The 41,328-nt window shown below is 68.7% G+C and carries 40 protein-coding genes (1 of these 40 only partly in view); 30 read left to right on the top strand and 10 right to left on the bottom strand.

Annotated features, from left to right (window positions below):
* Positions 1 to 240 precede the first annotated feature (240 nt).
* The 10 genes from ACZ5MJ_RS19095 (at position 241) to ACZ5MJ_RS19050 (ending at position 8,467) form a co-directional block, all read left to right on the top strand.
* A complete protein-coding gene (locus tag ACZ5MJ_RS19095) occupies positions 241 to 627 on the top strand; it encodes a DUF488 domain-containing protein (protein ID WP_464221497.1) in 387 nt (128 codons plus the stop codon).
* Positions 628 to 685: 58 nt separating this feature from the next.
* Positions 686 to 1,930, top strand: coding sequence for a nucleoside recognition domain-containing protein (locus tag ACZ5MJ_RS19090; protein ID WP_464221495.1), 1,245 nt, complete (start codon positions 686 to 688; stop codon positions 1,928 to 1,930).
* A 473-nt stretch (positions 1,931 to 2,403) separates the two neighbouring features.
* On the top strand, positions 2,404 to 2,682 hold the full coding sequence (locus ACZ5MJ_RS19085) for a DUF1488 family protein (protein WP_078198172.1): 279 nt from the start codon (positions 2,404 to 2,406) through the stop codon (positions 2,680 to 2,682).
* A 244-nt stretch (positions 2,683 to 2,926) separates the two neighbouring features.
* Complete coding sequence (paaA, locus tag ACZ5MJ_RS19080; RefSeq protein ID WP_464221493.1) at positions 2,927 to 3,946, top strand: 1,2-phenylacetyl-CoA epoxidase subunit PaaA; 1,020 nt, start codon at positions 2,927 to 2,929, stop codon at positions 3,944 to 3,946.
* 29 nt (positions 3,947 to 3,975) lie between these two features.
* Positions 3,976 to 4,263 carry a 1,2-phenylacetyl-CoA epoxidase subunit PaaB gene (paaB, locus tag ACZ5MJ_RS19075; protein ID WP_012354162.1) on the top strand — a complete coding sequence of 96 codons (288 nt, stop codon included), beginning with the start codon at positions 3,976 to 3,978 and terminating at the stop codon, positions 4,261 to 4,263.
* Between the two features lie 10 nt (positions 4,264 to 4,273).
* On the top strand, positions 4,274 to 5,125 hold the full coding sequence (gene paaC / locus ACZ5MJ_RS19070) for a 1,2-phenylacetyl-CoA epoxidase subunit PaaC (RefSeq protein WP_464221489.1): 852 nt from the start codon (positions 4,274 to 4,276) through the stop codon (positions 5,123 to 5,125).
* 31 nt (positions 5,126 to 5,156) lie between these two features.
* Positions 5,157 to 5,708 (top strand): 1,2-phenylacetyl-CoA epoxidase subunit PaaD, encoded by a 552-nt coding sequence (gene paaD, locus ACZ5MJ_RS19065; RefSeq protein ID WP_464221487.1) that lies wholly within the window; start codon positions 5,157 to 5,159, stop codon positions 5,706 to 5,708.
* A gap of 16 nt (positions 5,709 to 5,724) precedes the next feature.
* On the top strand, positions 5,725 to 6,813 hold the full coding sequence (gene paaE, locus ACZ5MJ_RS19060; RefSeq protein WP_464221484.1) for a 1,2-phenylacetyl-CoA epoxidase subunit PaaE: 1,089 nt from the start codon (positions 5,725 to 5,727) through the stop codon (positions 6,811 to 6,813).
* Positions 6,814 to 7,007: 194 nt separating this feature from the next.
* On the top strand, positions 7,008 to 7,811 hold the full coding sequence (locus ACZ5MJ_RS19055) for a DUF1835 domain-containing protein (protein ID WP_464221482.1): 804 nt from the start codon (positions 7,008 to 7,010) through the stop codon (positions 7,809 to 7,811).
* A gap of 38 nt (positions 7,812 to 7,849) precedes the next feature.
* The gene (locus tag ACZ5MJ_RS19050; RefSeq protein WP_464221481.1) at positions 7,850 to 8,467 is read left to right on the top strand and encodes a TetR/AcrR family transcriptional regulator; all 618 of its coding nucleotides are present in this window, start codon (positions 7,850 to 7,852) and stop codon (positions 8,465 to 8,467) included.
* 25 nt (positions 8,468 to 8,492) lie between these two features.
* Here the strand turns inward: ACZ5MJ_RS19050 and kefC are convergent, their stop codons facing one another.
* Both kefC and kefF read right to left on the bottom strand, forming a co-directional pair.
* Positions 8,493 to 10,307 carry a glutathione-regulated potassium-efflux system protein KefC gene (gene kefC, locus ACZ5MJ_RS19045; RefSeq protein ID WP_464221479.1) on the bottom strand — a complete coding sequence of 605 codons (1,815 nt, stop codon included), beginning with the start codon at positions 10,305 to 10,307 and terminating at the stop codon, positions 8,493 to 8,495.
* Positions 10,304 to 10,858 (bottom strand): glutathione-regulated potassium-efflux system oxidoreductase KefF, encoded by a 555-nt coding sequence (gene kefF, locus ACZ5MJ_RS19040; protein WP_432258544.1) that lies wholly within the window; start codon positions 10,856 to 10,858, stop codon positions 10,304 to 10,306. Before kefF ends, kefC begins: the two co-directional genes overlap by 4 nt.
* 332 nt (positions 10,859 to 11,190) lie before the next feature.
* Here kefF and ACZ5MJ_RS19035 point away from each other — a divergent pair, with 332 nt between their 5' ends.
* Positions 11,191 to 11,889: a GNAT family N-acetyltransferase gene (locus ACZ5MJ_RS19035; RefSeq protein WP_464221478.1), complete on the top strand. Its 699-nt coding sequence runs from the start codon at positions 11,191 to 11,193 to the stop codon at positions 11,887 to 11,889.
* An 89-nt stretch (positions 11,890 to 11,978) separates the two neighbouring features.
* Here ACZ5MJ_RS19035 and ACZ5MJ_RS19030 read toward each other — a convergent pair whose 3' ends face one another.
* The 5 genes from ACZ5MJ_RS19030 to ACZ5MJ_RS19010 all read right to left on the bottom strand — a co-directional run bounded on the left by ACZ5MJ_RS19030 (position 11,979) and on the right by ACZ5MJ_RS19010 (position 16,225).
* Positions 11,979 to 12,473, bottom strand: coding sequence for an Lrp/AsnC family transcriptional regulator (locus ACZ5MJ_RS19030; protein ID WP_078198652.1), 495 nt, complete (start codon positions 12,471 to 12,473; stop codon positions 11,979 to 11,981).
* A gap of 423 nt (positions 12,474 to 12,896) precedes the next feature.
* Positions 12,897 to 13,493, bottom strand: coding sequence for an EF-hand domain-containing protein (locus ACZ5MJ_RS19025; RefSeq protein WP_464221475.1), 597 nt, complete (start codon positions 13,491 to 13,493; stop codon positions 12,897 to 12,899).
* A gap of 152 nt (positions 13,494 to 13,645) precedes the next feature.
* Positions 13,646 to 14,347: a type II secretion system protein N gene (locus tag ACZ5MJ_RS19020; RefSeq protein ID WP_464221474.1), complete on the bottom strand. Its 702-nt coding sequence runs from the start codon at positions 14,345 to 14,347 to the stop codon at positions 13,646 to 13,648.
* Positions 14,348 to 14,459: 112 nt separating this feature from the next.
* On the bottom strand, positions 14,460 to 15,680 hold the full coding sequence (locus tag ACZ5MJ_RS19015; RefSeq protein ID WP_464221472.1) for a globin domain-containing protein: 1,221 nt from the start codon (positions 15,678 to 15,680) through the stop codon (positions 14,460 to 14,462).
* Positions 15,681 to 15,772: 92 nt separating this feature from the next.
* Complete coding sequence (locus ACZ5MJ_RS19010; protein ID WP_464221470.1) at positions 15,773 to 16,225, bottom strand: RrF2 family transcriptional regulator; 453 nt, start codon at positions 16,223 to 16,225, stop codon at positions 15,773 to 15,775.
* 218 nt (positions 16,226 to 16,443) lie between these two features.
* On the opposite strand from ACZ5MJ_RS19010, the gene gspG reads away from it, so the two are divergent.
* The 11 genes from gspG (at position 16,444) to gspF (ending at position 27,988) form a co-directional block, all read left to right on the top strand.
* On the top strand, positions 16,444 to 16,911 hold the full coding sequence (gspG, locus tag ACZ5MJ_RS19005; protein ID WP_464221468.1) for a type II secretion system major pseudopilin GspG: 468 nt from the start codon (positions 16,444 to 16,446) through the stop codon (positions 16,909 to 16,911).
* A gap of 34 nt (positions 16,912 to 16,945) precedes the next feature.
* The gene (locus ACZ5MJ_RS19000) at positions 16,946 to 17,446 is read left to right on the top strand and encodes a GspH/FimT family pseudopilin (RefSeq protein ID WP_464221467.1); all 501 of its coding nucleotides are present in this window, start codon (positions 16,946 to 16,948) and stop codon (positions 17,444 to 17,446) included.
* A complete protein-coding gene (gene gspI / locus ACZ5MJ_RS18995) occupies positions 17,443 to 17,853 on the top strand; it encodes a type II secretion system minor pseudopilin GspI (protein WP_464221466.1) in 411 nt (136 codons plus the stop codon). Before ACZ5MJ_RS19000 ends, gspI begins: the two co-directional genes overlap by 4 nt.
* On the top strand, positions 17,831 to 18,538 hold the full coding sequence (locus ACZ5MJ_RS18990) for a PulJ/GspJ family protein (protein ID WP_464221464.1): 708 nt from the start codon (positions 17,831 to 17,833) through the stop codon (positions 18,536 to 18,538). The genes gspI and ACZ5MJ_RS18990 overlap by 23 nt, the downstream gene beginning before the upstream one ends.
* Positions 18,535 to 19,572 carry a type II secretion system minor pseudopilin GspK gene (gene gspK, locus ACZ5MJ_RS18985; protein ID WP_464221463.1) on the top strand — a complete coding sequence of 346 codons (1,038 nt, stop codon included), beginning with the start codon at positions 18,535 to 18,537 and terminating at the stop codon, positions 19,570 to 19,572. Before ACZ5MJ_RS18990 ends, gspK begins: the two co-directional genes overlap by 4 nt.
* 271 nt (positions 19,573 to 19,843) lie before the next feature.
* Positions 19,844 to 21,298: a type II secretion system protein GspL gene (gene gspL / locus ACZ5MJ_RS18980; protein WP_464221461.1), complete on the top strand. Its 1,455-nt coding sequence runs from the start codon at positions 19,844 to 19,846 to the stop codon at positions 21,296 to 21,298.
* Positions 21,299 to 21,314: 16 nt separating this feature from the next.
* On the top strand, positions 21,315 to 21,932 hold the full coding sequence (locus ACZ5MJ_RS18975; protein WP_464221459.1) for a type II secretion system protein M: 618 nt from the start codon (positions 21,315 to 21,317) through the stop codon (positions 21,930 to 21,932).
* On the top strand, positions 21,932 to 22,741 hold the full coding sequence (gspN, locus tag ACZ5MJ_RS18970) for a type II secretion system protein N (RefSeq protein WP_464221458.1): 810 nt from the start codon (positions 21,932 to 21,934) through the stop codon (positions 22,739 to 22,741). Before ACZ5MJ_RS18975 ends, gspN begins: the two co-directional genes overlap by 1 nt.
* Before the next feature lie 34 nt (positions 22,742 to 22,775).
* Entirely contained in the window at positions 22,776 to 25,199 is a 2,424-nt protein-coding gene (gene gspD / locus ACZ5MJ_RS18965) for a type II secretion system secretin GspD (protein ID WP_464221456.1), read from the top strand.
* Positions 25,200 to 25,207: 8 nt separating this feature from the next.
* On the top strand, positions 25,208 to 26,755 hold the full coding sequence (gene gspE / locus ACZ5MJ_RS18960; RefSeq protein WP_464221454.1) for a type II secretion system ATPase GspE: 1,548 nt from the start codon (positions 25,208 to 25,210) through the stop codon (positions 26,753 to 26,755).
* Between the two features lie 15 nt (positions 26,756 to 26,770).
* The gene (gene gspF, locus ACZ5MJ_RS18955; RefSeq protein WP_464221453.1) at positions 26,771 to 27,988 is read left to right on the top strand and encodes a type II secretion system inner membrane protein GspF; all 1,218 of its coding nucleotides are present in this window, start codon (positions 26,771 to 26,773) and stop codon (positions 27,986 to 27,988) included.
* An 82-nt stretch (positions 27,989 to 28,070) separates the two neighbouring features.
* Here the strand turns inward: gspF and ACZ5MJ_RS18950 are convergent, their stop codons facing one another.
* Positions 28,071 to 29,339 (bottom strand): NYN domain-containing protein, encoded by a 1,269-nt coding sequence (locus tag ACZ5MJ_RS18950; RefSeq protein WP_464221451.1) that lies wholly within the window; start codon positions 29,337 to 29,339, stop codon positions 28,071 to 28,073.
* A gap of 362 nt (positions 29,340 to 29,701) precedes the next feature.
* Between ACZ5MJ_RS18950 and ACZ5MJ_RS18945 the strand changes: the two genes are divergently transcribed.
* Complete coding sequence (locus tag ACZ5MJ_RS18945) at positions 29,702 to 33,295, top strand: indolepyruvate ferredoxin oxidoreductase family protein (RefSeq protein ID WP_464221449.1); 3,594 nt, start codon at positions 29,702 to 29,704, stop codon at positions 33,293 to 33,295.
* Positions 33,296 to 33,349: 54 nt separating this feature from the next.
* Here the strand turns inward: ACZ5MJ_RS18945 and ACZ5MJ_RS18940 are convergent, their stop codons facing one another.
* Positions 33,350 to 33,961, bottom strand: a complete 612-nt coding sequence (locus ACZ5MJ_RS18940) for an HD domain-containing protein (protein WP_464221447.1) — start codon at positions 33,959 to 33,961, stop codon at positions 33,350 to 33,352.
* 178 nt (positions 33,962 to 34,139) lie between these two features.
* Here ACZ5MJ_RS18940 and ACZ5MJ_RS18935 point away from each other — a divergent pair, with 178 nt between their 5' ends.
* From ACZ5MJ_RS18935 to ACZ5MJ_RS18925, 3 genes are all read left to right on the top strand, one after another.
* A complete protein-coding gene (locus tag ACZ5MJ_RS18935; protein WP_464221445.1) occupies positions 34,140 to 34,490 on the top strand; it encodes a GFA family protein in 351 nt (116 codons plus the stop codon).
* Between the two features lie 4 nt (positions 34,491 to 34,494).
* Positions 34,495 to 34,914, top strand: a complete 420-nt coding sequence (locus tag ACZ5MJ_RS18930) for a VOC family protein (RefSeq protein WP_464221443.1) — start codon at positions 34,495 to 34,497, stop codon at positions 34,912 to 34,914.
* A 108-nt stretch (positions 34,915 to 35,022) separates the two neighbouring features.
* Positions 35,023 to 36,321 carry an MFS transporter gene (locus ACZ5MJ_RS18925; protein ID WP_464221441.1) on the top strand — a complete coding sequence of 433 codons (1,299 nt, stop codon included), beginning with the start codon at positions 35,023 to 35,025 and terminating at the stop codon, positions 36,319 to 36,321.
* A gap of 27 nt (positions 36,322 to 36,348) precedes the next feature.
* On the opposite strand, the gene ACZ5MJ_RS18920 is transcribed toward ACZ5MJ_RS18925, so the two are convergent.
* Entirely contained in the window at positions 36,349 to 37,242 is an 894-nt protein-coding gene (locus ACZ5MJ_RS18920; RefSeq protein ID WP_464221439.1) for a dioxygenase family protein, read from the bottom strand.
* A gap of 273 nt (positions 37,243 to 37,515) precedes the next feature.
* On the opposite strand from ACZ5MJ_RS18920, the gene ACZ5MJ_RS18915 reads away from it, so the two are divergent.
* From ACZ5MJ_RS18915 to ACZ5MJ_RS18900, 4 genes are all read left to right on the top strand, one after another.
* A complete protein-coding gene (locus tag ACZ5MJ_RS18915) occupies positions 37,516 to 37,863 on the top strand; it encodes a hypothetical protein (protein WP_464221437.1) in 348 nt (115 codons plus the stop codon).
* Positions 37,864 to 38,014: 151 nt separating this feature from the next.
* The gene (locus ACZ5MJ_RS18910; RefSeq protein WP_464221435.1) at positions 38,015 to 39,037 is read left to right on the top strand and encodes a hypothetical protein; all 1,023 of its coding nucleotides are present in this window, start codon (positions 38,015 to 38,017) and stop codon (positions 39,035 to 39,037) included.
* Positions 39,038 to 39,110: 73 nt separating this feature from the next.
* A complete protein-coding gene (locus ACZ5MJ_RS18905) occupies positions 39,111 to 40,421 on the top strand; it encodes an MFS transporter (protein ID WP_464221433.1) in 1,311 nt (436 codons plus the stop codon).
* A gap of 136 nt (positions 40,422 to 40,557) precedes the next feature.
* Positions 40,558 to 41,328: the 5' portion of an IS4 family transposase gene (locus tag ACZ5MJ_RS18900; protein ID WP_464221431.1), read on the top strand. It continues 555 nt past the right edge of the window; the window shows 771 of its 1,326 coding nt (coding positions 1-771); the start codon lies at positions 40,558 to 40,560; its stop codon lies beyond the right edge, outside the window.

Raw genomic sequence — 41,328 nt, 5'->3', positions numbered from 1 at the left:
TTGTGTTGCGAGGGGGCGAATAGTAAGGGAGCATCGTGGGCTTGGCAAGCGATTTCGCGAAATAATTCGAAGTAACCCCGCAAGCGGCGTATAAGGCTCATTCATCACGATGGTGACAGTGACGGTGCAGAAGTTTGTCAGGCGCGACACCATGATTCATGATCTGAGGCCTAAGCCAAGACACGCAGGCAGGCGCCAACGCCTGGGCCGAGAAGACAGAGAACGGCGGGAGCAACCTTCATGACCATCAGGATCGTAAGACTGGGAACACCGCGGGCGGCCGATGAGGGCCTGCGCATCGGCACCGTACGCCGCCCGCCACGGGGCGTACCCAAATCCGAGTTCGCCAGCCGCGACTTCTACGACGTCTGGTATCCGGTGCTGTCGCCGTCGCCGGAACTGGTGGCACAGGCGCTGCATGCCACCGACGACAAGCAATGGCGGGCCTTCGTGCGACACTTCCGCAAGGAAATGGCCGAGCCGGACGCCAGCCGCACACTCGACCTGCTGGCGGCGCTGTCGCACCAGACCAACTTCTCGGTCGGCTGCTACTGCGAGAACGAGGCGCACTGCCACCGTTCGATCCTGCGCGAGCTGCTGGCCGAGCGCGGGGCCGTGATCGGCTGACCCCCACGCCCTGCCGGGGCGTCTCCCCGGCTTCGATTTCCCCGCTTCCCGCATTCCGATGGCCCTGAACGTTGTCTGGCTCGGTTTCTTCCTGATTTCCTTTGTCGCCGCCTGCGTCCGCCTGGCCAGCGGCGACCTCACCGTCTTCCCGGCGATGCTGGCGAGCCTGTTCGACAGCGCGCGCACGGCCTTCGAGATCGCGCTCGGCCTGGCCGGGGTGATGAGCCTTTGGCTTGGCATCATGCGCATCGGCGAGCGCGCCGGCGTGGTCGATGCCTTCGCCCGGCTGGTGAACCCGCTGCTGCGCCATTTCTTCCCCGGCGTGCCGCAGGGCCACCCGGCGCAGGGCGCGATGATGATGAATGTGTCGGCCAACCTGCTCGGGCTGGACAATGCCGCCACGCCGCTCGGGCTGAACGCCATGCGCGAGCTGCAGACGCTGAACCGGCGCCCTGACGTCGCCACCGACGCGCAGATCATGTTTATCGTGCTGAATACCGCCGGGCTGACGCTGATCCCGACCTCGGTGATCGCAATCCGGCAGGCGATCGCGGTCAAGCAGGGGCTGGTGGGCTTCAACGCCGCCGACATCTTCCTGCCGACGCTGCTGGCCACCGGCGGCTCCTGCCTCGCCGGGCTGCTGGCGGTAGCGTGGGTGCAACGGCTGAACCTGTTGCGCCCGGCGGTGCTGGTGGCGTTCGGGCTGGTGGTGGCGCTGCTGGGCGCGCTGTTCGCGTGGCTGCGTCACGCGCCGCCCGAGCAGGTCAGCAACGTGACGGCGCTGGCCGGCGCCGGCTTCATCCTCTCGCTGATCACACTGTTCCTGGTCAGCGGCGCGCTGCGGCGTGTGAACGTTTACGAAGCCTTCATCGACGGCGCCAAGGAAGGCTTCGGCGTCGCCGTGCAGATCGTTCCCTACCTGGTAGCGATCCTGGTCGCCATCGGCCTGTTCCGGGCCACCGGCTGCATGGACGTCCTGATGGGCTGGCTGACGCAGGGATTCGCCCACCTGGGCTTCAATACCGACTTCGTGCCGGCGCTGCCGGTCGGGCTGATGAAGATCCTGTCCGGCGCCGGCGCGCGCGGGCTGATGGTGGATGTGATGACGACCTATGGCGTGGACTCGTTCCAGGGCCGGCTGGCGGCGATCATCCAGGGATCGACCGAGACTACTTTCTATGTGCTGGCGGTCTACTTCGGCAGCGTCAATGTGCGCAATACGCGCCACGCGCTGGGCTGCGCGCTGGTGGCCGATGCCGCGGGCCTTATTTGTGCGATTGGCGCCGCTTATCTGTTCCGCTAATCGCCTGCCAGCAACGGGACATACGATTTTGTTGCATCGATGCAACGCCATTGTGCGCATCGTCATACATTGACACAAGACGACTTGGTGCGTCGCAACAAACCGTGTATAGTGAAGTCTGTCTCCTCCACCACCTCGGTGGATTCCAACCCACGCACAACCTGCGTGGGTTTTTTTTCGCCTGCACGCAGGGACTTCCACAACACTGTGCGTCCTTTGCCTGCCAATGCGCAGGAATTGTGCTTCGATCATCGCCAGGCGGAGTCACCGCCCTTCGTAGTGCGGCCACCCCGTCGATCCGGACGGCAGTTGATTTTGTTGCAATGCAGCAGGCGGTGTCGTGGAGCAACCTCGCGATGGGCCACCCGCCTGGGATGCCCGCCGGGATCCTGGTCCATGCTCCCGGCCGGGCTTTACGGAACGCGGCAATGACCTATATTGATCTAATACCTGCCGCCAGCACGAGGCACGCCATGCCAGACATCACGTTCCCTCGCAGCCTTCCAACCTACTGCGCAGCCAGCCTCACGCTGTCCTGCCCCGCCACGGTCAACGGCAGTCCCACCTTGTATTCCGTCACCGCCGAGGCCCTGGAGGCCCATTTCGGCGCACGCTCGCCGCGCGAGGAAGACCTGGTGGCGGCCTTCACCAGCAACCGCCAGCGCATCGAGCGCCTGGCCGAAAGCCTGTTCGAGCTGACCGAGGCGCGCGAGATCGTGCTGCGCAGCGGCCATTTCCGCTTCGCAGGCTGAATCCTGCCACCCGGTCCTGGCGCCCCCCTAGCCGGGGGCGTTTTCTTTTTCTTATCTGGCGCATCACCGCCTCGGCCACGCTCTCCGGCACCAGCCGGCGCACGCCGCGGCGCCCGTGCTGCCGGGATCAAGCCATGGCACGGAAAGCAGGTTTCCCCTTAAATTGACCGACCGGTCGGCTTATATATAATAGGGCCAGCCGCCCCGGAGGCAGCCGTGCGGCGACCCCGCCAGAGGAGACGATATGTATACGCAGAGTCTTGACCTGCCCGGCCAGCACGCCGACGCGGTGCAGGCCAGCGCGCCCCAGGACGAAGCCGCCCGCCAGGCAGCGTTCGATGCCTGCATGGCCGCCGACGGCAAGATCGAGCCGCAGGACTGGATGCCGCAGGCTTACCGCAAGACCCTGGTGCGCCAGATTTCGCAACATGCGCACTCGGAAATCGTCGGCATGCTGCCGGAGGGCAACTGGATCAGCCGGGCGCCGTCGCTCAAGCGCAAGGCCATCCTGCTGGCCAAGGTGCAGGACGAAGGCGGCCACGGCCTCTATCTGTATTCCGCCGCCGAGACGCTGGACGCCTCGCGCGACGACCTGGTCGATGCGCTGCACAGCGGCCGCGCCAAGTATTCGTCGATCTTCAATTACCCGACGCTGACCTGGGCCGACGTGGGCGTGATCGGCTGGCTGGTCGACGGCGCGGCGATCATGAACCAGATCCCGCTGTGCCGCTGCTCGTACGGCCCATACGCGCGCGCCATGATCCGCATCTGCAAGGAAGAGTCGTTCCACCAGCGCCAGGGCTTCGATGCGCTGCTGGCGATGATGCGCGGCACCGATGCCCAGCGCGAAATGGTGCAGGACGCGGTCGACCGCTGGTGGTTCCCGGTGCTGATGATGTTCGGCCCGCCCGACGCGGCCTCGACCAACAGCGCCCAGACCATGGCCTGGGGCATCAAGCGCATCTCCAATGACGACCTGCGCCAGAAGTTTGTCGATGCCACCGTCGAGCAGGCGCGCGTGCTGGGCGTGACCCTGCCCGATCCCGGCCTGCAATGGAATGCCGACCGTGGCCACTATGACCACAGCCCGCTGGACTGGGATGAGTTCTGGCGCGTGATCAACGGCGACGGCCCCTGCAACAAGGAGCGCCTGGCCACCCGCGTGAAAGCGCACGAGGAAGGCGCCTGGGTGCGTGACGCCGCGCTGGCGCATGCCGCCAAGATGGCCGAACGCGAGGCCCGCGCCAGCCGGGCCGCCGCCTGAACCCGGCGTCCGAGGACGGAGGAGACACCATGCAACGCAAGGAATGGCCGCTGTGGGAAGTGTTCGTGCGCAGCAAGCAAGGCCTGGAACACAAGCATTGCGGCAGCCTGCACGCCGCCGATGCGCAGCAGGCGCTGCACATGGCGCGCGACGTCTATACGCGGCGCCAGGAGGGCGTGTCGATCTGGGTGGTACCGTCAGCGGCCATCACCGCAAGCGTGCCCGAGGAAAAGCCGGAGCTGTTCGACCCGATGGCCGACAAGATCTACCGGCACCCGACGTTCTACCAGCTGCCCGACGAAGTCAACCACATGTAAGGCCCGCACGATGACCGCGTCCCCACAGCCCTCCGTGCCTGCCTCGCTGGATCATTTGCCGCCGGCACGCGCCGCCGCTTTGCGCTACGTGCTGCGCCTGGCCGACAACGCCCTGATCCTGGGCCAGCGCAACGCCGAATGGTGCGGCCACGGGCCGGTGCTGGAAGAAGACATCGCGCTGGCCAACATCAGCCTGGACCTGATCGGCCAGGCGCGGCTGCTGTACGGCCGCGCCGGCGAGCTCGAAGGCGAGCTGACCGGTCTGCCCCGCCACGAGGACGACTACGCCTACTGGCGCGCCGAGCGCGAGTTCCGCAACTGGACGCTGCTGGAACTGCCGCACCGCGGCCCGCTGGCCGGCAACGCCGCCGCCGAGCGCGACTACGCCGTCACCATCATGCGCAACTTCCTGTACAGCGCGCTGATGGTCGAACTGTGGGAGGCGCTACTGGCCAGCCGCGACCAGCAACTGGCCGCGATCGCCGCCAAGTCGGTCAAGGAAGCGCGCTACCACCTGCACCACGCGGCCGGCTGGGTGGTGCGCCTGGGCGACGGCACCGAGGCGTCGCACGCGCGCATGCAGCGCGCGCTGGAGCACCTGCTGCCCTATATGAACGAGTGCTTTGCCGAAGACGCGGTCGAGACCGGGGCCGCCGCGCAAGGCGTCGGCGTGGTCACGGCCACGCTGCGTCCGGCCTGGGACGCCACCGTTGCCGAGACGCTGCAGGCCGCCACGCTGACCCTGCCACCGGCCACGGGCTTTGTGTCGACCGGCAAGCACGGCGTGCATTCCGAACACATGAGCTACCTGCTGGGCGAGATGCAGGGGCTGGCGCGGTCCCATCCGGGCGCGCAATGGTGAGCGCACGCTTCGCCGAGAAGGGTTGACCAGCATGAATGTCACCGCCCTCCCCCTGCATAACGACCAGCGCACCGCCAACGGCCGCGTCGCACGCGCGTGGGCGGCGCTCGAGGCGGTGCCGGACCCGGAAATTCCGGTGGTGTCGATCCGCGACCTGGGCATCCTGCGCGATGTCATACCCGCCGCCGACGGCGCGCTCGAGATCGTCATCACGCCCACCTACTCCGGCTGCCCGGCGATGTCACAGATCGCCGAGGACATCGGCCAGGCGCTGGACGGCGCCGGGGTGGCGCCGTGGCGCATCCGCACCGTGCTGGCGCCGGCCTGGACCACCGACTGGATCACCCCGGCCGCGCGCGAGCGCCTGCGTGCCTTCGGCATAGCGCCGCCGGGCCAGTGCGCCGCGCAGCCGCTGCGCTTTGTGCCGCGCGCCGCGCGTGCCGGTGCGCCCGACGCCGTCGCCTGCCCGCGCTGCGGCAGCGTGCACACGCAGGAGATCTCGCGCTTTGCCTCGACCGCCTGCAAGGCGCTGTACCGCTGCCTGGACTGCCGCGAGCCGTTCGACTATTTCAAACCCTACTGAGCGAAGCCAGGCTGCCATGACTCCACAGTTCCACCCGCTGCGCGTGGCGCAGGTGCGCCCCGAGACCGCCGACACCATCTCGATCGCCTTCGAGGTGCCGGACACGCTGCGCGATGCCTACCGCTTCACCCAGGGCCAGTTCCTGACGCTGAAGGCACCGGTCGACGGCAAGGACCTGCGCCGCTCTTACTCCATCTGCTCGGCGGTGCAGGACTACGACGAACGCGGCGAGTTGCGCGTGGCGGTCAAGCTGGTCGAGGACGGGCTCTTTTCCACGCACCTGCATGACGTCATCGCCCCGGGCCAGGTGATCGACGTGATGACCCCCGATGGTCGCTTCCACGTGCCGCTCGATGCCGGCGCCGCGCGCCACTATGTGGCCTTTGCCGCCGGCAGCGGCATCACGCCGGTGCTGTCGCTGGTACGGACCACGTTGCAGGCCGAGCCGCACAGCCGCTTCACGCTGGTCTATGGCAACCGCAACGTCGACAGCATCATCTTCGCCGAGGCGCTCGAAGACCTGAAGAACCAGTACCTGGCGCGCTTCACGCTCTACCACGTGCTGTCGCGCCAGCCGCAGGAGGTTGAGCTGCTGCACGGCCGGCTCGACCACGCCCGCGTGACGGCCTTCCTGCAGACCCTGATCCCGGTGGACGACATCGACGCGGCCTTTGTCTGCGGGCCGGCCTCGATGATCGACGAGGTCGAGGCGGCGCTGCGCGACGCGGGCCTCGACCCGCACCGCATCCATGCCGAGCGCTTCGGCGTGCCGCTGGCCCAGGCCAAGCGCAAGCCGGCTGCCGTGCACACCGACCTGGCCGGCACGGCCGAACTGGTGGTGGTGCTCGACGGCAAGCAGCACAGCATGCGCCTGCCGCTGGAAGACGCCAGCGTGCTAGACACCGCGCTGGCCGCCGGGCTGGACCTGCCCTACGCCTGCAAGGGCGGCGTCTGTTGCACCTGCCGCGCCAAGGTGCTGGAGGGCAAGGTGGAAATGGAAAAGAACTACACGCTCGAGCCGTGGGAGATGGAAAAGGGGTTCGTGCTCACCTGCCAGGCGCGCGCGCTGACGCCGCGGGTGGTGGTCAGCTACGACGAACGCTGATCCTGGCACGCGGGGGCGTGCGTATTCAGACAATGGCCGACATTGGCCAGCACGGGCCGTGACTACAATGGCGGCAAGCGGCTTCCTGCTGGCGCGATGCTTGCAAGACCGTGAAGCGCGGGCGACGCTTGCGCCTGTCGCATCGCCGCCGCGGCGGTGCCAGCGAACCGTCCCACCCATATACAATCACGGCCATGCAATATATCCACGTCGTCAACGGTGATGTAGCAGGCACGACCCTGCGCCAGGCGCTGGCCCAGGCCGCGCGGCCGGACCCTGTCGTGGTGCTGCGCGATGACCTTGCCGTGGGTCCGCTGGCCGACATCGACAGCACCGGGCTGATCCGCTCCGGCTTCTGGCAGCGGGTCGCCCCGCACACCGACATCGATTTCGGCGCCGAGATGCGCCAGGCGCTGGACCAGCTCCAGAAGCTGCGCCAGGACGACATGGAAGTGGCCATCTGGCACGGCCAGAGCGCGGCCGACCAGCTGATGCTGCGCCGGGTGGTGTTCCACCTTTACCAGGCGCCGCAGCGGATCAATGAAGTCGCGATGGACCTGCGCGAGCTGGAACTGCCCGCGCAGGGCAACCTGGCGGCCATCAGCATGTACTCGCCGGCGCGGCTGGCGCGGCGCTTTTCCACCATCGCCCCGGTCTCGGTGCTGCGGCTGGGCCGCCTCGGCTACGAGTGGCAGCAGAACGTCAAGGAAAACGCCGACGTGCGGCTGTGGAAGGGCAATACGCTGGTGCCGGCGGCGTACCACACCATCGACGACATCATCATGGAACGCGCCCCGTCCGACTGGACCCCGGCGGCGCAGGTGGTGGGCAGCGTGATGGGCGCGATCGAGGGCCTGCTGGCCAGCGACTGGTTCGTGTTCTGGCGCTGCCGCGAGCTGATCGCGATGGGCCAGCTGGTGCTGCGCGGCAACGCCGAGTCGCTCGATACCTGCGAGCTGCGCCGCCATGCCGGTGGCGGAGGCAGCGGCGGCGAATGACGCGCCGGCAATAAACGGCTGGCAATAAACAGAAGAATATGGCCCGTACCAAGGCACCCGATTTCGAGGCACAGCGCGAGCAGATCCTGGACCTGGCCGCCGCCGCCTTTGCCAACAGCAGCTACCCCAGCACCTCGATGGCCGACCTGGCCGCCGCCTGCGGCACCTCCAAGGCGCGGCTGTACCACTATTACGAGAGCAAGGAAGCGATCCTGTTCGACCTGCTGGACCGCTACACGCGCCGGCTGATGCTGCTGGTCACGGAAGTCGAAGCCGACGCCGAGCGCCACGCCCGCACCGACAAGGAAGCCTTCGCCAACCTGGTCCGCGCCTTCCTGGCCGAGTACGAGACCTCGCAGACGCGACATATCGCGCTGATCAACGACGTCAAGTTCCTCGCCGAGACCCAGCGCGACCTGATCCTGGGCCGCGAGCGCGACGTGGTCGCGGCGTTCTCGCGCCTGCTGCGCCGGGCCTACCCCGAGCGCGTCACGCGCGACAACCAGACCGCGCTGACCATGACCGTTTTCGGCATGATCAACTGGACCTTCACCTGGCTCAAGCCCGGCGGCCGGCTGTCCTACGCCGAGTTTGCCGAGATGGTGGTCGACCTGCTCGAAGGCGGCCTGCCCGGGCGGGCAGCGGCCGGGCGCTGACGCGGCGCCGGCCAGCCTCCGGCATTTACATCCACTCGGCCTCTTCGCGCTGGCGCCGCTGGTCGCGGTCCTGGCGGAACATCTCTTCCAGTTCGTCACGCGCCTGGCGTGCCAGCGAGACCAGCTTCTTCTGGTCGGTATAGTGCGGATAGAAGCGGTCGATCGCCTGGATGTTGTGGCGCCGGAACCGCAGCGCCACGTTGCGCGCCTCGGCCGGATCGAAGCCCAGCCCCTCCAGCACGCGGCGACCCAGCATCAGCGAGCCTTCGAACATCTCGCGCTCGAACAGGTGCACGCCGCGGTCCTTCAGCTGATAGACATGCGACACATGGCGCGCGCGGGCGTAGATCTGCAGTTCGGGAAAGCGCTCGCGCACGCGGTCGATCAGTTCCAGGCTCTCGTCCATGCCGTCGATGGCCACCACCAGGATGCGCGCGTCGGCAATGCCGGCGGCCTCCAGCAGGTCCAGCCGGGTGGCGTCGCCATAGAAGATCTTGAAGCCGTACTGGCGCAGGAATTCGATCTGGTCGGGGTCGTGGTCCAGCACCGTCACGCCCACGCCCTGGCTGTACAGCAGGCGGCCGATGATCTGGCCGAAGCGCCCGAAGCCGGCGATCAGCACCGGATTGTGCTGCGGCGTGATGGCGTCGTCAGGCCGTGCCTTGCCCGCGCCCAGGCGCGGCGCCACCAGTCGGTCGTAGGCCAGCAGCAGCAGGGGCGTGGCCACCATCGACAGCGCCACCACCAGCACCAGCAATGCCTCGGTCTCGCGCGGCAGCAGGCCGGCGGTGCCGGCCACGCCAAACACCACGAAGGCGAATTCACCGCCCTGCGAGATCAGCAGCGCGAACAGCAGCCGCTGGCCGCGGGCAATGGCAAAATGCCGCGCCAGCAGCGCCAGCACCGTGGTCTTGGCGACCACGAAGGCGGCCACCAGCCCCAGCACCAGCCAGGGCGAGCGCGCCAGCACGGCAAAGTCGATCGACATGCCGACCGCCATGAAGAACAACCCCAGCAACAGGCCCTTGAACGGCTCCAGGTCGGCCTCGAGCGCATGGCGGTACTCCGAATCGGCCAGCAGCACGCCGGCCAGGAAGGTGCCCAGCGCCATCGACAAACCCACCGCGTCCATCATCAGCGCGATGCCCACCACCAGCAGCAGCGCAAACGCGGTGAACATTTCGCGCATGTCGGTGCCGGCGATAAACCGCAGCGCCGGGCGCACAAGGTAGCGGCCGCCGGCCACCACCGCGCCGATCACCGCCACCGCCTTGGCCGCCGCCAGCCAGCCGGCCGCGCCCGGGCCCGCGCCTTCGGCGCCCTGCGTGGCCAGCAGCGGCAGCAGTGCGATCATCGGGATCGCGGCGATGTCCTGGAACAGCAGGATGCCAAAGCTGGCGGCCCCCGCCGGCGTGCCGAACAGGTTGCGCTCGGTCAGCGTCGCCAGCGCGATCGCGGTGGACGACAGCGCCAGCCCCAGGCCCGCCACCAGCGCCACCTGCCAGGGCGCGCCCGCCAGCGCCGCCACCGTGCCGATCACCAGCGCGCAGGCAGCCAGTTGCGCGCCGCCATAGCCGAAGATGCTCCGCCGCAGCGCCCACAGCTTGCGCGGCTCCAGCTCCAGGCCAATCACGAACATCATCAGCACCACGCCAAACTCGGAGAAGTCCAGGATCGCTTCGACATTGGTCACCAGGCGCAGCGCGAACGGCCCGATCGCCGCCCCCGCCAGCAGGTAGCCCAGCACCGCGCCCAGGCCGCTGCGCCGCGCCAGCGGCACCGCTACTACCGCCGCCACCAGGAACACCAGCAGCGCAATCAGGAAGTCGTGCTGGTTCATGCCCGCACCTCCGCCGGTGCGGCATGGGTCTCCAGCCGCCCGCAGACGTGGGCGATATGGTCGGCCAGCGCCTGGGCGTCGGCGTTGTTGGCGTCGTGCAGCACCACCGGCGGCAGCCAGTTCATGCCGCACAGCAAGGCGCTCTGCTCCAGCGGCAGCAGGAAGTCCGCGATCGGGTGGCCATGCGTACCCTCCGGGCCGTAAGCATCGGCCGTGCCGCCGGTGCTGACCACCACCAGCAGCGACTTGCCGCGCAGCGCGGTACCGCCGGGCCCGTATGCCCAGCCCGGCTCCAGGACCTCATCGAGCCACAGCTTGAGCAGGGCCGGCACGCTGTACCAGCGCACCGGGAACTGCAGCACGATGGTGTCCGAGACCGACAGCACACGCTGCTCGGCGACAACGTCGATGTCGTAATCGACATAGCTGCGGTAGAGATCGCGTACCTGTACCTGCGGCAGCGCACCCAGCGCATCGGCCAGCGGCCGGTTGACGCGGGAACGGCTGGGCGTGGGGTGCGCGTAGATCACAACGATTGGGGGCTCGGTCATCAAAAGGCGATCGGCTGGCGGGTAGTCGGGAAAAATCCTGGGCGGGCGATGAATTGCGGCGTTGCAGCAAATCCACATCTGACGCCGTGCAACAATTCATCACATTTTTTCAAGCCGTTGATTTTATTTGATTTATGGCAATGCAGTGGCGAGATGGCGGCCTGCTGCGGCGCGGGAAGCTTACGTCAAACTGACAATTCCACTACAATACTTTTCGTGCCGTATCAAGATGGTGTTTCCCCGAATCCCGCACCGGCGCAGGGAAAAGTGCCTGGAAAAACACCACCACGGTGCCTATTTTTATCTGTGACTGCACCAGGAAGGAATAAAAAGTGAATCCGCTCGAACTGAGCAAGGCCGTCGGCGCACTGACCGACGAAGATCTGCGCAAGGCAGCCAAAGCCGCACAGGCCACCCAGCGCGCCACCGTTCTGGTGCGCGAGCTGGCGGCCCACCACCGCTCGCGCCTGCTGAAGCATTTCCTCGCCCTGGGCGAGGAGGATCGCCTGCTCCGTTTCGGCCAGTCGGTGGGCAACCACGTGATCGAAGCCTATGTCGACAGCATCGACTTCGACCATGACAGCGTGTTCGGCGTCTACGACGACAAGCTCGAACTGATCGGGGTGGGCCACTTCGCCAACCTGCGCGACAACGCCCAGGGGCGCGTGGCGGAGTTCGGCGTGTCGGTCTCGGGCAGCGCCCGCGGCCGCGGCATCGGCAGCGCGCTGTTCGAGCGTGCCGCCATCCATGGCCGCAATACCAATGTGCGCACGCTGTACATGCACTGCCTGTCGCGCAACGCCGCGATGATGCATATCGCCAAGAAGGCCGGCATGAAGGTTCAATATGCCTACGGTGAAGCCGATGCCTACCTGGAACTGCCGCCGGCGGACACCGCCAGCCGCCTGTCCGAGGCGCTGGACGAGCAGCTCGCCGACCTGGACTACGCGGTGCGCCGCAACCTGCGCGACGCTCGCCGCTTCGGGCTGCGTTTCTGGCGCACCATGGTGCCGCAGAAGCATACTGCCTGAGCCCCGGGGCTGGCTGGCCCCGCGGCAACCACGGAAACGGCGCATCGCAACGACGCGCCGTTTTTGTTTCCAGCCTCAGGTTTGCCGCATCAGGCCGCGCCGCCCACCGGCAGCGCCGTGGTGTCCTTGATGCTTTCCAGCGCAAAGCTGGAGCGTACGTCGATCACCGACGGGTGCGCCAGCAGCTGCTCCTGCATGAAGCGCGCAAAGTGCTCCATGTCTTCCACGTAGACCTTGAGCAGCAGGTCCATCTCGCCGGTCATGGCGTGGCACGCGGCCACCTCCGGCCAGACCGCGATCGAGGCGCGGAACAGGTCCAGCGGCGCCTTGCCCTTGGCCGCGCCGCCATGCTTTTCCAGCCGGACATTGATATAGGCCAGCAGGCCCAGCCCGATCTTGTTGGGCTCCAGCAGCGCCGCGTACTGCCGGATCACACCGATCTCCTCCAGCCGCCGGATGCGGCGCAGGCAGGGGCTGGGCGACAGGTTGACGCGCTCGGCCACCTCCAGGTTGGTCAACCGGCCGTTGGTCTGCAGCACTTCCAGGATCTTCCGGTCGATCTTGTCCAACTCCACCTTGCTCACGATATTGTTGCTCCGCAATATGTTTATTGGCAATTTTTTTGCGCAAATTTAGCAAGCCGTGCACAAGTACGCAATTTTTTGTGTAATTACGTCCGGTTTTGGCCCGATTCTGATCAGCGGGCAGCCTTATCGGTCACTCGTGCGGCAGCCGGTCGGGCTGGGCAATACCTGTCTGGCGGCGCGGCCGCGTATTGCGGAGGCGCCCCGCCGGCCGGAAGGAGGCAAGGATGGTGCCAAGCCCGGCAAACAGGGAAGCGGCATTCTACGGGCCTATGGGCGTTTCGGGGTCAGGTCAGAGACTTCCTGTTGCCCCGGACCCGTGCCACGTGGCGCTCGTGCAAAGAAAAAGCGCGCAAGCCGTCGGGCTTGCGCGCTTGCTGGCATCGCTGGCAGGTTCCGCGGACGCGGACCTGCCGGTGCCGGTCAGCCGCCGCTGGCGGACGGAGCGCCCGGGGTCGCGGGCGCCGGCTGGCTACCCGGAGCCTGCCCGCGCGGGCCGCGCTCGCCGCGTTGCTCGTGCTCGCGGTGCATCTTCTCCATGCCGGCACGGATTTCGTCGCGGGTCAGCTTGCCGTCGTGGTTGGTATCGAGCTGGTCGAAGTACCTGGCCAGGCCCGGCAGGCCGGCGGCGACTTCTGCCTTGGTCAGCGCGCCATCTCCATTCTTGTCGGCGGCCTTGAATTTCTCGTCAAAGGCGGCCTGCATGCGTGCGTGGCGCTCAGCCATCATGGACTTGCGGTAAGCGTCCATTTCGGCCTTGTCGATCTTGCCGTCGTGGTTGGTGTCGACCTTGTTGAACCAGGCGTCGAATTCGGCCTTGGAGATCGAACCATCGCCATCGGTATCGATCGACTTCATCCACATGCCGCCGTCGTGGCCCATGTGGTGGTGCTCCATGCCGGGCTTGCCGGCGGGCGCGCCTGGCGCGCTGGCCTGGGCAAAAGCACCACCGGCGACCAGGAGGGCCGCCGATGCGGCCAGGAACTGCTTCAGGATCCGCGTCTTGTGATTGCGTTGCATGTCTTGCTCCTTTTCATCACGTTGTGCATGTACGGATTAGAACGCAGACGATGAACGAAAGTTGGCGCTTTTAATACGATGTTACCGACCTCACAGAAAAGCCCGCGTGGCGTAAGCGAATGCAAGCCGGGACGAATAATCGGGCGTTCGGACTACTCTTTCGGCGCCGGCTGGCCTTCGCCGACTGCCTGCGGTGCCGGCACGGGCTGGTACTGGCTCGGATCGACAGGTTGCGGCTGCGGCTGGGACTCCTGGGCAGGCTGCTGGGACCCCGCCGCGGCCGGGCTTGTGGCCGGCGCAGGAGGCGGCACGGGTGTTGCCATCGGCGCCGCGGCGCCGGAGGGCGGCGTGGGCAGTGCGGCGGCCGCACGCAGCGGGCCACGCGGTGGGCCACCCGGCGGGCCACGCGTGGCACCCGCCTGCACCGGCAGCGCGATCTCCTGGCGCACGCCGTTGCGCTCGATCACCACCGCGCGCTGGCGCACCTCCACCAGCCGGATCTGCGGCGACAGGTCGGCGCCGACACGCACCGCCTTGGCCGGGCCGCCGTCGAGCGACACAATCGCCGCGCCCGCGCCGCCACCGACCTCTGCCACCACGCCGAGCAGCTGCACATCGCGCGGGCCGCCCTGGGCCGAGCCGCCGAACAGCGTGGCGACCGCGCCGGTCTCGACCGCCTCGGTCTGCGCCACGCGCGCGCTCTGCGGCACCGGGATGGTCCGCATCGCACTGAAGGCCAGCACCCAGTACGTCGCCAGGGCACACAGCGCGATAAACAGCACCAGGCTGGCCAGGCGCGGCAGCCAGGGCGCTGTGGCATCGAAGCGGAACGAAGGCCGGAGGGACAGTTGCATGGGATCGGTACCCTGGATACCCGCTCGGGCGGGCCATGGCGCGGCAGCGCAGACGCGCCAAGCGTACCAGAGCCCCATGACGCTGTCTGCCGCGCCGGCGCGGCGGTGCTGCTTAAAGCAGGTCGTCCAGCAGGTCCGGGCCGAACACCTCGCGCTCGATATGCGCCACCGGCACGCCCGCGCTGACCAGCGCATGGCGCTGCGCCTGCATGAAGCCAAGCGGCCCGCACAGGTAGAAGCGGCCGTCGACAAAGCGCTGCAGGTCCGGCCGGCGCAGCAACTCGGCCACCGGCATGGTGCCGGCGTGGTCATAGTCGCGGCCGGCGACATCGCCGGCGTCCGGGCTCTCATAGCTGATGTGCGTCGCCAGTTCCGGCAGGCGTTCGCGCGCCCATTGCAGGTCGGCACGATGGGCATGGTGGCGGCCGTTGCGGGTGGCATGGGCGAACAGCACCGGGCGCTGCGAGCCCTGCGCGGCCAGCGTGCGCAGCACTGACAGCATCGGCGTGATACCGATGCCGCCCGACAGCAGCACCAGCGGGCGGCGGCTTTCCAGCACCGGCGTGAACTCGCCGAACGGCGCGCTCACCTTGAGTTCGGTGCCCTCACGGGCACTGGCGTGCAGCCAGTTGGAGACCGCGCCGGCCGGCGTCGCCTGGTCGCCGTCCTCGCGCTTGACCGAAATGCGCCAGGTCGGCAGCCCGCTCTCGGCCGACAGCGAGTACTGGCGCAGCTGGCGCATGCCGTTGTCCAGGCGCGCCTCGACGCTGATGTACTGGCCCGGGCGGAAGTCGCGCAGCGGCTGGCCGTCGGCGGCAGCAAGCGTAAGCGCCACCACCTGCTCACCCTGCGCTTCGCGGCGCACCACCCGCACCGGCATCAGCTCGCCGGCGGCCACGCCGGTGCGCTGGTACAGGCGCGCCTCGGCGGCGATCAGCTCGCCGGCCAGCAGCCAGTAAGCCTCGTCCCAGGCAGCCAGCAGCGGCGGCGTGGCGGCCTCGCCCAGCACCGCGGAGATCGCGCCCAGCAGGTGGCGGCCGACGATCGGGTAGTGCGCAGGCGTGATGCCCACGGCCGCGTGCTTGTGGACGATGCGCTCGACCACCGGCCCCAGTGCCGCCGCGTTATCGATGTTGGCCGCATAGGCAAACACGGCCGAGGCCAGCGACTGCTGCTGGCTGCCGTTGGCCTGGTTGCCCATGTTGAACAACTGGGTCAGTTCGGGCCGGTCGGCGAACATCTCGCGGTAGAAATGCGTGGTGATGGCCAGGCCGTGCTCGCGCAGCACGGGCACGCTTGCATCGATATAAGGGCGGGAAGCGGCGGACAGCATCAGAAATCACTCCGTTTTATTTCATGCAAATTAAATGCATGTTTTTACTCAACAAAAAACCGGCATACGCCGGCCCGCGCGGACCAGGCCGCTCAGGCCGTACGCCGGTTCAGGAAATCCCGATGCAGGCGGATGATCGACTCGGCCGTCTGGCTGCCGGTGACATCGGCCAGCGTGACCTCGTCCAGGGCGCGGTAGAAAGCCTGCTCGGCCACATCCAGTGCGCGCTTCAGGCGGCAGTTGCCATTCAGCGCGCAAGGCGGGTTGTCGCAGTCGATCACCGCCTTGTGCCCTTCCAGCTCGCGCAGGATGGTGCCGATCGTCAGCCGCCCGGCGCCGGGGCCCAGCTGCAGGCCGCCGTGGCGGCCGCGCGTGGCGCTGATCCAGCCCAGCTTCGACAGCCGCGCCGCCACCTTGACCAGGTGGTTGTGCGAGATGTCGAACTGCTGGCCCACCTCGGCAATGGTGATCGGCCGGGTGCCGTCGCCACGGGCGACGTACATCAGCAGGCGCAGCGCATAGTCGGAGAAGCGGGTCAGTTGCATCGTGCCGTCATCTTAAAAAAGATGCATCCAGGATGCAAGTTTATTTTCCGGGCCGAATGACGCCCCGCGCGCTTTGTGACTCGGATCAGACTTTCCCCGGGTCCCGCCCGGCGCGCCCATAAAAGAGTCATAAGGCGCCGGTTATACTGATTGGCGAACCCGGCCCCGCCAGCCCCCTGGCGCGGGTCCCGCCTTTCAAGCAAAGAGGTCCACCAACAATGCGCAGATTCACTACCCAGATTGCCCGCCCCGCCCGTTCCGAGCGCGCCCGCCGCGCGCGCGGCTTCACCCTGATCGAGATCATGGTCGTGATCGTGATCCTCGGCGTGCTGGCGGCACTGGTGGTGCCCAAGATCATGAGCCGTCCGGACGAGGCCCGCATCGTGGCCGCGCGCCAGGACATCTCGTCGATCATGCAGGCGCTCAAGCTGTACCGCCTCGACAACAGCCGCTATCCGACCACCGAGCAGGGCCTCGGCGCGCTGGTGGTCAAGCCCACCACCGAGCCGGTGCCCAACAACTGGAAGGGCGGCGGCTACCTGGAAAAGCTGCCCAAGGATCCCTGGGGCCATCCGTACCAGTACCTGAACCCCGGCGTGCGCGGCGAGATCGACGTGTTCAGCTTCGGTGCCGACGGCCAGGCCGGCGGCACCGGCAACGACGCCGATATCGGCAACTGGGAATAAGCCCAGTCCCGCCGCCGCCCTTGCCGCATCCATCATGACCACGGCGCCGCACCGCCGCGCGCCCCGCCAGCGGCGCCGCGGCTTCACGCTGCTGGAGCTGCTGGTGGTCATGGTGATCGCCGGCATCGTGATCTCGCTGGTCGCGGTCAATGCCTCGCCCAATGAGCGCGGCCGCGTGCTCGACGACGGCCAGCGCATCGCGCGGCTGTTCGAGCTGGCGCAGGAAGAGGCGCAACTGGGCGCTCGCCCGATCGCGTGGGAGGGCGATGCCAGCGGCTGGCGTTTCCTGGAGGCGAGCCCCAACGGCTGGATCCCCATGCGCACCGACGTGTTTGCCCCCGGCCACTGGCGCCTGGCGCTGGACCAGGTCATCGTCGCCGAAGGTGGCCGCGCCACCGGCACCAACAGCCCCCCGCGGCTTATCTTCGGGCGCGAGCTGATCGATGCCCCGCAGCGGCTGGTGCTGGTGCGCGGCGATATCCGCGTGGACGTTGCCGGCGACGGCAGCGGCCGCTATTTCGCCAGCACGCCATGACGCCCCGCGCTCTGCTTCCCCGACGCCGGCGCGCGCGCGGCTTCACGCTGATCGAAGTGCTGGTGGCACTGACCATCCTGGCCGTGGCGCTGACCGCGGCGATGCGCGCGATGGGCTCGATGGTCGATGCCAGCGCCTCGCTGCAGACCCGCATGCTGGCCGAATGGAGCGCCGAGAACCACCTGGCCTCGCTGCGCCTGGCCAAGACCTGGCCCGAACCCGGCGTCAGCGGCTATACCTGCCCGCAGGGCGGCACGCCGCTGTACTGCGAGCAGTCCGTGTCGGCCACGCCCAACCCGGTTTTCCGCCGCGTCGAGATCGCGGTCTATCCCTCCGCCACCGACAAGTCCGTGCGACTGGCGTGGCTGGTCACCATCGTCCCCAATGAAACCCGCAACGTGCTCTGAGCGCCGGCGCGGGCGCAAATTCGCCGGCGGCTTCACGCTGCTGGAGATGCTGGTCGCCATCACCCTGCTGGCGGTGATGGCCGTGATCGGCTGGCGCGCGCTGGACAGTCTCACGCGCAGCCGCGAACGGCTGACCGACCACGACGCGCGCCTGGATGCGCTGAAGGTCCTCTACGGCCAGTTGCAGACCGATTGCGAGCACCTGGCCAGCCCCGCGCTGCTGCAGGCCAGCCCGGTCGAGATCGGCCAGAACCGCGTGCTGATGGTGCGCGACCGCCGCGACGAAGGCCAGCCGCCGACCTGGCAGGTATTGTCGTACCAGCTCGACGGCAACACGCTGGTGCGCGTGGCCGCGCCGCCGGTGGACAGCCGCGCGGCGCTGCAGTCGTCCCTGCTGGCGCTGCGCCAGGGCGGCGGCAACGGCGCGCAGGTGCGGCGCGTGCTGGCCGACGTCGACAGCATGAGCGCGCGCGCGTGGGTGGAACCCGGCGGCTGGCAGGTCGACAGCAACCGGATCCGCAACGCGCTGTTCAGCGGCAATGCCGCCAGCGCGGTGGCGGCTTCGGCCGCCGGCGCGGCGTTGCCCAACACCGCGGTGCGCGCGGTCGAGCTGACCATCTTCGCCCGCATGGGCGACGGCGACGCGCCGCGGCAGTTCCAGAAGATCTGCGTGACCGGGCTATGACGCACGCCTGCCGCCCGCCCCGTCCCCTGCCCTTGCGCCGCCAGCGCGGCGCGGCCGTGGTCACCGCGCTGCTGATGGTGACGCTGGCCGTGGTGGTGGTGTCCGGCATGCTGTGGCGGCAGCAGGTGCAGATCCGCGCCATCGAGAACCAGCGGCTGCAGGCCCAGGCCACCTGGATCGAGCGCGCCGCGGTCGACTGGGCACGGCTGATCCTGCGCGACGACCAGCGCCGCACCAATGTCGATGAACTGGGCGAGCCGTGGGCGGTGCCGATCGCCGAGACCCGGCTGTCGGACTTCCTGGGCGCGTCGCTGCGCACCGACGTCGCGGGCGAGACCTCGTTCCTGTCCGGGCGCATCCTGGATGCGCAGGCACGCCTGAACCTGGCCAACCTGGTGACGTGGTCCGCCACCAGCGACAACGGCGGCCAGGTCGGGCGCGTGGCAATCATCGACCAGACGGCGCAGGCCGCCTACGGCCGCCTGCTGCAGACCCTGGGCCTGAACCCGTCGCTGGCCGAGACCACCGCGCGCTTTATGCTGCAGGTCGCGCAAGGGGGGGATGCATCCGGCCGGCCGGCTCCGCGCCCGCTCGACAGCGTGCAGGGCCTGCTGGCGCTGCCCGGCTACACGCCTGAAATGGTGGCCGTGCTCGAGCCCTTTGTCACCGTGCTGCCCGAGCGCACGCTGGTCAACGCCAACACCGCTGACGCCGAAGTGCTGGCGGCCGTGATCGAGAAGCTGCCGCTGGAGCGCGCGCGCGAGCTGGTGCGCCAGCGCGACCGCGCGTACTTCAACAACATCGGCAACCTGCAGACCCAGCTGGCCGCCGTGGCGCCGCAGGCCAGCACCGCCAACCTCGGCAACCTGCTCGATGTGCGTACGCATTACTTCCTGGTCTACGGGCTGGTGCGGCATGAGCGCGCCAGCCGGCTGCAGGTGTCGCTGATCTTCCGCGGCGATCCGGTTGGTGCGGCCAACACCACCCGCGTGGTCTGGATCCAGGACGCGGACCGACTGCCGGACCTGCGCTGAATGATGGCTACGCGGCCTGGCGCACATATGAAAGCGGCACGTCCGGGCAGCCGGGGAGAATGGTATTGACGTGGTTATGTCACGCAGGCAAGGTATGCTGCGGCGCTGGCGCGAGCGTGGCACCAGCCCACCCGCCGCCGTATGGCCTCCCAGGCCGCCCGCCGGCATCCGCGCACCCCGGCAAGTTGCCTGCGCCGGGGCGATCCCGGGCGCATCCCCATGGGCCATGCGCCTTATCGAGCCGTTCTACTGAAGCCTGAGCAAGGACATCTTGAGCACCACCCTGTACGTACGCCTGCCGCACCGGCCGCATGACCAGCCGCAACCGTGGCAGTTTGGCGCCCTGCCATTTGCGCTGGTGCGCACGGCCCTGGCCGACCCTGCACGGCGCGGCCAGGCTCGTGCCGTGCCGGAAGTGTTGCGAGAAGGCCACGCCCGCATCGCCGACCTGCCGGCGGCCGAGCGCCTGGTGCTGATCCTGGCGGCCAGCGACGTACTGCTGACCAGCGCCAGCGTGCCGCCACTGCCGCCCGCGCGTTTGAAACAGGCGCTGCCCAACCTGGTCGAGGATGCGCTCGCCACCGATGCCCAGCCATGCCATATCGGCATTGGCCCCGCGCTCGATGGCAGCACCCCCGCCCGTGGACCGCGCGGGCCCCGCCAGCGCTTGCTGATGGTGGCCGACCGCGCCTGGCTGCGCGCGGTGCTGGATGCCTTCGCCGAACACCAGCATCGCCGCCGCCATGTGCTGGCCGCGCAGTTGTGCGTGCCGCTGGCCACGGTTGCCGAAGAAGACGCCGGCGCCGAGCCGACGCTCGCGCCGGCTGGCGAAGTGCCGGCACCGGTCCAGCCCGCCACGCTGGTGGTCGAAGCCGCCGCCAGCGCGCTGGCCCAAAGTGGGGAGCTGAGCGATGCGATCGGCGGCGAGCTGCCGGCCACCGCGGCCAGCACCGCGCGCCAGTGGCAGCTGACCGTGCGCACCAGTGCGCACGCCGGCTACGGCCTGCTGCTGGGCGACGACGCCCTGGCCGCCTGGCAGGCCCTCGCGCCCGACGGCACCTGGTATGCGGATACCGAAGCCGCCGCGATGGCGCCGGTGCCCGGCCTGCGCCAGGCCGCCCGTGCCGGCTGGGGGCTGTGGATCGACGGCGCGCAGGACTGCCTGCGCGACCCGGCGCTGGACCTTGCGCAATTTGAGTTCGCACAGGGCCGCGCCGACCGCTGGAACCTGGTGGCATGGCGCCTGCCGCTGGCGCTGCTGGCCGGCATCGTGCTGGTCCAGATCGTCGGCATGAACACGCACTGGCTGATGCTGCGCAACGAGCAGCAGCGGCTGGAAGCCGCGCAGCTGCAGACGCTGCGCGGCGCCTTCCCGCAGATCCAGACGGTGCTCGATGCACCGCTGCAGATGCGCCGGCAGGTGGAGCAGCTGCGCATCGCCAGCGGCCGCAGCACCCCGGAAGACTTCCTGCCGCTGGCCGACCGCTTCGCCCAGGCCGCGCGCCGGCTGCCGCCCGACGCGCTGCAGGCGCTGGAGTACCGCGGCCGCGTGCTGGTGGTGACGCTCAAGCCCGGCACGGACACGGCCGGCCTGCGCAATGCGGCAAGCCAGGCAGGACTGCAGATGGAAGAAGACAAGGCCGGCAACGCGTCAGGCAGCACTGGCACCAGTGCCGGCACGCCTGTGACCCCCGGCTCGCGCTGGACCATCAAGCCCGGCCTGTAACCGGCACACGCGCAACATGAACCCACTGAAAGACTCTGCCCGCAGCCAGACACCACGCGCCAGCAGACCGGGCGCGGCCTCAGGCGCCTCCGCGCTGCGCGCGCGCCTGGCGCGGCTGCGCCCGTCCGTGCCGCAGGCGTGGCAGGAACACTTCAACGCCTTCTGGTCGGCGCGCAACCCGCGCGAGCAGGCCATCCTGGCCGGCGGCGGCGCGGTGCTGGCGCTGGTGATCGGCTACCTGCTGCTGTGGGAGCCGGCCGCCGACGGCCGCGAGCGGGTGGCGCGCAACCTGCCCAAGCTGCGTGCCGACCTGGCCGAAATGGAAACGCTCGCGCAGGAAGCCCGCGGCATGAAGGCCTCGCCCGCCCCGTCCCTGCGCGGCGACGCGCTGACGCAGGCGCTGCAGGAAAGCCTGGCCCAGTACGGCCTGAAGGCGACGCGGCTGGCCGCCGGCACCGACAACAGCGTGCAGGTGCAGCTGGACAAGGTTCCCTTCGGCGCGGTCAGCAGCTGGCTGCAAGACGTGCGCCAGCAACAGCGCATGAAAGTGGCCGATGCCCGCATCGTCTATGTCGGCGCCACGGCGCTGGTAAACGTCACCGCGACCCTGCAGGGTCCGGGCGGACGCAGCTGATGGTACGGCTGGAAACCCTGCGCCTGCCGCGCCGCGCGCTGCGCCAGCCGGCCACGTGGCGGCGCCTGCGCTGGCTCGGCGTGGCCCTGGCGAGCGCCGCGGTAACCACGGTGGCGATGCTGCCGGCGACCTGGATCGCCGCGCGCGTGGCCACGCAGACGCAGGGACGGGTACTGCTGGCCGATGCCAGCGGCTCGCTGTGGCATGGCAGCGCCACGCTGGCGCTGTCGGCCGGCGCCGGCAGCCAGACTGCCACCGTGCTGCCCGGCAGGCTGCAATGGACGCTGGCGTTCTGGCCGCTGCTGACCGGCCGCGCACGGGTGGTGCTGAGCCACTCCGAGGCCATGGCCGCGCCGGTGACCGTCACCGCGACGCCTCTGGGCTGGACCGCGCAGTCCGGTGCCATCCGGCTGCCCGCGTCGCTGCTGGAAGGCGTCGGCGCGCCGTTCAACACGCTGCGCCCGGACGGGCTGATGCGCGTGGACTGGTCCACGCTGCAGGGTCGCTTTTCGGGCCAGGGCATGAGCGGCCATATGACGCTGCGCATCGAGCAGGTGTCGGCCGCGGTCAGCCGGCTGCGCCCGCTGGGCAGCTACCGTGCGGAAATCGACTGGACCGGCGAAGGCGGCGGCAAGCTGCAACTGAGCACCATCGCGGGCCCGCTTTACCTGGAGGGCAGCGGCACGCTCGGACGGCAGGCCCGCTTCGAAGGCACGGCCCACGCGGAACCCGAAGCGGCCACGCAGCTGACCAGCCTGCTGAGCCTGCTGGGACGACGAGACAACAATGTGACTAGGCTGCAGTTCTGATGCCACGCAGAGCCCGCAGCCCTCGGAAATGACTATGAAAACCCACGCCCCCCGACCTGTTTTCCAGACCGCCTGCGCCCGCGCCGTGGCCCTGCTGTGCGGGCTCTCCCTGCTGGCGCCGACGCCCCTGTGGGCCCAGCCCGGAGCGCGCACCGGCACGCCGCCCGCGCCGCCGGACGTGACCCCGGCCAACCGCGACCAGGTGGTGCTGAACTTCGTCAATGCCGATCTCGACTCGGTGATCAAGGCGGTCGGCCAGGCCACCGGCAAGAACTTCGTGATCGATCCGCGCGTGAAGGGCACGGTCAACCTGGTCACCGAGCAGCCGGTGTCGCGCGCGCAGGCGCTGCAGACGCTGGGGTCGGTGCTGCGCATGCAGGGCTATGCCATGGTCGAGAGCAACGGCTTCACCAAGGTCGTTCCCGAGGCCGATGCCAAGCTGCAGGGCTCGCCCACCGTGATCGGCGGCAGCGCCAGCCGCGGCGACCAGGTGGTGACGCAGGTGTTCCGGCTGAACTATGAATCGGCCAACAACCTGGTGCCCGTGCTGCGGCCGATGATCGCGCCCAACAACACCATCACCGCCTACCCGGCCAACAACACGCTGGTCATCACCGACTACGCCGACAACCTGCGCCGGATCGCGCGCATCATCGCCGCGGTCGATGCGCCGGCCTCGGGCGAGGTCGAGCTGGTGCCGCTCAAGCATGCCCTGGCCAGCGATACCGCAACGGTGCTGCAGAAACTGCTCGACCCCGGCGCCGCGGGCACTGCCGGCGGCGCGCCGGGCGTGGACGCCAGCCTGCGCACCTCGGTGGTGGCGGAGCCGCGCAGCAATTCGCTGATGATCCGCGCCACCAGCCGCGCGCGCCTGCAGCAGGCGCGCCTGCTGATCGACAAGCTCGACCAGCCCTACGCACGCCCGGGCAATATCTGGGTAGTGCCGCTGAAGAATGCCGATGCGGTCAAGCTGGCGGCCACGCTGCGCGCCATTGTCGCCGCCGACAGCAGCTTTGCCAGCACCACCCAGCCTGGCGGGCAGGCCGGCGGCATTGGCGGCGCCGCGGGCCTGACCAATGTCTCGACGCCCGCGGGCGGTCAGTTCACCGGAGGTGTCACCGGGACCCAGACCAGCAGCCGCGGCGGCACCGGCAGCAGCGGCTCGGGCGGGGCCTATGGCAACTCGGCCTTTGCCGCGTCGTTCGGCACCAATACCCAGCCCACCACCGGCGGCATCATCCAGGCCGATGCCTCCACCAACTCGCTGATCATCACCGCCAGCGAGCCCGTCTACCGCAACCTGCGCGGCGTGATCGACGACCTCGACGCGCGCCGCGCGCAGGTCTATATCGAGTCGATGATCGTTGAGGTCACGGCCACCCAGGCGAGCCAGCTCGGCATCCAGTGGCAAGGCCTGCTCACCTCGCCGGGCCACAACACCAACGTCTTTGCCGGCACCAACTTCGGCACCGGTGGGCAGAACATCCTGAACCTGTCGCTGGCCGGCGCGCTGTACAACAGCAACCACACCGCCGGCATCGCCGCGGCGCAGGGGCTGGTGCAGGACGTGGGCGGCCTGAACCTGGGCATCGTCAACAAGGCGCTGGGCCTGGGCGCGCTGCTGCGCGCGCTGGGCACCAACGGCAGCGTCAACCTGCTGTCCACGCCGAACCTGATCACGCTGGAGAACGAGGAAGCCAAGATCCTGATCGGCCAGAACATCCCGATCACCACCGGCTCCTATGCCCAGACCGGGGCCGCTGCCTCGGTCACGCCGTTCCAGACCTTCGACCGCAAGGACGTGGGCATCACGCTGCGCGTGAAGCCGCAGATCACCGACGGCGGGCTGGTGAAGATGCAGATCTTCCAGGAATCGTCATCGGTGGTGCAGTCGACCGCCAACCTGATCCAGGGCCCGACCACCAACGTGCGCTCGATCGAGACCAATGTGCTGGTCGACGACGGCCAGATCATCGTGCTGGGGGGCCTGATCGAGGACTCGTATGGCGACGGCGTGCAGAAGGTGCCGCTGCTGGGCGATATCCCATGGATCGGTGGCCTGTTCCGCTACGAGAACAAGAACCGCTCCAAGACCAACCTGCTGGTGTTCCTGCGCCCCTATGTGATGCGCACCGCAGGCGCCGCCGAGCGCCTGACGCAGGACCGCTACGACTATATGCGCGGGCAGCAGCAGGAGTTTGTTTCGCCTAACGTCATGGTGCGCGACACCAACACGCCGTTGCTGCCACCAGCCGACGCGCCGACCACGCCGTTCGTCGATCCGCGCTCGAACGGCCCGGTTGCCGGCCCGTTGCCGCTGCCGCAGACGCCGGCGCAGAGTGCCCCGCAGCCGGGCGTGCCGGGCCAGCCACTGCCCGAGCAGCAAGTCCCGCAGCAGGTACCTCAGCAAGCGCCGCAGCCGCTGAACCAGCGCGGTGAAGCCGCGTACCCGAACTGAGCCCCGACATGGCCAGCGAAGTCCAAACCACCCTCCCCGCCAGCGTGAACGCGCCGGCCGAGTTCGAGCCGCCCTCGCCGATGGCGGCGCGGCTGGTCTCATACGGCTTTGCGCGCGAGGCGCCGCTGCTGATCGCGCACCAGCGCCCCGACGGGCTGGAAGTATGGGTGAGCCGCGCCACCTCGCCGACGGCCCTGGCCGAAGTCGCGCGCGTGCACGGCGCGCTGCGCCTGCGCGTGCTGGAGCCCGAGGCACTGGAGCGCGCCATGTCCGACGCCTACCACCGCCAGGACGGCAGCGCCGCCCAGGTGGTGGGCGAAGTCGAGGGCGAGGTCGACCTGTCGCGCCTGATGCAGGACATCCCGGCGGTGGAGGACCTGCTGGAATCCGAGGACGACGCGCCGATCATCCGCATGATCAATGCGCTGCTGACACAGGCGGCGCGCGAAGGCGCATCGGATATCCACATCGAGCCGTTCGAATCCTCGTCGGTGGTGCGCTTCCGCGTGGATGGCACGCTGCGCGACGTGGTGCGGCCCAAGAAGGCACTGCACGGCGCGCTGATCTCGCGCATCAAGATCATGGCGCAGCTCGACATTGCCGAGAAACGCCTGCCGCAGGACGGCCGCATCACGCTGCGCGTGGGCGGGCGCCCGGTGGACGTGCGGGTCTCGACCCTGCCCACCGGCCACGGCGAGCGCGCGGTGCTGCGCCTGCTCGACAAGGAAGCCGGCCGCCTGGACCTGGCCAGGCTGGGCATGGCGCCCGGCACGCTGCGCGGCTTCGACCACCTGATCCGCCAGCCGCACGGCATCGTGCTGGTGACCGGGCCGACCGGCTCGGGCAAGACCACCACGCTGTATGCCGCGCTGTCGCGGCTGGATGCGCGCTCCACCAACATCATGACGGTGGAAGATCCGATCGAGTATGACCTGGACGGCATCGGCCAGACCCAGGTCAATGCGCGCATCGACATGACCTTCGGCAAGGCCCTGCGCGCGATCCTGCGCCAGGACCCGGACGTGGTCATGATCGGCGAAATCCGCGACCTGGAAACCGCGCAGATCGCGGTGCAGGCCTCGCTGACCGGCCACCTGGTACTGGCCACGCTGCACACCAACGACTCGGCCTCGGCCGTGACGCGGCTGGTCGACATGGGCATCGAGCCGTTCCTGCTGTCGTCGTCGCTGCTGGGGGTGCTGGCGCAGCGGCTGGTACGGCGCCTGTGCCCGCATTGCAAGCGCGAGGAAGTGATCGAGGTCACGCCCGCCGGGGCCGACGTGCTGCTCGCGCAGGGCAAGCCGCTGCAGAAAGTGTGGCATCCGGTGGGCTGCGACAAGTGCGCCCAGTCGGGCTACCAGGGGCGTATGGGCGTGTACGAGCTGCTCACGGTCGATGACGAGATCCGCACCATGATCCACCGGCAGGCGCCGGAGTCGGAGATCAAGCAGGTGGCGCTGGCGCACGGCATGCACACCATGCGCGGCGACGCGCAGCGCTGGGTCGACAGCGGCGCGACCTCGCTCGAGGAAGTGCTGCGCGTGACGCGCGACTAAGGCGGAGCCGCCCCGATGCCAGCTTTCCGCTATGAAGCCGCCGACGCCGCCGGCAAGACCGACCGTGGCGTGATCGAGGCCGACAGCCCGCGCCAGGCGCGCACGCAACTGCGCGCGCGCGGGCTGACGCCGCTGACCGTCGACCCGCTGGCCGGCGCCGGCCTGGCTCCGCGCAGTGGCCGCCAGCTGTTCGCGCGCAGGCTGTCGACGCAGGAGCAGGCGCTGTTCACGCGCCAGCTGGCCAGCCTGATCGTGGCCGGCCTGCCGCTGGATGAGGCGCTGGGGGCACTGGCCGACCAGGCCGAGCGCGCCTATGTGCATGAACTGCTGGCCGGCATCCGCGCCGAGGTGATGGGCGGCAGCTCGCTGTCGGTGGCGCTGGCGCAGCACCCGCGCGACTTCCCCGATATCTACCGCGCGCTGGTCTCGGCCGGCGAGCATTCCGGCCACCTGGGACTGGTGCTGGAGCGGCTGGCCGGATATATCGAATCGCGCAACACGCTGACTGCCAAGATCCGGCTGGCCTTCACCTACCCGGCCATCGTCACGGTGGTGGCGTTCGCGATCGTGATCTTCCTGCTGTCGTACGTGGTGCCGCAGGTGGTGAGCGTGTTTGCCAATACCAAGCAGAAGCTGCCGACGCTGACCATCGTCATGCTGTGGCTGTCGGACTTCGTGCGCAACTGGTGGTGGGCCGCGCTGGCGGTGATCGTGGTGGTTGCTTTCGGCATCCGCCGGCTGCTGCGCCAGCCCGCGGTGCGGCTCGAATGGCACCGCTGGCTGCTGACCGCCCCGCTGCTGGGCAAGCTGGTACGCGGCTACAACACCGCGCGCTTCGCCGGCACGCTGGCGATCCTGGTGTCGGCGGGCGTGCCGATCCTGCGCAGCCTGCAGGCCGCCGGCGAAACCCTGACCAACGAGGCGCTGCGCGCCAATGTGGAAGACGCCAACACGCGCGTGCGCGAAGGCGCCTCGCTGGCGCGCGCACTGGCGGCACAAAACCAGTTCCCGCCGGTGCTGGTGCACCTGATCCGCTCGGGCGAAGCCACCGGCAACCTGCCGATCATGCTCGACCGCGCCGCCCAGAGCGAAGCGCAGGAACTGGAACGCCGCACGCTGTTCCTGACCAGCCTGCTGGAGCCGCTGCTGATCCTGACCATGGGGGTGGTGGTGCTGCTGATCGTGCTGGCGGTGTTGATGCCGATTATCGAGATCAACCAGTTGGTGCGGTAAGGGCCGCACGAAGAAAAAAACGCCGGCGCGATGTCGGCGTTTCTTTTTGGCGCGAGCAGCCGGCATCGCGCCGGCTTCCCTGTCATTCGGACTTCTTGCTCGGGCGCTTGCGCGTCTTCCGCGCAGGTGCCGGGGCCAGCCCGGCTGCCGGTTCAGGCTGCGGCTGGGGTTCGACTTCGACCTGTGCCGTCAGCACGGTCGTGCCGGGCGCAGCAAACACCGACTGATCAATCGGCCACGGCGTTTCGCTCAGCGTCACGTCGGGGCGGCGCGTGGCACGCTTGCGTGCGGGGCGGGCCTTGGGCTCGGCCTGCGGCGCGGCTTCGGCCACCGGCTCGGTCGCCGGCGGCAACTCGACCACATCGGCGGCGACGGCCGCCAGCTCGACCTCGGGTTCGCGGATGGCCACCGGCTCCGGTGCCGCCTCCGGCTGGGACACGACCGGCGCGGGCGGATCCGCGGGCACGGGGGCCGGTGCCGGCTGGCGGCGCGCTTCAGGCTGCGCCGGGCGCGGCTGCTGCTGTTGCGGCTGCTGCTGTTGCGGCTGCTGCTGGCCCCGGCCATCCCCCTCGCCGCCGCCCTTGGCGCGCTTCTTCAGCCGCACCCAGATGGTCTTGTTGTTGCCGCCGTTGCGGGTCTCGACCTCGAACAGGCCGGTGGCCAGCACCAGTTCCGACAGCTTGCCGTAGCCGTAGTTGCGCGAGTCGAATTCCGGCGCCTGCTTGGCGATATGGTTGCCCATGCTGCCCAGCGTCAGCCAGCCGTCTTCGTCCGACACGGCCTGCGCCGCGTTCTGCAGCAGGCGCACCAGGCGCGAGTCCTGGCGCAGTTCGCCGGTGCTGCGCTTGCGCGTGGGGGCGGCGGCCCCGTCGGCCCCCTCGGCGCCTTCGGTATCCGCATCCGCGCGCAGCACGTCGGAGTAGATGAACTTGTCGCAGGCGGTGACAAAGGGCTTGGGCGTCTTGCGCTCGCCAAAGCCGTACACGGTCAGGCCTTGCTCGCGGATGCGCGAGGCCAGGCGGGTGAAGTCGCTGTCGCTGGAAACGATGCAGAAGCCGTCGAAGCGCCCGGTGTACAGCAGGTCCATGGCGTCGATGATCATGGCGCTGTCGGTGGCGTTCTTGCCCACGGTGTAGCGGAACTGCTGGATCGGCTGGATCGAGTGCGACAGCAGGCGCTCCTTCCAGCCGGCCAGGTTGGGCCGGGTCCAGTCGCCGTAGATACGCTTGACGGCGGCCACGCCGTACTTGGCGACTTCGGCCAGCAGGCCTTCGACGATGGCGGGCGCCGCGTTATCGGCGTCGATCAGCACGGCCAGGGTCGCGGTGCCCTGGCGGGGGGAATTGGTCATGTTCAGGTGGTCACTGGTTTGCCCGTCTCGCTTTATCTCATCGGGACGCGCAATCGGAAAACGGGTTGCACCAGGCTGGCGCGGCATTGGTGGCCGGAATGTGGCCCATCGCAGACCGCCGGGGCACACACGCCGGCGATCTCGATGCAACGCAGTGTACACGCGAACCCCTGTCCATACGGGAAATCACGGGCGCAACGGGCACGCTTTGTGCTGCATTGCAAGGTGCCGCCACGCCGGTGGCGGTGCTACCATGCCGCGCAGAGACACAACCGTCCGGCGCCTTCACAAGAGGCCATCAGGCGGTTGCCCACAACTGCAGGTGTCGGTGATCCCGACAGCACGCCCATAGAGGAGCACCTATGAATGCCCCCCTGACCTCCCCGGTCAGCGACGCTATCCGCCGCGCGCTCGAAAACGTTTCCCTCGAAGACAAATACACGCTGGAGCGTGGCCGCATCTATATCAGCGGCACGCAGGCCCTGGTACGCCTGCCGATGCTGCAGCAGGAACGCGACCGCGCCGCCGGGCTGAACACCGCCGGCTTCATCTCCGGCTACCGGGGCTCGCCGCTGGGCGCGCTGGACCTGTCGCTGTGGAAGGCCAAGAAGCACCTCGCCGCCCACAATATCGTGTTCCAGGCCGGCCTGAACGAAGACCTGGCCGCGACCTCGGTATGGGGTTCGCAGCAGGTCAACATGTACCCGGACGCGAAGTTCGACGGTGTCTTCGGCATGTGGTACGGCAAGGGCCCGGGCGTGGACCGCACCGGCGACGTGTTCAAGCACGCAAACTCGGCGGGCTCCTCCAGGCACGGCGGCGTGCTGGTGCTGGCCGGCGACGACCACTCGGCCAAGTCCTCGACCCTGGCGCACCAGTCCGAGCACATCTTCAAGGCCTGCGGCCTGCCGGTGCTGTATCCGTCCAATGTGCAGGAATACCTGGACTACGGCCTGCACGGCTGGGCCATGAGCCGCTACTCCGGGCTATGGGTGGCGATGAAGTGCGTGACCGACGTGGTGGAATCATCGGCCTCGGTGGAGCTGGATCCGCACCGCGTGCAGATCGCGCTGCCGGGCGACTTCATCATGCCGCCGGGCGGCCTGAACATCCGCTGGCCGGACCCGCCGCTGGAACAGGAAGCGCGCCTGCTCGACTACAAGTGGTACGCGGGCCTGGCCTACGTGCGCGCCAACAAGATCGACCGCATCGAGATCGATTCGCCGCACGCGCGCTTCGGCATCATGACCGGCGGCAAGGCCTACCTGGACACGCGCCAGGCGCTGGCCGACCTGGGCCTGGACGACGCCACCTGCGCGCAGATCGGCATCCGGCTGTACAAGGTGGGCTGCGTGTGGCCGCTGGAGGCACAGGGCGCGCGCGCCTTTGCCGAAGGCCTGCAGGAAATCCTGGTGGTGGAAGAGAAGCGCCAGATCATGGAGTACGCGCTCAAGGAAGAGCTTTACAACTGGCGCGACGACGTGCGCCCCAGGGTCTACGGCAAGTTCGACGAGAAGGACAACGCGGGCGGCGAATGGTCGATCCCGCAAAGCAACTGGCTGCTGCCGGCGCACTATGAGCTGTCGCCGGCGATCATCGCCAAGGCCATCGCCACGCGCCTGGACAAGTTCGAGCTGCCGATCGACGTGCGCGCGCGCATCACCGCGCGCCTGGCCATTATCGAAGCCAAGGAAAAGGCGCTGGCCACGCCGCGCGTCACCGCCGAACGCAAGCCGTGGTTCTGCTCGGGCTGCCCGCACAACACCTCGACCAACGTGCCCGAAGGTTCGCGCGCGCTGGCCGGCATCGGCTGCCACTACATGACGGTGTGGATGGACCGCAGCACCAGCACCTTCAGCCAGATGGGCGGCGAAGGCGTGGCATGGATCGGCCAGGCGCCGTTCGCCGGCGACAAGCATGTGTTCGCCAACCTGGGCGACGGCACCTACTTCCACTCCGGCCTGCTGGCGATCCGCGCGTCGATCGCGGCCAACGTCAACATCACCTACAAGATCCTGTACAACGATGCGGTGGCCATGACCGGCGGCCAGCCGGTGGACGGCCAGCTGTCGGTGCAGGACATTGCGTGGCAGGTGCACAGCGAGGGCGCGAAGAAGATCGTCATCGTCAGCGACCAGCCCGAGAAGTACAACGCGGCGATCAAGCTGCCGCAAGGCATCGACATCCATCACCGCGACCAGCTCGACAGCGTGCAGCGCGAACTGCGCGAGGTGCCGGGCTGCACCATCCTGATCTACGACCAGACCTGCGCCACCGAGAAGCGCCGCCGCCGCAAGCGCGGCACCATGGAAGACCCGCAACGCCGCGCCTTTATCAACGACGCGGTGTGCGAGGGCTGTGGCGACTGCTCGGTCAAGTCAAACTGCCTGTCGGTGGAGCCGCTGGAAACGGACTTCGGCACCAAGCGGCAGATCAACCAGTCGTCATGCAACAAGGACTTCTCGTGCGTGAACGGCTTCTGCCCCAGCTTTGTCACGGCCGAGGGCGCGCAGGTGCGCAAGCCCGAGCAGCATGGCGTGTCGATGGGCAACCTGCCGGCACTGCCTGAGCCGGAGCTGCCGGCGATCCGCCGCGCCTACGGCATCCTCGTGACCGGCGTGGGCGGCACCGGCGTGGTCACCATCGGCGGCCTGCTCGGCATGGCCGCGCACCTGGAGAACAAGGGCGTCACCGTGCTCGACATGGCGGGCCTGGCGCAGAAAGGCGGCGCGGTGCTGTCGCACGTGCAACTGGCCGCGCGCCCCGAGGACCTGCATGCCACCCGCATCGCCATGGGCGAGGCGGACCTGGTGATCGGCTGCGATGCCATCGTGTCGGCCACCGACGAAGTCATCTCCAAGACCCAGGCCGGCCGCACCCGCGCCGTGGTCAATACCGCGCAGACCCCGACCGCCGACTTCATCAAGAACCCGAAGTGGCAGTTCCCGGGCCTGTCGGCCGAGCAGGACGTGCGCAACGCCGTGGGCGAGAAGTGCGACTTCATCAACGCCAGCGGCCTGGCCGTGGCGCTGCTGGGCGATGCCATCTACACCAACCCGCTGGTGCTGGGCTATGCCTGGCAGAAGGGCTGGATCCCGCTGACGCTGCAGGCACTGGAGCGCGCCATCGAACTGAACGGCGTGGCGGTCGAGAAGAACAAGGCCGCGTTCGACTGGGGCCGCCACATGGCGCACGACCCCGAGCACGTGCTGTCGCTGACCGGCAAGCTGAAGACCACCGCTGAAGGCGCCGAAGTGGTCAGGCTGCCGGCCTCGACCGGGGCCATGCTCGAAAAGCTGGTGGCCCGCCGCATGGAGCACCTGACCGCATACCAGGACGCCGCCTATGCGCGCACCTACCGCGAAGCCATCGACCGCGTGCGCGTGGCCGAGAGCACGCTGGCGGGCAGCGGCAAGGCGCTGCCGCTGACCGAAGCGGCGGCGCGCAACCTGGCCAGGCTGATGGCGTACAAGGACGAGTACGAAGTGGCGCGGCTATACACCGACCCGGTCTTCCTCGACAAGCTGCGCGCGCAGTTTGAAGGCGAGCCGGGGCGCGACTACCAGCTCAACTTCTGGCTGGCGCCGCCGGTGAGCGCGAAGCGCGACGACAAGGGCCACCTGGTCAAGCGCAAGTTCGGTCCGTCGACGATGAAGCTGTTCCGCGTGCTGGCCAGGCTGAAGGGCCTGCGCGGCGGTGCCTTCGACATCTTTGGCAAGACCGAGGAACGCCGCACCGAGCGCGCGCTGATCGGCGAGTACCGTGCGCTGCTGGATGAACTGGTGGCGGGCCTCAATGCCGCGAACTACGAGACCGCTGTCGCGTTGGCCAACCTGCCGGACGATATCCGCGGCTTCGGGCACGTGAAGGAAAACAACCTGAAGGCGGCTCGCGGGCGCTGGGCCAGGCTGCTGGAGCAGTTCCGCCATCCGGAGACGGCGCAGCGCGCGGCCTGACGGCCACGGCAACACACGACGGCCTCGCTGCCATGCAGCGAGGCCGTCGTGATTTCAGGGCTGCGCCAGCGTAGCCTCGCCCGGCTTCACATACATCGAGTTGCGCGGCTGCGCCAGCACGCGCCGCACCATCGGTTCGAAGAACGACAGCGGCAGCGTGTCGTAGTCCGTCATGAACGCGGCGCCGTCGTACTTGCGGCAGAACTCCGCGGTGCGTTCGAACAGCTCGGGCTGGCTGCGGTACTGCTCGCGCAGGTTGCGGTCCAGGCCGAGGTGATGGAAAAAGTAATAACCCTGGAACACGCCGTGCTTTTCCACCATCCACAGGTTCTCGGGACTGACAAAGGGCCTGAGGATGGCGGCGGCGATATCGGGATGGTTGAAGCTGCCGAGCGTATCGCCGATATCGTGCAGCAGCGCGCAGACCACGTACTCCTCGTCCTGGCCGTCGCGGTGCGCCAGCGTCGCGGTCTGCAGCGAATGCGTGAGCCGGTCCACAGGGAAGCCGCCGCAATCGCCATCCAGCAGCCGCAGGTGCGCCAGCACGCGCTCCGGCAACGCCCGCGCGAACGGCATGAACTCGGCGGAGATGGCGGCCCAGTCTTCGCGGGTGCCGTGCTCCATATGGCTGAAGGTGGCGCGTGCGGGCGCGTGGATGTCGCTCATGCGGGTCTCCTTTGGTGGGCGTGCGCGATGAGCGCGCGTCGTCTCGTCATGTTTTGCAGGCATTGTGGCACCGGCAGCGGCGCTACACTGTCAAAAAGCTAACAATGTGCCGGCTTATTGCGGCGCAGCAGCCGTTGATGTGATTCGACCGAGCGGTACCCAAGCCCAAGGAGACGACATGACGTTCCACGGAAGCTGCCACTGCGGCGCCGTTGCCTTTGCAGTGGAGGCCGACAGCATCCCCAGCGTGATCCGCTGCAACTGCTCGATCTGCCGCCGGCGCGGCCACCTGCTGTGGTTCGTGCCGCGCGCGGCCTTCACGCTGGAGACGCCGGAGAGCAATGCCTCCACCTATCGCTTCAACACCATGAAGATCGCGCACCGCTTCTGCCCGGTGTGCGGCTGCGGCCCGTACGCGGACGGACAGGACAAGGACGGCAGGCCGATGGCCGCGGTCAATGTGCGCTGCCTGGACAATGTCGACCTCGATAGCCTGAAGGTCATCGACTACGACGGGCTGCACCACTGACGCCATGTTCCGCATTCTCGGCATCGACCACCTGGTGCTACGCAGCGCCGACGTAGGGGCGCTGCGGCGCTTCTATGTCGACGTACTGGGCTGCAGCGTGGAGCGCGAGCAAGCCGACCTGGGCCTGACGCAGCTGCGCGCGGGCAGCGGCCTGATCGACCTGGTCACGCTCGACGGCCCGCTGGGCCGCGCCGGCGGTGCGGGCCCGGGCGCGGAGGGCCGCAACCTGGACCACTTCTGCCTGCGCATCGACCCGTTCGATGCCGACGCGCTGCGGGCGCAGCTGGCGCGGCATGGCGTGGACGCCGGCGAGGTGGCCCAGCGTTTCGGGGCTGACGGCAAGGGGCCGTCGCTCTATGTGCAGGATCCGGACGGCAATGTGGTCGAGCTCAAGGGGCCGCCCTCGCCGGTGACCGCACAGTAACGCCCATACCCCACGGCGCCGCGCGCGCAGCGTGCGCGCAGGATCGCTACAATTTCCGACTGGCCCCACGCGCCGCCATCCATGGCGACCACCCCTGCCGGGCCCGCCATGACCACAGCAGAAGCCAGCTCCGACCCGGACGCCGCCAGCACCAGCCCAGACGCCAGCCCGGCCCGCGCCGGACCCGCGCACCCTCCGCATCTCGCCACGCCGCCGCGCGGGCTGGTCTGGATCCTCGGCCTGACCGAGACCATCTCCTGGGGCACGCTGTTCTTCGCCTTCACCGTCTTCATCGACCCCATGATCCGCAGCCTGGGCTGGTCCAAGCCCTTCCTGGCGGGCGGCTATTCGCTGGGGCTGCTGGTGTGGGCGCTGTGCTCGTTCGCGGTGGGCCGGCTGCTGGACCGCGCGCCGGCGCGCAAGGTGATGGGCGCGGGCTCGGTGCTGGCCGGGCTGGGCCTGCTGCTGTGGGCGTGGACACCGTCGCAGCCGGTGTTCCTGCTGATGTGGGTGCCGATCGGGCTGGCCATGGCGACCACGCTGTACGAGCCCGCCTTCGTCGTGCTGCGCCAGGCCTACGGCGACCAGTACCAGAAGCCGATCGTGGCGGTCACGCTGATGGCCGGCTTTGCCAGCACGATCTTCGTGCCGCTGGCGCAATGGCTGGTGATCCATCTGGGCTGGCGCCCGACGCTGATCGGCTTTGCCGCGCTGAACCTGCTGGTCTGCGCACCGCTGCACGCGCGCATGCGCTACGCGCTGCATCCCACCTACACCGGCATGACCCCGGCCGACGGCCAGTCCGGCAGCCGCGGCGTCGCCCGCGCCACGCTGCGCCAGCCAGTGTTCTGGGCAGTGGTGCTGGCCTTTACCGCGACCGCGGTGGTGGCCTCGCTGCTGGGCGCGCACCTGATCCCGATGCTGACCGAAAAGGGCATGCCGGTGGCGCAGCAACTGGTGGTGGCCGCGCTGATCGGCCCGGCCCAGGTGGTGGGCCGCATGCTGATGATGCGCGCGGGCGTGCGCCACCCGGTGCGGCTGTCGCTGCCGGTCTATGTGCTGATGTGCGCGGGGCTGCTGTGCTTTGCGCTGGGGCACGGTGCCTGGCTGATGGTGGCCGCGGTGCTGTACGGCTGCGCCAACGGCGTCAACACCATGCTGCGCGCGATGGCCATGCCGGAGCTGATCTCGCGCCACCACTACGCCACGCTCAACGGGCTGATGATGACGCCGGTGCTGCTGATGCAGGCCGCGGCCCCATGGCTGGGCGCGCTACTGTGGCGCGCGGCCGGCGGCTACTGGCTGATGCTGTGGGTGATGGTGGCGCTGGCGCTGGGCGCGCTGCTTGCCTTTGGCTACGCGCTGCACCGGCGCGGGCTGCTGCGCGTGGATGCCGCCAGCCGCTAGGTCGTGCCGCGGCCAGGCGCCAGGGTGTCAGGCCGCCGCGCCTGACTGCACTGCGGGCGCCCCGGCGCCCTTGCCCTCGAACACAAAGCTGTCCATCGCCAGCACGCCATAGGTCACTTCGTCGGCAACCCGCGACACCCTGGCCGGGCTGGACATCGAAGGACTCGCGCCCTCCGCGCCCAATGCGGCACCCAGCGCCACATAGAACGGCAGCAGGTGCTCGTCGGTCGGGTGCGCGCGGCGCGCATACGGCGCCTGGGCGCGGTAGTCGGCAATGCGGCGGGTATCGCCGGTGGCCAGGGCCTCGCCCAGCGCCTCGGACATCCAGTTGCGGAAGGCTTCCACATACGGCTCTGCCTGCGGCCCGTGCTGATCGCGCCGGCCACCGCCGAACACTTCCTGCAGGTTGTGCGTGAAGCTGCCGGACGCAAGCACCAGCACGCCCTCGTCGCGCAGCGGCGCCAGCGCGCGGCCGATCGCGATCTGGGTTGCAGGCGACAGGTAGGGGTTCAGCGCCAGCTGCACCACCGGCATGTCGGCGTCCGGGAAGAAGTGGCGCATCGGCATCCAGGCGCCGTGGTCCAGCGGGCGCTCGTCGTCCTGGCCGACAAAGCCGGCGCCGGGGACCGCCGCCGCCTCGACCAGCGCCTTGACCCGCGCCGCCAGTTCCGGCGAGCCCGGGGCGTCGTAGCGCAGTGCGTACAGCTCGCGCGGGAAGCCGCCGAAATCGTGCCAGGCTTCCTGGCGTTCCCGCCTGGTGACGGCCAGCGTGCTGTAGATCCAGTGCGCCGAGATCACCAGCACCGCGCGCGGGCGCTGCGCACGCAACTGCTCGCCGAGCGCATCGAAGGCGGCGCCGGTGGGGCCGGGATCGATAGCGAGCATCGGGGAACCGTGGGAAATATAGAGCGAGGGAAGCATGGCGATACCGCCTTCAAACGGTTTGTGTATTGGCTTCCAGTTTGGCAAATATCGGCGGCGGGCACGGCCACCATTTGCGGACACCTCGTGCAAAAAAGTTGAATGGCGGGATCCAGCGTGGCGTGGCCCACACAGCGCCTGCGGCGCCGGCACCGCGGCCGGGGCGATCGGCCTATGATGCAAGCGGGAGCGCCGGCAATGTGATGTGGCGGGACTCCCGCAACACCAGATGCCACCGCCACGCCACGCGCGCCGAGGTGGCCGGAGACTTCGGTGCTACCGCGCATCCCGCGCCGCCCCGGGCGGCACACCCCCTTCCTCAGCCACTGGTGGCAGCCGGGCGTCTATGGCAGCGTGCCCGCGGTGGCGCTGTGGATCACGGCGCGCTTGCCCGGCGGCCTGCTGCTGTCCCTGGCCGGAACCCCCGCCGCGGCAACCTGGCTCAACCATGCCGGCGATACCGTGTTCGTCAGCGGCTGGGCCGCCAGCGCGCTGCTGCTGTGGCTGACGCGCCGCAAGCCGGCGCCCGCTGAGCCGGCGCATCAGGCGGCGCAGCCCTCGCCACCTCCGCTGCCCCCGGCCCCCTCCGGCTCCGCCCCCCAGCGCCATCCCGCCGGCTGAGCGGCATGCCGCGCCGATATAAGGCGGCAATCGTCCGATCTGAAAGATTTCGAGCGGCGTTCCCGTGCTCCCCTGTGTCGCTAGAATGCGCGGGAGACTGCCGCATGCCGCACTGCAGCGCACCCCGGCACCGACTGCACAGAGATCGTCCATGTCCGCACCCCAGCGACACCGCCGGACCCGCCCCGCGCCACACCGCCGTTTACGCCCTGTCTGGCGGGCGGCCTTGGCCGGCGCGGGCGCGGGCGCGGCGACGCTGCTGGCCGCAGGCGCCGCGCATGCCCAGGGCGCCCCCGGACTGCGCCTGGCCGGGGCCAATGTGCAGCGGCACGCCAACGCGGTGCTGTCGCTGATGTCGTACTCGGTGGTGCCGGACCTGACCTCCAGCTCGCTGTCGATCAAGAACACCAGTACCGACGATCCCGGCATCGTCATGTCGCAGCTGGGCGGCGGCTTCACCATCAGCAAGTCGTTCCCGCTCTACCTGGAGGGCGCGATCGCCTACAGCCGTTACGACCCCACCTTCGTCGCCACCGATGGCGCCGAGTCCCGTGCCATCCCGACGCGCTGGAACACGTTTTCAGGCACCATCGGCGTCGGCTGGGACTTTCCGCTGACGGCCGACAAGGAACTGGTGTTCCGGCCGATCTTCAACGCCTCGCTGGGCAATGTCTCCAGCGACCTGTCGGTGGGCAAGTTCGTGGTCGAGCAGGCCACCGACCGCCAGATCAACTTTCTCGATGGTGGCAGCCTGAACGCCTACGGGCTTGGCGGCTCGGTGATGCTGGACTGGGAGCACTACCGCGAGAATTACGAGGTCGACCTGGAACTGCGCTACACCAATATCCACCTGCAGAGCTTCGGCGGCACGACCAGTTCGGTAACCGGCACCGCCACGGCCCAGACCGCCAACCTGTGGGCGCGCTGGCGGGCGCCGACCGGCATGCATGCGTTCGACCGGCCGGTACGGTACGTGCTGGAACTGTCGCATTCACACTACCTTGGCAGCCAGGCCGGCGTCCTCGGCTTCAACTACCTGACCACGCTCGGCACCGGGCTCGAACTGGATACCAGCGCGCACGAGGTCTTCGTCACCCGGATCCGCGCGGTGCTGCGCTATGTGTTCGGGAACAACGTCTCGGGGTTCTCGCTGGGGCTGGCGGCAAGCTTCTGAGCCGCGCAGGGGGCGGATGCAGGCTTAAGGAATCGCTTAATATGGTGGTTTCCTCCTGCATTGCCAACGCTTCATGACCGCGACCACCGCCCCCATCCCCGAGCTGACCACCGCCACCCGACGAAAGGCGATCATCGCCGCCACCATCGGCAACGGCCTGGAGTGGTTCGACTTCACCGTCTACAGCTTCTTTGCCGTCATCATCGCCAAGCTGTTTTTCCCGACCGGCGATGACCTGACCTCGTTCCTGCTGACCGTCGCCACCTTCGGCGTAGGCTTCTTCATGCGCCCGGTCGGCGCCATCGTGCTCGGCGTCTACGCCGACCGCGTCGGCCGCAAGGCGGCGCTGACGCTGACCATCCTGATGATGGCGCTGGGCACGGCCATCATCGGGCTGGCCCCGACCTACGCGCAGATCGGCCTGTGGGCGCCGGCGCTGATCGTGCTGGCGCGCCTGATCCAGGGCTTTTCCGCCGGCGGCGAAGTGGGCGGCGCCACCGCCTTCCTGATCGAGCACGCGCCCGACGCCGAGCGCGGCGCCTACGCCAGCTGGCAGCAGGCCAGCCAGGGCATTTCGTTCATGCTGGGCGCGGCCATGGGCGCGCTGGTCACCAACGGCCTGTCGCCGGAACAGATCGACGCCTGGGGCTGGCGCATCCCGTTCCTGTTCGGCCTGCTGATCGGCCCGGTGGGCATGTATATCCGCTCGCACCTGCACGAGCCGCCCGAGTTCGAGGCGCGCCAGGCCGCCCGCAAGGCCGCCAAGGTCAAGTTCTCGCCGCTGTCGCAGGTGCTGCGCGACCACCCGCGCGAAGTGCTGGCCGGCCTGGGCGTGACCATCCTGTGGACGGTCTGCACCTACGTGCTGGTGTTCTACATGCCGTCGTACGCCAAGCAGCAGCTGGGCCTGCCGCTGGGCGCGACCTTCAAGTCGACCGCGCTGTGCGGCGCCATCATCCTGGTGCTGTGCCCGCTGATGGGCATGCTGTCGGACCGCATGGGCCGCAAGCGCATGCTGGGCATCGTGGCGCTGCTGATCGGCGTGCTGGCCTACCCGCTGTTCCACTGGCTCAATGTGTCGCCGAGCACGCAGACGCTGCTGCAGGTGCAGATCGTGCTGGGCATCCTGCTGGCCGCCTTCACCGGCCCGGCCCCGGCGGTGCTGGCCGAGCAGTTCCCGACCGAGGTTCGCTCGACCGGCCTGTCGCTGGCCTACAACTTCGCCGTGACCATCTTCGGCGGCTTTGCCCCGCTGATCGTGACGTGGCTGATCGAATCGACACACAACAAGCTGGCGCCGGCGTACTACGTGATTGCCGCCGCCGTGGTGAGCTTTGTTGCGCTTGTGTTCATGCACGACCGCACGGGCAAGAAGCTGGACTGAACCGCCAGCGCCGGTTCCAGTAGAAAAGCCAGCCGCGAGGCTGTAATGCCGTTCAGTTAAGAGCTGAACGGCATTTTTGTATGTAGCGTCAGAGGAAGTTGTAAACGCTGCGCCGAAGTGTTAACTTTCGGGCGCGATGCTTTCCAGTCACCTGACCTTCCTGCTCGAAGCGCAACAGCCGGCCGACTTGAGTCGGCTCGCCGAGCATCTTCCGTACGAGTGGATCGAGCGCGCGGTAGACGCGACGGGAGCGGCAAGTATCCGTCGCCGTCGATTGCCCGCTGAACAGGTGGTCTGGCTGGTGATTGCGCTGGCGATGTACCGCCATTGGTCGATCAGCGAAGTGCTCGACAATCTGGAACTGGCCCTGCCTGACGAGGTGGCGCCGTTCGTCAGCAAGAGCGCGGCGACGCAAGCCCGCCAGCGCGTTGGCGAGGCGCCGCTGGCCTGGCTGTTCGAACGAACAGCGCGCGCCTGGAGTCTGCAGGACGCCAGCGACTACGCCCTCAAGGGACTCAGCCTGTGGGCGATGGATGGCACGACGCTACGCACAGCCGACAGCCCTGCCAACCGCGAGCACTTTGGCGCCCAAGCTTACGCTCGCAGGGTCGCCAGCTATCCGCAGGTGCGCATGGTGACGCTGACTGCGATCCCCACGCACCTGGTGGCAGGTGCCAGCTTCGGTCGCTATGACAGCAATGAGATGGTGTACGCCAAAGGCTTGTTGCCGCAGATACCGGATGATTCGCTGACGGTATTCGACAAAGGCTTCCTGGCTGCCGAGATCCTGTGCGGTCTGACGATGGGCGGGCACAACCGCCACTTCCTGATTCCGGCCAAGTCCAACACGCGCTGGGAGGTGACGGCCGGCACGGCCGAGGACGCCACGGTACGCATGCGTGTCTCG

This window comes from Cupriavidus sp. LA-1, from assembly GCF_055385985.1.
The sequence above is the reverse complement of the archived record's forward strand: the minus strand, read 5'-3'. Positions and strand labels throughout refer to the sequence as shown.

What these genes read in the sequence shown, in the direction of transcription:
- kefF (WP_432258544.1), bottom strand. Translation starts at nt 10,858, where the DNA reads ATGACCGAGCCCCCAATCGTTGTGATCTACGCGCACCCCACGCCCAGC.
- ACZ5MJ_RS18905 (WP_464221433.1), top strand. Translation starts at nt 39,111, where the DNA reads ATGACCGCGACCACCGCCCCCATCCCCGAGCTGACCACCGCCACCCGA.
- ACZ5MJ_RS18930 (WP_464221443.1), top strand. Translation starts at nt 34,495, where the DNA reads ATGTTCCGCATTCTCGGCATCGACCACCTGGTGCTACGCAGCGCCGAC.
- ACZ5MJ_RS18920 (WP_464221439.1), bottom strand. Translation starts at nt 37,242, where the DNA reads ATGCTTCCCTCGCTCTATATTTCCCACGGTTCCCCGATGCTCGCTATC.
- gspE (WP_464221454.1), top strand. Translation starts at nt 25,208, where the DNA reads ATGGCCAGCGAAGTCCAAACCACCCTCCCCGCCAGCGTGAACGCGCCG.
- ACZ5MJ_RS19090 (WP_464221495.1), top strand. Translation starts at nt 686, where the DNA reads ATGGCCCTGAACGTTGTCTGGCTCGGTTTCTTCCTGATTTCCTTTGTC.
- kefC (WP_464221479.1), bottom strand. Translation starts at nt 10,307, where the DNA reads ATGAACCAGCACGACTTCCTGATTGCGCTGCTGGTGTTCCTGGTGGCG.
- ACZ5MJ_RS19010 (WP_464221470.1), bottom strand. Translation starts at nt 16,225, where the DNA reads ATGCAACTGACCCGCTTCTCCGACTATGCGCTGCGCCTGCTGATGTAC.
- ACZ5MJ_RS18925 (WP_464221441.1), top strand. Translation starts at nt 35,023, where the DNA reads ATGACCACAGCAGAAGCCAGCTCCGACCCGGACGCCGCCAGCACCAGC.
- gspG (WP_464221468.1), top strand. Translation starts at nt 16,444, where the DNA reads ATGCGCAGATTCACTACCCAGATTGCCCGCCCCGCCCGTTCCGAGCGC.
- ACZ5MJ_RS18990 (WP_464221464.1), top strand. Translation starts at nt 17,831, where the DNA reads ATGAAACCCGCAACGTGCTCTGAGCGCCGGCGCGGGCGCAAATTCGCC.
- ACZ5MJ_RS19025 (WP_464221475.1), bottom strand. Translation starts at nt 13,493, where the DNA reads ATGCAACGCAATCACAAGACGCGGATCCTGAAGCAGTTCCTGGCCGCA.
- ACZ5MJ_RS18940 (WP_464221447.1), bottom strand. Translation starts at nt 33,961, where the DNA reads ATGAGCGACATCCACGCGCCCGCACGCGCCACCTTCAGCCATATGGAG.
- paaA (WP_464221493.1), top strand. Translation starts at nt 2,927, where the DNA reads ATGTATACGCAGAGTCTTGACCTGCCCGGCCAGCACGCCGACGCGGTG.
- ACZ5MJ_RS18910 (WP_464221435.1), top strand. Translation starts at nt 38,015, where the DNA reads ATGTCCGCACCCCAGCGACACCGCCGGACCCGCCCCGCGCCACACCGC.
- ACZ5MJ_RS19085 (WP_078198172.1), top strand. Translation starts at nt 2,404, where the DNA reads ATGCCAGACATCACGTTCCCTCGCAGCCTTCCAACCTACTGCGCAGCC.
- ACZ5MJ_RS18950 (WP_464221451.1), bottom strand. Translation starts at nt 29,339, where the DNA reads ATGACCAATTCCCCCCGCCAGGGCACCGCGACCCTGGCCGTGCTGATC.
- ACZ5MJ_RS18975 (WP_464221459.1), top strand. Translation starts at nt 21,315, where the DNA reads ATGAACCCACTGAAAGACTCTGCCCGCAGCCAGACACCACGCGCCAGC.
- ACZ5MJ_RS18935 (WP_464221445.1), top strand. Translation starts at nt 34,140, where the DNA reads ATGACGTTCCACGGAAGCTGCCACTGCGGCGCCGTTGCCTTTGCAGTG.
- ACZ5MJ_RS19055 (WP_464221482.1), top strand. Translation starts at nt 7,008, where the DNA reads ATGCAATATATCCACGTCGTCAACGGTGATGTAGCAGGCACGACCCTG.
- ACZ5MJ_RS19095 (WP_464221497.1), top strand. Translation starts at nt 241, where the DNA reads ATGACCATCAGGATCGTAAGACTGGGAACACCGCGGGCGGCCGATGAG.
- ACZ5MJ_RS19020 (WP_464221474.1), bottom strand. Translation starts at nt 14,347, where the DNA reads ATGCAACTGTCCCTCCGGCCTTCGTTCCGCTTCGATGCCACAGCGCCC.
- ACZ5MJ_RS18945 (WP_464221449.1), top strand. Translation starts at nt 29,702, where the DNA reads ATGAATGCCCCCCTGACCTCCCCGGTCAGCGACGCTATCCGCCGCGCG.
- ACZ5MJ_RS19015 (WP_464221472.1), bottom strand. Translation starts at nt 15,680, where the DNA reads ATGCTGTCCGCCGCTTCCCGCCCTTATATCGATGCAAGCGTGCCCGTG.
- gspF (WP_464221453.1), top strand. Translation starts at nt 26,771, where the DNA reads ATGCCAGCTTTCCGCTATGAAGCCGCCGACGCCGCCGGCAAGACCGAC.
- paaB (WP_012354162.1), top strand. Translation starts at nt 3,976, where the DNA reads ATGCAACGCAAGGAATGGCCGCTGTGGGAAGTGTTCGTGCGCAGCAAG.
- paaE (WP_464221484.1), top strand. Translation starts at nt 5,725, where the DNA reads ATGACTCCACAGTTCCACCCGCTGCGCGTGGCGCAGGTGCGCCCCGAG.
- gspK (WP_464221463.1), top strand. Translation starts at nt 18,535, where the DNA reads ATGACGCACGCCTGCCGCCCGCCCCGTCCCCTGCCCTTGCGCCGCCAG.
- ACZ5MJ_RS19000 (WP_464221467.1), top strand. Translation starts at nt 16,946, where the DNA reads ATGACCACGGCGCCGCACCGCCGCGCGCCCCGCCAGCGGCGCCGCGGC.
- gspN (WP_464221458.1), top strand. Translation starts at nt 21,932, where the DNA reads ATGGTACGGCTGGAAACCCTGCGCCTGCCGCGCCGCGCGCTGCGCCAG.
- ACZ5MJ_RS19050 (WP_464221481.1), top strand. Translation starts at nt 7,850, where the DNA reads ATGGCCCGTACCAAGGCACCCGATTTCGAGGCACAGCGCGAGCAGATC.
- gspD (WP_464221456.1), top strand. Translation starts at nt 22,776, where the DNA reads ATGAAAACCCACGCCCCCCGACCTGTTTTCCAGACCGCCTGCGCCCGC.
- gspI (WP_464221466.1), top strand. Translation starts at nt 17,443, where the DNA reads ATGACGCCCCGCGCTCTGCTTCCCCGACGCCGGCGCGCGCGCGGCTTC.
- paaC (WP_464221489.1), top strand. Translation starts at nt 4,274, where the DNA reads ATGACCGCGTCCCCACAGCCCTCCGTGCCTGCCTCGCTGGATCATTTG.
- paaD (WP_464221487.1), top strand. Translation starts at nt 5,157, where the DNA reads ATGAATGTCACCGCCCTCCCCCTGCATAACGACCAGCGCACCGCCAAC.